The sequence below is a fragment of the Nibrella viscosa genome (genome assembly GCF_039541875.1).
GTDB lineage: Bacteria > Bacteroidota > Bacteroidia > Cytophagales > Spirosomataceae > Nibrella > Nibrella viscosa.
The window spans coordinates 1-57,671 of sequence record NZ_BAABHB010000006.1 but is presented as its reverse complement, the minus strand read 5'-3'; the positions used below and the strand labels follow the sequence as shown (position 1 = coordinate 57,671).

Annotated in this window: 38 protein-coding genes (1 of these 38 running past the window's edge); 21 read left to right on the top strand and 17 right to left on the bottom strand. The window is 54.2% G+C overall.

The window, feature by feature from the left end; all coding sequences use genetic code 11:
* Nucleotides 1-3,237 carry the 5' portion of a ThuA domain-containing protein gene (locus ABD931_RS15980; RefSeq protein WP_345268808.1) on the bottom strand. The gene continues 291 nt to the left of window position 1, outside the view, so 3,237 of the gene's 3,528 nt are visible here — the first part of the coding sequence; the start codon lies at nt 3,235-3,237; its stop codon lies beyond the left edge, outside the window.
* 576 nt (nt 3,238-3,813) lie between these two features.
* On the opposite strand from ABD931_RS15980, the gene ABD931_RS15975 reads away from it, so the two are divergent.
* The 4 genes from ABD931_RS15975 to ABD931_RS15960 all read left to right on the top strand — a co-directional run bounded on the left by ABD931_RS15975 (nt 3,814) and on the right by ABD931_RS15960 (nt 8,507).
* On the top strand, nt 3,814-5,565 hold the full coding sequence (locus ABD931_RS15975; RefSeq protein WP_345268807.1) for a DUF4091 domain-containing protein: 1,752 nt from the start codon (nt 3,814-3,816) through the stop codon (nt 5,563-5,565).
* A gap of 232 nt (nt 5,566-5,797) precedes the next feature.
* Nucleotides 5,798-6,238 (top strand): DUF5990 family protein, encoded by a 441-nt coding sequence (locus ABD931_RS15970; RefSeq protein WP_345268806.1) that lies wholly within the window; start codon nt 5,798-5,800, stop codon nt 6,236-6,238.
* Nucleotides 6,239-6,425: 187 nt separating this feature from the next.
* On the top strand, nt 6,426-7,511 hold the full coding sequence (locus tag ABD931_RS15965; RefSeq protein WP_345268805.1) for an amidohydrolase family protein: 1,086 nt from the start codon (nt 6,426-6,428) through the stop codon (nt 7,509-7,511).
* A gap of 42 nt (nt 7,512-7,553) precedes the next feature.
* Entirely contained in the window at nt 7,554-8,507 is a 954-nt protein-coding gene (locus ABD931_RS15960) for an ADP-ribosylglycohydrolase family protein (RefSeq protein ID WP_345268804.1), read from the top strand.
* Between the two features lie 156 nt (nt 8,508-8,663).
* Here ABD931_RS15960 and ABD931_RS15955 read toward each other — a convergent pair whose 3' ends face one another.
* Nucleotides 8,664-9,905: a mandelate racemase/muconate lactonizing enzyme family protein gene (locus tag ABD931_RS15955; RefSeq protein WP_345268803.1), complete on the bottom strand. Its 1,242-nt coding sequence runs from the start codon at nt 9,903-9,905 to the stop codon at nt 8,664-8,666.
* Nucleotides 9,906-10,027: 122 nt separating this feature from the next.
* Here ABD931_RS15955 and ABD931_RS15950 point away from each other — a divergent pair, with 122 nt between their 5' ends.
* Nucleotides 10,028-10,273 carry a hypothetical protein gene (locus tag ABD931_RS15950; protein WP_345268802.1) on the top strand — a complete coding sequence of 82 codons (246 nt, stop codon included), beginning with the start codon at nt 10,028-10,030 and terminating at the stop codon, nt 10,271-10,273.
* A gap of 183 nt (nt 10,274-10,456) precedes the next feature.
* Here the strand turns inward: ABD931_RS15950 and ABD931_RS15945 are convergent, their stop codons facing one another.
* Both ABD931_RS15945 and ABD931_RS15940 read right to left on the bottom strand, forming a co-directional pair.
* Nucleotides 10,457-11,614 (bottom strand): esterase, encoded by a 1,158-nt coding sequence (locus ABD931_RS15945; RefSeq protein WP_345268800.1) that lies wholly within the window; start codon nt 11,612-11,614, stop codon nt 10,457-10,459.
* 98 nt (nt 11,615-11,712) lie between these two features.
* Nucleotides 11,713-12,903: an alpha/beta hydrolase-fold protein gene (locus ABD931_RS15940; protein WP_345268799.1), complete on the bottom strand. Its 1,191-nt coding sequence runs from the start codon at nt 12,901-12,903 to the stop codon at nt 11,713-11,715.
* Nucleotides 12,904-13,044: 141 nt separating this feature from the next.
* Here ABD931_RS15940 and ABD931_RS15935 point away from each other — a divergent pair, with 141 nt between their 5' ends.
* Nucleotides 13,045-13,806, top strand: coding sequence for an NUDIX hydrolase (locus tag ABD931_RS15935; RefSeq protein ID WP_345268797.1), 762 nt, complete (start codon nt 13,045-13,047; stop codon nt 13,804-13,806).
* Nucleotides 13,807-13,810: 4 nt separating this feature from the next.
* On the opposite strand, the gene ABD931_RS15930 is transcribed toward ABD931_RS15935, so the two are convergent.
* The 6 genes from ABD931_RS15930 to ABD931_RS15905 all read right to left on the bottom strand — a co-directional run bounded on the left by ABD931_RS15930 (nt 13,811) and on the right by ABD931_RS15905 (nt 28,043).
* Nucleotides 13,811-15,520: a caspase family protein gene (locus tag ABD931_RS15930; RefSeq protein ID WP_345268796.1), complete on the bottom strand. Its 1,710-nt coding sequence runs from the start codon at nt 15,518-15,520 to the stop codon at nt 13,811-13,813.
* 22 nt (nt 15,521-15,542) lie between these two features.
* Nucleotides 15,543-19,031 carry an nSTAND1 domain-containing NTPase gene (locus ABD931_RS15925; RefSeq protein ID WP_345268794.1) on the bottom strand — a complete coding sequence of 1,163 codons (3,489 nt, stop codon included), beginning with the start codon at nt 19,029-19,031 and terminating at the stop codon, nt 15,543-15,545.
* 8 nt (nt 19,032-19,039) lie between these two features.
* Nucleotides 19,040-20,899: a CHAT domain-containing protein gene (locus ABD931_RS15920; protein ID WP_345268792.1), complete on the bottom strand. Its 1,860-nt coding sequence runs from the start codon at nt 20,897-20,899 to the stop codon at nt 19,040-19,042.
* Between the two features lie 50 nt (nt 20,900-20,949).
* Nucleotides 20,950-22,917, bottom strand: a complete 1,968-nt coding sequence (locus tag ABD931_RS15915; RefSeq protein ID WP_345268790.1) for an adenylate/guanylate cyclase domain-containing protein — start codon at nt 22,915-22,917, stop codon at nt 20,950-20,952.
* A 23-nt stretch (nt 22,918-22,940) separates the two neighbouring features.
* Nucleotides 22,941-24,893, bottom strand: coding sequence for a DUF5995 family protein (locus ABD931_RS15910; RefSeq protein ID WP_345268789.1), 1,953 nt, complete (start codon nt 24,891-24,893; stop codon nt 22,941-22,943).
* Nucleotides 24,894-24,983: 90 nt separating this feature from the next.
* A complete protein-coding gene (locus tag ABD931_RS15905; protein ID WP_345268787.1) occupies nt 24,984-28,043 on the bottom strand; it encodes a caspase family protein in 3,060 nt (1,019 codons plus the stop codon).
* A gap of 201 nt (nt 28,044-28,244) precedes the next feature.
* Between ABD931_RS15905 and ABD931_RS15900 the strand changes: the two genes are divergently transcribed.
* Nucleotides 28,245-30,227 (top strand): sensor histidine kinase, encoded by a 1,983-nt coding sequence (locus ABD931_RS15900; RefSeq protein ID WP_345268786.1) that lies wholly within the window; start codon nt 28,245-28,247, stop codon nt 30,225-30,227.
* Nucleotides 30,228-30,295: 68 nt separating this feature from the next.
* Here the strand turns inward: ABD931_RS15900 and ABD931_RS15895 are convergent, their stop codons facing one another.
* The 3 genes from ABD931_RS15895 to ABD931_RS15885 form a co-directional block, all read right to left on the bottom strand.
* On the bottom strand, nt 30,296-31,132 hold the full coding sequence (locus ABD931_RS15895) for an SDR family oxidoreductase (protein ID WP_345268784.1): 837 nt from the start codon (nt 31,130-31,132) through the stop codon (nt 30,296-30,298).
* Between the two features lie 72 nt (nt 31,133-31,204).
* Nucleotides 31,205-31,783: a TetR/AcrR family transcriptional regulator gene (locus tag ABD931_RS15890; protein WP_345268783.1), complete on the bottom strand. Its 579-nt coding sequence runs from the start codon at nt 31,781-31,783 to the stop codon at nt 31,205-31,207.
* Between the two features lie 197 nt (nt 31,784-31,980).
* Nucleotides 31,981-32,259: an Rdx family protein gene (locus ABD931_RS15885; protein ID WP_345268782.1), complete on the bottom strand. Its 279-nt coding sequence runs from the start codon at nt 32,257-32,259 to the stop codon at nt 31,981-31,983.
* A 111-nt stretch (nt 32,260-32,370) separates the two neighbouring features.
* Here ABD931_RS15885 and ABD931_RS15880 point away from each other — a divergent pair, with 111 nt between their 5' ends.
* The 5 genes from ABD931_RS15880 to ABD931_RS15860 all read left to right on the top strand — a co-directional run bounded on the left by ABD931_RS15880 (nt 32,371) and on the right by ABD931_RS15860 (nt 36,077).
* Nucleotides 32,371-32,808, top strand: a complete 438-nt coding sequence (locus ABD931_RS15880) for a CBS domain-containing protein (protein WP_345268781.1) — start codon at nt 32,371-32,373, stop codon at nt 32,806-32,808.
* Between the two features lie 136 nt (nt 32,809-32,944).
* Nucleotides 32,945-33,445 (top strand): NUDIX domain-containing protein, encoded by a 501-nt coding sequence (locus tag ABD931_RS15875; protein WP_345268780.1) that lies wholly within the window; start codon nt 32,945-32,947, stop codon nt 33,443-33,445.
* Between the two features lie 58 nt (nt 33,446-33,503).
* The gene (locus tag ABD931_RS15870; protein WP_345268778.1) at nt 33,504-34,403 is read left to right on the top strand and encodes a DUF3822 family protein; all 900 of its coding nucleotides are present in this window, start codon (nt 33,504-33,506) and stop codon (nt 34,401-34,403) included.
* 62 nt (nt 34,404-34,465) lie between these two features.
* On the top strand, nt 34,466-34,933 hold the full coding sequence (gene coaD, locus ABD931_RS15865) for a pantetheine-phosphate adenylyltransferase (protein WP_345268776.1): 468 nt from the start codon (nt 34,466-34,468) through the stop codon (nt 34,931-34,933).
* 331 nt (nt 34,934-35,264) lie between these two features.
* Nucleotides 35,265-36,077 (top strand): hypothetical protein, encoded by an 813-nt coding sequence (locus tag ABD931_RS15860; protein ID WP_345268775.1) that lies wholly within the window; start codon nt 35,265-35,267, stop codon nt 36,075-36,077.
* Between the two features lie 94 nt (nt 36,078-36,171).
* Here the strand turns inward: ABD931_RS15860 and ABD931_RS15855 are convergent, their stop codons facing one another.
* Both ABD931_RS15855 and ABD931_RS15850 read right to left on the bottom strand, forming a co-directional pair.
* Entirely contained in the window at nt 36,172-38,421 is a 2,250-nt protein-coding gene (locus ABD931_RS15855; protein ID WP_345268774.1) for a tetratricopeptide repeat protein, read from the bottom strand.
* 155 nt (nt 38,422-38,576) lie between these two features.
* Nucleotides 38,577-39,299, bottom strand: a complete 723-nt coding sequence (locus tag ABD931_RS15850) for an NUDIX hydrolase (protein ID WP_345268772.1) — start codon at nt 39,297-39,299, stop codon at nt 38,577-38,579.
* 98 nt (nt 39,300-39,397) lie between these two features.
* Between ABD931_RS15850 and ABD931_RS15845 the strand changes: the two genes are divergently transcribed.
* Both ABD931_RS15845 and pyrE read left to right on the top strand, forming a co-directional pair.
* Nucleotides 39,398-40,687, top strand: coding sequence for a hemolysin family protein (locus tag ABD931_RS15845; protein WP_345268771.1), 1,290 nt, complete (start codon nt 39,398-39,400; stop codon nt 40,685-40,687).
* A gap of 3 nt (nt 40,688-40,690) precedes the next feature.
* A complete protein-coding gene (pyrE, locus tag ABD931_RS15840; RefSeq protein WP_345268770.1) occupies nt 40,691-41,317 on the top strand; it encodes an orotate phosphoribosyltransferase in 627 nt (208 codons plus the stop codon).
* 47 nt (nt 41,318-41,364) lie between these two features.
* Here pyrE and dprA read toward each other — a convergent pair whose 3' ends face one another.
* Nucleotides 41,365-42,477 (bottom strand): DNA-processing protein DprA, encoded by a 1,113-nt coding sequence (gene dprA, locus ABD931_RS15835; RefSeq protein WP_345269079.1) that lies wholly within the window; start codon nt 42,475-42,477, stop codon nt 41,365-41,367.
* Nucleotides 42,478-42,883: 406 nt separating this feature from the next.
* Here dprA and ABD931_RS15830 point away from each other — a divergent pair, with 406 nt between their 5' ends.
* On the top strand, nt 42,884-46,303 hold the full coding sequence (locus ABD931_RS15830) for a metallophosphoesterase (protein ID WP_345268768.1): 3,420 nt from the start codon (nt 42,884-42,886) through the stop codon (nt 46,301-46,303).
* Nucleotides 46,304-46,398: 95 nt separating this feature from the next.
* Here the strand turns inward: ABD931_RS15830 and ABD931_RS15825 are convergent, their stop codons facing one another.
* A complete protein-coding gene (locus tag ABD931_RS15825; protein WP_345268767.1) occupies nt 46,399-46,737 on the bottom strand; it encodes a MerR family transcriptional regulator in 339 nt (112 codons plus the stop codon).
* Nucleotides 46,738-46,894: 157 nt separating this feature from the next.
* Between ABD931_RS15825 and alaS the strand changes: the two genes are divergently transcribed.
* The 6 genes from alaS to ABD931_RS15795 all read left to right on the top strand — a co-directional run bounded on the left by alaS (nt 46,895) and on the right by ABD931_RS15795 (nt 57,488).
* Nucleotides 46,895-49,549: an alanine--tRNA ligase gene (gene alaS / locus ABD931_RS15820; RefSeq protein WP_345268766.1), complete on the top strand. Its 2,655-nt coding sequence runs from the start codon at nt 46,895-46,897 to the stop codon at nt 49,547-49,549.
* A gap of 124 nt (nt 49,550-49,673) precedes the next feature.
* A complete protein-coding gene (locus ABD931_RS15815; protein WP_345268764.1) occupies nt 49,674-51,359 on the top strand; it encodes a tetratricopeptide repeat protein in 1,686 nt (561 codons plus the stop codon).
* A gap of 122 nt (nt 51,360-51,481) precedes the next feature.
* Complete coding sequence (locus tag ABD931_RS15810) at nt 51,482-52,996, top strand: ATP-binding cassette domain-containing protein (RefSeq protein WP_345268762.1); 1,515 nt, start codon at nt 51,482-51,484, stop codon at nt 52,994-52,996.
* Nucleotides 52,997-53,141: 145 nt separating this feature from the next.
* Complete coding sequence (locus ABD931_RS15805) at nt 53,142-54,281, top strand: helix-turn-helix domain-containing protein (RefSeq protein ID WP_345268761.1); 1,140 nt, start codon at nt 53,142-53,144, stop codon at nt 54,279-54,281.
* A 93-nt stretch (nt 54,282-54,374) separates the two neighbouring features.
* Nucleotides 54,375-55,073, top strand: coding sequence for an ABC transporter ATP-binding protein (locus ABD931_RS15800; RefSeq protein WP_345268759.1), 699 nt, complete (start codon nt 54,375-54,377; stop codon nt 55,071-55,073).
* A gap of 12 nt (nt 55,074-55,085) precedes the next feature.
* On the top strand, nt 55,086-57,488 hold the full coding sequence (locus tag ABD931_RS15795) for an ABC transporter permease (protein WP_345268758.1): 2,403 nt from the start codon (nt 55,086-55,088) through the stop codon (nt 57,486-57,488).
* The last annotated feature ends 183 nt before the right edge of the window (nt 57,489-57,671 follow it).

Genomic DNA, 57,671 nt, shown 5'->3' with positions numbered 1-57,671 from the left:
TTTGTGGCTTCCTGAACTCAGATTATTGCCAAACCTGGCGAATCCGGGATGGGCATCGGCATACACGGCAGGCACTTTGGCGTTTCGCAGGCTTATCGCGTCGGTGCTGGTCAGCGGCCCTATGCCCTTGCCGCCGTTATCGGTGTAAGAAGCCACTACGGTATACTGCCCACGGGGTTCGCCGGCTTTATGCTGGTTCAGCGGCAGTGTGCCCTGGAGCGGTAGGGTTTTCGCCTGCTGTTGCGCATCTGTCAGCGAGAAAATGTATTTTACCATTTCCTGCGCGTCGGCTGCGGGTATCTGCGGGTGGGCACTCATGACGTAGGTAGTGCCCCAACTGCCTCCTCCCCCGGCGATGATCTTCTTTGCCAGTTGGTCGAGGGCCCCCGCCTTACCCTTGTACCGCTGCGCCACGGCCACATACGACGGCCCGACCGACACTTTATCAATGGTATGGCAGGCCTTACAATCACTGCCGGCGATCAGGTTCTTACCCAGCGAATTGGTTTCGGTGAGGGCTATTTCCTGGTGACCCATTTGCGGCTGGTTGTTCAGCGTACCCGGCTCCGGATTGTAGCTGAAATACACCTTAACTTTCTTCGGGTCGATTTTGGCGTCTTCCTTATCAGTCACCCGCACCGAATACGTTACGGGCTTTCCTTCCCAGAAAAACGACTTATTGCCGGGCGTGGTAATCGTCACCGCCGGTTTCTCGTTGCCGACCTTCACCACCAGGGTATCAAGACCGACTAACCCATTTTGGTCGGTTACCTTCAGTATCGCCTTATATTCTCCCGGCTGGGTATAGGTATAGGTGGCGTTGGGCGTACTGGCACCCACCGTTTTGCCGTCGAACAGCCACTGGTAGGTAATCTGATCGTCGTCGTCCAGATCCCGCGATCCCCGGCTGCTAAACCGTACCTTCAGCGGAGCCTGACCAACGGCTTCACGGATAACAGGAGCGTTCCGGTTGTCGGAAGTCAGCCAGGCGCGGGCGTTGGCCTGGGCCGTCAGGGCCGAATCCACCACGGCCGCCCGGGCAATAGGCGGCCGGTTGCCGGTATTGTACTCGATCTTTACCAGCCGGGCATCCTCGTTGTCGGCCCCGTACACCGAGCCGTATTCGAGCATGTACATCACGCCGTCTTTGCCGAACGCCAGGTCGATGGGCCGGCGGAAATCGCCGTTGGCGGCCATAAAGGGTTCACTGCGGACGTAGTTTTCGTTTTCGTCGAAGCGCAGCGCCAGCACCCAGTTGCGCATCCAGTCGAACACGAACAGGGCACCGTCGTAGTAGTCCGGGAATTTGGTTTTCGAAGGTGAGTTTTTGTTGTAGGTGTAAAACTCCCCCGCCATAGCGCTGCGGCCACCCTGTCCCAGTTCGGGAAACTCCGGTGAAGCGGCATACGGGTACCAGATCATGGCCGGCTGGGCAGGCGGCAGATTTTTCAGACCCGTGTTATTGGGTGAATTATTGACGGGGGCCTTCGGATCGAAGCGCGAACCGGCCGTTTTGGTAGCAAAATTCCAGTGGGCGTAGGCGTAGTTGTTGCCGATGAAATACGGCCAGCCGAAGTTACCGGCTTTGCGCACCTGATTGAATTCATCGTACCCCCGTGGCCCCTGAATACTGTCTTTCCCGGCATCCGGCCCGATCTCGCCGATGTACAGCACCGACGTCTTTGGGTTTACGGCAATGCGGTACGGGTTGCGGTGCCCCATGGAGTAGATCTCCGGCCGTGTCTTTTCCATACCTTTCGGGAAGAGATTACCGGCGGGTATCGTGTAGCTACCATCCGGCTCGGGGTGAATACGCAGCACTTTCCCTTTCAGGTCGTTGGTGTTGGCCGACGACCGCTGGGCATCCAGGCTGTAGTGCTCCTTACCCGGCCGCTCATCCAGCGGAGCATAGCCGTCCGACGGGAAGGGGCTGGAGCTATCGCCGGTGGAGAGGTACAGGTTACCGTCTTTGTCCCAAGCCAGCGAACCGCCGTGGTGCGACCCGCTGTTTTCCTCCACCGGCACCTGAAGCAGTATCTTCTCGGAGGCCATGTCCAGCGTGTTATCCGCTTTCACCGTAAACCGCGACAGGTTGAAGATAATCGGCTCTTTATCCGTCGGTGGCGAATAGTACAGATAGATGTAACTGTTCCGGTTAAAATTCGGGTCAAGCGTAACACCGATCAGCCCGGTGCCGCCTTTAGTCACCACGTCGAACCGGTGAGCCACTGCATTGCGGCCGGTTTTGGTGTCGTAGACGTACAAATTGGCGGTGCGCAGCTCGGAGTAGAAGATGCGGCCGTCGTCCGACACGGCCAGTTCCATCGGCGTTTTCAGCCCATTCACCAGAATGGTTTTCACAAAGCGGTTTTCCTCCGGCGTTACCTTTGCATACGACTTGGTGTAATCCAGCGGTTTGCCGGTGCCTATCGCGTATTTCAGGCCACCCAGAATGTGCTTCACAAACACCGGGTCGCTGAACGACTCATCGGTATGGCCCCCGCCGGTATAAAACGCCCGCCCCCCGTCGAACTCATGGTACCAGGCAATGGGGTGATAGGCACCGTTGGTACCGCCATTGTAGGTATTTTCGTCCAGGTTGGCCAGCACCTTCAGGCCGGAGTAAAACGATCGGTAGTTGTACCATTCGTCGGTGCGCTCCCATTTGTCGGGCAGGTGAGCGGTAGACGGGTGGTTTTTGTCCGTCACGTCCACGGTCGCTTTCCGCACATTCGGCTGGCTCGGATGGCTGGAGAAATGCGCCCCCATGAGTTTGGCGTACCAGGGCCATTCGTATTCGGTATCGGCCGCCGAATGGATACCCATGTACCCGCCCCCGGCCTGGATGTAGCGCTCGAAAGCCGCCTGTTGCTTTGGGTTCAGCACGTTGCCGGTGGTGCTGTTAAATACTACGGCCTGATAATTGCGCAGGCTGTCGTCGGTGAAGTAAGCGGCATTTTTAGTGGTATCAACCCGGAAGCCGTTCTCGGCACCCAGTTTCTGAATGGCGGCAACGGCGAACGGAATGGACGTGTGTACCCAACCTTTGGTTTTTGAAAAGACCAGCACGCGGGGTTGCGGAGCCGGGGTAGTCTGGGTAACCGTGGTAGTCGTCTGGGTCGTTGTCGCCTGCGCAGCCGATTGCCGGGTAGTCTGGCAGGCATACAGCCCGGCACCGGCCGCAGCTATACCCAGCAGTCCTGCCCAAAAGCGGATAGATAGTGGTTTATACATCATGAAGGGTTAGGAAAGAATCGTCTATTTCCGTTAGACGATGCCATGTGCAAAAAAGCCATAACGGAAGTAGACATACTGTTTCCGGTTTGCTTTCTTTGTGGTAAAAGCCCATTTGGTAATTTTAACGTATTAGCCGAGCCGATTTAGGTTAGCCCTGATTGATGTTCACGAATGAAGCGAGCTGTTGGGTGCCCCAAGCCTGAATTGGTTATAGGAAGATAATCGTGCAAAAGTAGGCTTGCCCCTAAAGGGCAGTGGTGCGATTGTGAAAGGTGATATGGCTACAAACCGCTGACCCCTTCGGGGTAAAGCTGTGCTTCATAGTACCCCAGAGGGCTGCTGGCTTATGGCTACGAAAATATGCAGCCGGTCTTCGGGGTAAAGCTGTGCTTCATAGTACCCCAGAGGGGTCAGCGGTTTGTAGCCCCAGCCTATTCGTGCCCTGCTCGCTGCCCTGTAAGGGCAAGCCATCTTGGCTTGCTTAATTCATTAAAATCAACCCTGGGCAAGCCTATAATTGCTTACTTTTCGTATAAAAACCAATGAAGTGGCTCCGTTTCTCAACCTTGACCTGCCATGATAAAATATCTGTTACTCATTAGCGGGCTAATCGGCACACTGTCTGTATCGGCGCAACCGCTCGCCCACTCCTACACCGAACTGCCCAACCCCAAGCCTATCAATCAGGCAAGCTGGCAGGCTGTGAAGGCCGGCACCTACGCAAGCTTTGCTTCTCCCGATGTTCGCTACGAAAAGCATACGGCTCCCACTGCTGCCCTCAGCTCCCTATGGAGTGCCAAAGCCTGGCGGGGCGAAAAAGTACACACACAACTGCTGATCTGGACCACCGCTCCCCTGGCCCCCGTCAGTCTGGAGTGGGGCGATCTCCGGAGCAGCAACGGCAGCCGCATTCCGGCCAGCCAGGTCAAAGCCGGCTTTGTCCGCTATGTCATGACCGACGCCCTGAACCCCGACGGCACCGGCTGCGGCAACCGCAAAGCCGCCGATTTTGATTCGTCGCTCGTTGCTGATGCCATAGACTTTACGCCGTCGCTGGCGATTGCACAGCAGACTACCCAACCAATATGGCTCAGTGTTTCGGTACCGGCCAATACACCTGTTGGCGTTTATAAGGGAACCGTCACCATAAAAACAGGCAAAAACACCCGGTTAACACCGTTAGAATATACGATTGACGTGCTAAACCATACCCTACCGGCTCCGAAAGACTGGCGATTCCATCTGGACCTCTGGCAGAACCCATATGCGGTGGCGCGGGTGCATACCGTAAAGCCGTGGTCGCAGGCGCACATGAACGTGATGAAGCCATACATGCAGTTATTGGCCAATGCCGGGCAGAAAGTCATTACAACGACCATCATCAACGACCCGTGGCGGAGCCAGACCGAAGATGTCTACGGCTCGATGGTTCGCTGGATTAAAAAGAAAGATGGCACCTGGACATACGATTACACCCTCTTTGACCAGTGGGTCAGCTACATGATGGCGCTGGGTATCGACCAGCAGATCAACTGCTACAGCATGATTCCGTGGGATCTGAAGTTTGCCTACTACGACGAAGCCGCCCGCAAAGACACGTTTCTGATAGCCAAAACCGGCACCCCCGAATACGACAACCACTGGCGGCCCATGCTGACCGACTTTGCCCGGCACCTGAAGCAGAAAGGCTGGTTTGCGAAGACAACTATTGCTATGGACGAGCGCCCGCTGGAAGCCATGCAGAAAGCCATAGCACTCATAAAAAGCGTGGATAAAGGCTTCAAGGTCGTGCTGGCCGGCAACTACCATCCCGAAATCCAGCAGGACCTGGCCGACTACAGCGTTGCCTCCAACCAGGTCATTGACCCGACGACGTTGCAACAGCGGAAACAGCGCGGGCAAAAAACCACGTTTTACACAGCCTGTCCGGAGGGCTACCCCAACACGTTTACCTTTTCTCCACCCGCCGAATCCACCTGGCTGGCCTGGCACTCGGCCCACAAGGGCTACAACGGCTACCTGCGCTGGGCCTACAACTCCTGGGTAAAAGACCCGTTGCGCGACTCCCGCTTCCGCAGCTGGGCCGCCGGCGACACCTATTTTGTGTATCCCGGTCCCCGCACCTCCCTGCGTTTTGAGCGCCTGATTGAAGGCATTCAGGATTACGAAAAAACCCGTATCTTAAGAGAGCAGTTTCAGCAGAACAACCAGCCCGACAAGTTACGGCAGTTGGAGCAGGTGCTGGATGGATTTGAAATTACCAACCTGAAGACCACATCGGCGGGTGAGCAGTTACAGGCGGCAAAGAAAGTGTTGAAAAGTTTGTAGTACTAAGATTTTTGCATATAATAGCGGAATTTGAACCAATAAGCCGGCGCAAAACTACGTTGCGCCACATCCCTGCGAGCAACCGAACACGTAAAGAAATTTACCGCCTGTTTATATCGGCTTCTGGCTTTGCTGCATGGCTACGGTTGAAGAGGTATACAGGAGAAGTTAAGTCGTATTGGTCGCCACGCGACTAGCGGCCTTACCAGATGAGCCACGCAACAAAGCCGAAATGGAATCAGAAATAACACTCCATATAGTACTTATCAAGCCTACACCAAATGTGGTTTTTGGTTTGCAAAAGGGATCTGGCAGCAATTACGAAACAATTCAAAAGCAAATTTCTACATCTAACGATTTATCTTTTACGTTTACAGTTAAAGTAAAAGGTGAGAGATCAAAAGACACTTTTCCAAAGCTATCAGGCAGTTTTGTTCAAGGTCCAACTGATAATAAGTTTGTGTACATCGACATCGGCACTGCTGCTGGTCAACCTGATACACTTTGGTCAAGACGACTTAAAATCCCATTGACAGGAATTACTTGGCAAGACATTGATTCATTATTGGGCAATTCTATGTTGGAGGCTATAGTTGCAGGAACTGACAAAGATGGTGGGCCAAACTGCGCAACGGTGAAACCATTTGAAGGTTGGCATCTTAAACACACGTAGTCAAAAAAACGGGTAAAGGGCATATAACATAGGTTTGGCGGTATGGCTGGGCGACCGAATGCAGCATCAACAACAGTAATATTGTCGGGCAGCAGTTCCACCGTGACCCAACACAGATGGTCAATAGTAATTATCATCAAATTTTATATCTTTAGTCGCCTTTGGTTCGGGGCTTAACGTTTTTCAAATGCCTCCACACTGCCAAGCCGTCAACCGTTATGTGAATTTAATTGGTTTAATGATGACCATTTTTGCATCGTATTTAATCATCCCTCAAATTGACCGTTTGCAAATGAGAAACTATTTATCCCTGCCGTTATTCCCAAAATTCTTTTGGCTTCTGTGTCTTTTCAATATTGCATATGGACAACAGAAAAGAAATTACCCAATCATTGATGTCCATATGCATGCCTTTCCCGCAAATTGGCTAGGAAAACATTCCATATCTTTTTGCGAAGGTCATGTAACCGAATACCTGCCGGCAAACAAGCCAATGGGATTCAATGAATTGCTAAACTGTGATGAAGTTATTTCCGGTGCCACCGATTCCATAATTATGCACAAGAGTTTTCAAATGATGAAGAAGTATAATATTATAAAGGCGGTGACGAGTGGATCGAAAATGAATGAATGGAAAAAGGCAAATCCGGATGGCATCATTTCATCACTGATGTTTTTACTGTCTGATAAAATAAGCCCTGATAGTGTACGCACCATTATAAAGCGAGACAGTATAAAGGTAATTGGCGAGTTAGGCCCGCAATACGAGGGCCTCCCTGCCGATGCACCGGCCTATGAACCCTACTGGGCATTGGCAGAAGAATTGGAAATTCCCGTTGGCATACACTTAGCCACTGGCCCTCCGGGTGGATTTCTAATGGGTTTCAAGGCTATACGTGGTGCTGCAGGCAACCCGCTTAATCTGGAAAATGTATTGGTAAAGCATCCCAAACTTAAAGTGTATGTAATGCACGCTGGCTGGCCCTGGATAGATAATATGCTAAATCTGCTGTATTTACACCCACAAGTATATGTTGACATTAGTTACATCAACTATATGCTACCAAAAGAGGAATTTAGTTTATATCTAAAACGGTTGGTCGGTGCAGGTTTTGGAAAACGAATAATGTGGGGATCGGATCAAATGATTTGGCCTGAATCTATTAAAGCTGCTGTTGAATCAGTTAAATCGGCAAAATACCTAACTGAAGTTCAAAAGAAAGATATTTTTTACAATAATGCTGTTCGATTTTTCAACTTAAACATGAATTAGTAAATTAATTTGGTAGTCCTAAAGTTGTTTTGATACCCCTCAATGAAAGAAAGAAATCTTTACAAGGATATATTATTTGGAATTGCTGTCGGTGACGCTTTAGGAGTTCCTGTTGAATTCAAAAGCAGAGCTTTAATCGCTCAAAAGCCTGTAACTGATATGATAGGTTTTGGAACCTATAATCTTCCGGCAGGAACTTTTTCAGACGATAGTTCTTTATCGTTCTGTCTTGCAGAAGCATTAACACACGAATTTAGTTTGGCGGAAATAGGAAACAATTTTGTGAAGTGGTTAAATCATAACTTTTGGACACCAACAGGACATGTGTTTGACGTTGGTATTGCTACAAGTCAAGCAATTAGACGCTTACAAAATGGCTATAGTCCAGAATTAGCGGGAGGAATGGAAATCTCCGATAATGGCAACGGTTCGCTAATGCGAATTTTGCCATTACTTGTTTATACTAAAGACAAAGACCTTGCTGACAGATATCAAATCACAAAACAAGTTTCCTCAATTACCCACGGACACATTCGTTCCGTAATTGCTTGTTTTTATTATCTTGAATTTGCACGACAAATCATAAATGGTAAAGACAAATTTGAAATTTACAAGAACCTGCAAACTGAAATAACTGACTTCCTGAAGTCGCTTTTAGTAAATCCAGACGAAATAAAATTGTTTGACCGTTTGTTGAATAGAAACATTTATGAATTGAAAGCTTATGACATTCGTAGCAGTGGTTATGTGTTGCATACGTTGGAAGCAAGTATCTGGTGCTTGTTGACAACAGACAACTATAAAGCAGCGACTTTAAAAGCAGTGAACCTAGGTGAAGATACAGATACCACGGGAGCAGTTACCGGCGGACTTGCAGGACTACTTTACGGATTTGGCGCAATTCCAAAAAGCTGGATTCAAAAAATCGCCAGGAAAGACGACATAGAAGACCTGGCAAACCGACTACGCGACTTTGACTGCCGCCAACAAGGGTAGCGCTGCTAGGCGGCTTATTCCTTTATCATGGTTCAAGAACCAGGTAGTAAAACTTCTCGCCGAAAATAAGCTACAAGGATTCTATGCAACGAAACCGATTTCTTCAACCCGCGCTTTGGGTGACTTCAACCCTGGCAACGTATTTTCAGGTGTTTCTTAATCCCACCAGGTTTCGCCGGCTACCATGTATTTCTCTTTCACCAGTTTTTCGTCAAGGGTAATGCCGAAACCAGGTTTGCCGTTAAACTGCAGATAACCATCCTTCAACAAATCGACACCGTAGCCTAACACCGCATTGTCACCGTTGCAGCTCCTTCCATCAGCATTCAGCGGATTATTCATAAAGGCTTCATGCCCGGCAAACTCGCGGACAGTTGCCGCCCAGTGGGCAGAGGCTACCGTAGCCACAGGGCCTGCCACATTATGGGTAGCGACCGGCATGTAATACGTTTCTGCAAGGTCCGCTATTTTTTTAGCCTCCAGCAATCCGCCGGCCATAGAGATATCGATCTCTATTTTATTCACGGCCGCGTTCACAATAAAGGGCCTGAAATCATCACGGGTATAGAGGTTTTCACCGGTAAGGATAGGCACGGGTGAACGCTCGGTCAGTTTTATCCATTGTTCGTTGTAACCGATAGGGAGCGGATCTTCAAACCACCAGGGCCTAATGGGAGCCACGGCATGGGCTACCCGTAAGGCGCTGTCAAAATCCAACTCCCAATGTGCATGCACCGCGATGTCGAAGTCGGGCCCTACGGCATCCCGCACGTTCTGAAAACCACGGGCATTGCGATCCACTTCAGCGTTTGACATCATCCGGTTATCCAATTGCTCCCATCGCTGGTCACGGATAAAATCAACCTTAGCTGCCGTAAACTTTTGTTTTTTCATTCGCTCGGCAAACTCGGCGCAGGAATCTTTGCTCAGCAGATCGCGTGGGCGGCCGGTACAATAGGCCCGAACCTGTTTGCGATGTGGGCCTCCGCCTAAAATGTTATGTACGGGTTGATCGGCCAGCTTGCCAAGGATATCCCAGAGCGCAAACTCCACGCCTGTAATAGCGTGTAACGGAATGCCGTGATTGCCGCCATAATAGGATGTACGGGTACTCATCTTAAACACCAGGCGCTCCAGGTCGTAAGGATCCTGCCCTACCAAAATGGGTTTAATTACGTTTAGGACTATATCCTTTGCCCCTATACTGTTCTCATCATGGTGGCACTCTCCTATGCCTACTATGCCCGCATCTGTTTCTACCTTCACCAGCAGGCTTGGTCTGAATCCTATTTTGGTGCGAACACATTTAATATCAGTGATCTTTACTTTTCGGGCATTGGGTGATGCCAGAAGATCCAGATAAGGAATAAACGCGGATGCTGCCCCAGCAGTCGCCATGTTTCGTATAAAGCTTCGTCTTCTCATTGAATAAAAATAAAATTCGATAACGCGTTAAAGGCAGGAAAAAAATCTGATAGTCAAAGTATGGAATATTAATTAGTTCCTCAAACATTGATATTGTGCCCCTGCTTAACCTCTACGTTAATTACCAGCCGGGCCGGTTGGGTCTGCGGGTAGAGGGCGATGGGTTTGTCTCGCCCTTTGGCCGAGCCGAAGATTATTTTGGCGGTCTTACCTATGCCCTTCCCCCAAAGACCAAGCTAAAAGCCGGTTACCGAATCCTGGAAGGTGGTGGCGATACCAATAACTTTTATAACTTCAGTATATTCCATACCCTCGCGGTAGGTGTACAGATCGGCTTATAAACGGTAAAGAGGCCGGTAGCTCAGCGCACAAGCCTACCTGCGTTTTAAATTTCTCCCGCTCGTTACGCAACCTAACTGCCTGATTCTCCGTATTGGGGGCAAGGTTAAGTTATAAATTACGGTGGGTACGAATCCCGGCACTCCGAGAGTGCCGGGATTTTTGTTTAGTCCGGTACAGACGGACTACCGAAACAGCATAGGCGCAAACTCGTTGAGGTACTGCCGCCAGTTGATCCAGGTGTGGCCGCCTTCGGTTTCCTTGTACTGGTATTTGATGTTGTGCTTGTTGAGCAGCCCCAGCGTTTTCTGGTTGGCCTCCATCAGAAAATCATCTTTTCCGATCTGGAACAACAGCAACTTCTTGTTCTTGTTGAAGTTCGGGTCCTGTAGGGCTTTGGCGTATTTGGTTTCGGCACCGTCGATGGTGGGACCGAAGAAGCCGGAGCTGTATACGCCTACGTAGTTGAACTGGTCGGGGTTGGAGAACGTCAGGTCCAGCGTTTGCAGGCCACCCATCGACAGGCCGGCCAGCGCCCGGTTTTCGCGGCCCGGCAGCACCCGGTAGTTTTTCTCCACGTGCGGAATTACGTCCTTCAGCAGTTCCTCGGTAAACGCCGTTGTCATTTTGTTCATCCGCTGGGCCGGGTCCTGGCCCATTACTGAAGCGGGCATACTGCCGTTGGGCATCACCACGATCATGGGCCTGGCTTTACCGGCCGCGATCAGGTTATCCAGGATAAAATTAGCGCGGCCGATGGTCGGCCAGCCGGAATCATCATCGCCCCCGCCATGCAGCAGGTAAAACACGGGATATCTGGTGTTGCCTTTCTCGTAGCCCGGTGGCGTGTATACGTGCATCCGGCGCAGCATCCCCAGCGTGTTGGACGGGTACCAGACCTGCCGCAGTTCGCCGTGGGGCACCGACTGGTTATCTTCAAACGCGGTTTCGCTGCCCGGCACCACCATCACGTTTTCCAGGCTGCTGACACCCTGCTTGATGATGGCATTCTTCGGGTCGATGGTGCGTACACCATCCACCATCAGCGTATAGGTGTAATAATCCGGCCGCAGCGGGCCAACCGTTGCCGACCAGACGCCCTGCTCATTTTTGGTCAGGGCAACAGGTGGTTTGCCCGCCAGAAAATCACCGGACAGCATGACTTCACTGGCTTTGGGCGCGTATACCCGGATAGCCACGCGATTATCCGGCAGCACATGCGGAGAGCGGAGTGTGTCGTTGGGCGTCGGTGGGCGCTGCTGCATCTGCGCCGATGCGTCGGGAGCGATTAGTGCTGTCAGGCCCAGCATGAGGGCGAAGAGCGTATTTTTGTTTGGCTTCATGGGAAAAGGGGTTTTAATGGTTTTTAGTTTGAGGTCTGTAGTTTGTACGGGGCCACCAGGCGGTTGCCCCGTACAAACTACAGACCTCAAACTAAAAACTACTTCCGCCAGAGATTCGGCAGAAACTGGTAGTACAGCAGATGCCGCCAGGTGCCCCAGTCGTGGGCACCGTCGCCACCTACGTAATACTGATGGTTAATGTTGTGTTTCTTCAGGGCTTCGTGCAGCACAACCGCCCGTTTGCCGATGGGAGCCGACACTTCGCCCGTGCCTTGCCCCAGAAAGAGGAAATCTACTTTTTTGTTGGCATTGGGGTCGTTCAGAAAGGCCGCGCTGGTTTTTTCCGGCTCCAGGTCGCCGGCGCTCAGAATACCAAATGAGCTGAACAGATCCAGGCATTTGTTGATACCCACAAATTGCGTATGCCGCCCGCCCATCGATAAACCGGCCAAAGCGCGGCCCTTGCGGTCGGCGCGGGTGCTGTAGTGTTTGTCAACGAAGGGAACAATCTGTTTGCGTAGCTCCTGCTCAAACAGGTTGAACGTAAACTCGGTATGGTTCGGGTCGCTGCGGTGAACTACCTGGTTGTTGGGCATGGCAATAATCATGGGCACAGCCTTGCCTTCGGCCAGCAGGTTGTCGGCGATAAAATTAGCCCGGCCATCGATACTCCAGCCGGAGGCCAGTTCGCCACTGCCACCGACCAGATACAATACGGGATACTTCTTTTTCGGATCGTAGTTAGGGGGTGTATATACGTAAATCTCCCGTTCTCCATTCAATACATCGGAGTGGTAGATGTGGCGGGTTACGGCTCCGTGCGGTACATTGCGGGCGTCGTAGTAGGCCGGTCCGCTGCCATGTACCACCAGGTTGCTAAACCCCGGCTGATCGGCAAAACCAGTAAGGGTGTTGTTGGGATCCGGTACGGTTACGCCGTCGATGATAAACTTGTAAACATATATATCCGGCTTCACCGGTCCGATGGTCAGCGACCAGACACCATCGGCACCTTTCTGAAAGGGAACCGGCTCTTTCGCCCCAAGGGCCAGCAGCATGGGGCCACCCGTCAGCGCAACGGCGTGGGCATCGGGCGCTTTCAGCCGGAACGTGACCCGCTGGTCGTCCAGCACTTCGGGCGAAATTACACCGGCTCCAAACGGCACCAGATTTCGATCATTTTTCTGCGGATTCCAGTCCAGATTGACGTGGGCCTGTTGAGCCAGGGAGGTCTGGGCCGCAGCCACCAAAAGCAGAGCAGGGAGAACGGCTAGGCTAAACGTGTTCATGAAAGGTTAGGGACAATGATGCTTTGGCAACGGCTATTCATGGATTCTGTAACTTAGCGGATAGAATAGTGCTACCTTTACGTCAAAAATACATAGAGTACACGTACCGTACAAACGCTGGGAACTCTTTTTCCTTTCCATATGAAGAATTTCGATCAAACTGTTATCCAGTATTTCAGACAGGAGGCAGAGCTATCCATTCATTACTTATCCATCGATTGTGTAGTTTTTGGCTTTCACGAGGGCCGGATGCGGGTGTTGCTGCTGCGCTGGAAAGGTACCAACGAGTGGAGCCTGCCCGGCGGCTTTATCCGAAAAACCGAATCGGCAGACGCGGCCGCTGTGCGAATTCTGCGGGAACGAACCGGCCTACAGCAGCTCTTTCTGCAACAGTTTCATATTTTTGGTGATGCCATACGCTATGATGAGGAAGACACCTGGCGGAGAATAGGCTTCCCGGTCGACCGCAGCAAATGGTCGGAGCGTACCATTTCGCTGGGATATTACGCCCTCGTTGAGTATGCTGAAGTGACCCCCCGGCCCGATCTGCTGTCGGACGCCTGCGACTGGTGGAGCCTGGACGAACTGCCCAATCTGTTGTTCGATCATAACCATATAATCGACGTAGCCCTGGCCGGCCTGCGCCGGCAACTGCCTTACCAGCCCATCAGCCACCTGCTACCCGAAACGTTTACCATGCCTGAACTCCAGCGGCTATATGAGACTATTCTGGGACGCACGCTGGATGCCCGTAACTTTTACAAAAAAGTACAGGCATCGGGTATTCTGCAGCGAACCGACGAACGGCGCACCGGCACACCGTACAAATCGCCCTACCTCTACCGATTCGATCCGGTCGCGTATCCGGCGGTGATTCGGGGAGGGCATTTATCGTTTCTGTAAGGTGTTACCTGACCAGGTACAAATCCAGTTGACCGCTGTCGGCCAGCCACAGGATCTGGTACCGCATACCGCGCTGAAGCTGGTAGTCGACCGAATGGTTATCGGAGGTCCGGACCGACACCCTGGCGGCCGGAAAATTCCCTAAATCGAGAATCTTGGTTTTGTTGGGCGGAATGGAGATTATCCGCTGACTGGCCGGCAGATCCTTCAGCGAAACATTGACCGTCACATCGCCTTTATACGTGTTGACCAACGTAACGGCGCGGTTCGCATAGTTTTCAATACCCGCCCGGGTAGTATCGCCATCAGACTGATCCATATGGATTACCTGCATGGAATCAAGCGCCGAATCGAACCGGATTCGGGCGGTTGGATCGCTGGTCAGCGCATACGTGGTTCGTTGCACGACCACCCCGGAGTCGGCTGGTTGTCGTCGCCGGAAAACAAAATCGCCGGTCCCTTTAAGCACCCCATCGATATTGCCGTACACGGGCCGCTGCCGGGTAGTCGATTTGTTATAAACCCGGTGCTTAAAGCTGTCGAACAAGGCTTCGGCCGACACAAAATCATCGCTGTTGCCGGCCAGTGCATCCCGAAAAAGGGTACTGAACGTGCTTTTGTCCGGCACGGTCTCCAGATAACTACTGCTTATTGCCCGACGGCTGCGTTGATTATACCGCTCCTGCCATGTTTTCAAATCGAAATCGGTGATGTCCCGGGAACGGATAACGGCCGACCCGAAACAGGCATCGGCGACCAGTAACACGTGCTGCACCCGCATCTGGCTGATAATTTTGGTCAAGGCCGCCACGGACAGGTAACTATCCAGGTCGCCCACTTTTGAATCCTTCAGCACCCAATACCCGTTTTGCTGATCGATGATGGCGTGACCGGCAAAATAAACCAGCAGATTATCGTCGTTGACCAGGGTATAGGCCATTTGCGTCAGAATCTCCCTTAACTCCCGTTTTGTGGGGTTTACCAGTCTGGTAATGGAGCTGAACACGTATTTTAACGCCAGAACGCTGTCGAGCCGGGCAATGTCACTGGCCGGATTTCGGAGTTTAAGTCTCGGATCGTCGTACTCATCCACGCCAATCAGCAGGGCATGATAGCGGGCGGTTTTCAGGGAGGGAATGCTTCGCTTCAGCGAAGCAGCTCCAGCCTGGGTTTTTGACCTTTTTTTCAGATCAACCTGGTACGTAAACTGCACATCGTACCGGTAGGCATTGGTGAAGTATATGTAAATGGTACTCAGAGTCGAATTGTCAAGCACTACCGGGTTGCCAAACTCATTCGAATACTCCACCAGCTCATTTATGGGCAGGAAAAGTGTATTATCCGTTAATGTACTTGTGCTGATGGTGTCAATTTCATAGCCATTCGTTTGCTGGTTCCGTTCGCTTACCTGTTTTATCTGACAATTGTCGTAACAGAGCTTGGGTATAATGCCAATTGACTCCGTAGTTGTTTTCAAGTTTACTTTTATGATCAGGGTGTCTCCAATCTCAATTTGGTATTCCTTCATACCGAGTTCAATAAACATCCGGTTAAACTCCCGTCCGCTCACCGAATTTCTGCTCATGGCCCGGATCGTAGCCGGTGATTCCTTTATTATAGGTATAACAATACCGGAAACCGGCGATTGCTGGGCGTAACTGAACTGACAGGCCAGAATGCACATTCCTATCCACACGTAAATGGTCGTTTTCATACGTTTTTGTCTTGTTACTGCATTATTCCGTTCCGAAAATAAGTTTATTCCAATAGGGTTTCAGGGCCTGCCGCAGTGAAGTAGTCAGTGAATAGGTTTGTGCGGCCGCTTCCTGCCTGTTCCGGCGCTGCTCGTCCGTAAATGTCTGGCGATACCAGGAGCCGACCAGGGCAGGAGCCGGTGCCACCAGCACATAGTTCCCATTTTGCAGGAGCAGTTTATCGCCCGAAGCCCACACCCGGCTATACGGCTCCTCCACCCTGGCAATGGCCTGTCCGCTGCGGTCCCGAATGGTGATAATACCCCGGTTGGTCATCGTCTGAATCCGTTCTCCATCGGCCACAAACATGGCCGTTTTTACCACATCCTGATCGGTAACCGTCAACACCCTGCGGGTTTTGGGTGTCCAGATATACATCGTTGGCAGGTAGGTGGTGAGGAGTACGGTTTGCCCGCCAGGCGAAATCTCTGCCGAACGGATGGCTTCGGGACTAACCAGACTATCGATAAGCGCCCCTTTCCTGTCGAACACATAGCCGGTGTTTTCGCCCGTTGCAACAATATAATCCCCCTCCGGCGAAAACCGCGCCGTCCGTATCCCGGCCGAAGCCGTCAGCAACGCCCGTCGTTTGCCGGTTAACGACCCATACCAAACGTCTTCCGTCCCTTCCAATTCCGCCAGGACGGATTGCCCATCCCGATTGAGTTCGATCGACCGCAGCGGAGGCAGCGGCAGGGGTCTGACCAACCGCTTTTCCCGCAGGCTCCACTGGCTGGTTTTACCGTCTGTATCCGAAACAGCGTACAAATGCAGCCCATCCGGGGCGAACGTTGCCCACCGTATGGGATAAAGACCGGGCAGGCTATCCCATTGTTGTTGGGTCAAATCCCAGACCTGAAGGTTGCCGGTACTGGTTACGAGCAGTGCCTGCTTACCATCCGGTGATAGCTCCACGCGTTCTGGCCGTTGCCGGGGCTCCAGTTTTGTAAACCGGACGTCGGTCCGTCCCCACCTATATGCCTTACCGTCTTCCGTCTGCGTCAGGATATGTTGCCCGTCGGGGGCAAAAAGGGCCACCTTAACGGGCGCGGCATGCGAGAGGTAGTCGAGCCGTAACCCCTCCCGGTTTAGCAGGTGTACTTTGTTGTTCTGGTAGACGAGCAGCAGCGTTTGCCCATCCGGTGACAGGCTTATCTGCCGAAACGGTGCCAGGAGTTTCAGCCGGGTAATGCCGGCTCCGCTGGTATCCCATAGGTGCAGGGAGTCTTCCGTGGCGGTCCAGATGGTATTCCCGTCGGGGGCAAAACCGCTGCCCAGGGCTGGGCCGGTCTGCGGTAACCATCGCTGGGTACCGGTACCAGCATCCAGGAGGTAAACTTTGCTGTCTTTGGTGGTCAGCAGCACCTGCCGGGCCGTGGGCGATATGGCCTCCGATGCAAAGGATACACTGGCCTTAACCCGACGTACAGCCTGCCCGGTAGTGGTATTCCATACCGTAGTGTTGCCATCGGCGGTCAGGCTCAGCATCGTTTTTCCATCCGGCGCAAAACCGGCCGTGCGGGCGGAGATACTACCCTGATCGGACCAGCGCCTGCCTTGCCGTACCCACCGATGCACCTGCTCGTCATCGGTTACGCCGATAATGGTTTGCCCGTCTGCCGAGATGGCCGCCCCCCGTATAATAAGTCCCGGTGCGATGGCCGTTTTTTGCCGGGACGGCCGGTGCCAGACCCACAGCGCCCCCGGCTCGGTTACCGCCACCAGGTGATCGGCACGGGGGGCAACACTAACCGACAGGACCGGTTCGGAAAACTGTAGACTATCGGCGAGTTGTTGCCCCTGCCAGTCCCAGAGGTAAACCCGGTTGTTGCCGGCCACCGCAATAACCAAAGAGCCATCCGGCGACAACTCCGCTGTTTTAACGGGTACGCCGGTCAATACGGCTGTAAACTGCCGCTGGTTGTAAAACGTGTTGGACAAAGCCCCGGCCGTGGCCAGGGTAGGCTGCTGCTCATATGCCCAGGCACTCATGGCCAGCGCGCTCCGCGGGTCCATATCCTTTAGCTGGAGAACCACACTTTTCACGTTCGATTTTTCCCATTCGCGCACCGCCAGCACCGCAGCCACAACTGCCAGGATACACAGCCCGGACACTATAGCAATGGTGGTTCGCAACCGTCGGATTTCCCGGCGCTGCCGGCGCTGAAGTTCATCCTGACTGTCGATCACAAACTGCCAGATGGCCTCACTATCGGGCACGCTCCGGGCCAGCTCGGCCTGAATCGGATCCTGGAAAAGCTGCACTTCCGCCACCCGGCGGGCCGACAGCAGCAGATCGGCGGCCCGGTCTTTTTCGAGGTATTCGGCGTAGGCTTCTTTGAGCCGCCGGAGAATATCGTTGATCTGGCGTTGTTCGGCGGAGCGCCCCTTGTCGATCAGCCTGGCCAGACTATCATGGGCCAGTTCATACAGGCCGTCTTCGCCGGACAAAATGCGGGAGCGTTCCAGGTGAGCCAGCAGCAGGGCCAACAGCGAAGGCTCCAGGCCGGTTGCGGAAGCGAGTGAGGAGATACGGTGCTCCCGGCGCGTACCTTCGTAGGTAACAAAGGCTTCCAGCACGCGCTTTACCGTAGCCGTATCCACCAGCGGCAGTTCGGTGCCTATGAGCTGGACCTGCTCGTTTAGAAACTGCTCCAGCACATCGTCGATTGCCCCGACCTGCGCAACCAGCCCTGGATTAAACACCACCGTTTCGCCCGGCTGTGCCGCCTGAGCGGTCCGCCAGAGCCGGTCCAGATAAACCTGCAGATAGGGCAACTGAAACGTTTGGGCAGCCCCCTGGTTGTTGCGGATGATCTGCCGTACGGTTTCGGTTTCGTCCTGTAGCCGGATGCGCCCGGACTGGCGGCAGGTGCCGGTAATCACCGCCTGAAGCCCCCGTTCGCTCATCGGCTCTACCCGCAGCCGGAAATCGAACAGGCCGGGAATAACGTCTTCGTACGGGTACAGATAAGCGATATAATCTTCCCGCATCACCAGCAACAGCTTACAGCCCGACGAAGCCTGGTAAATCCGGCGGAGTACCGCAAAAAACTGCTGTTGCTCGTCGGTATCCCCACTCACAAACAGTTCCTCCAACTGGTCAAAAATCAGGTAGACCGGTCGCATGGAGTACAGGCCCAGCCGGTCTACCAGCTCAACCACGTCGCTGGTATCGTGTTCGTCCAGGATACCCGTGAGGGTCGTATGCAAACTCGTCAGCACATGGCTGCGCCGGCGCACCAGCACCGGGTAGTAATCGGTGGCCGATACCGCTTTGGCTAAGCCGCATTGCACCAGGCTGGTTTTGCCGGTGCCGGACTGTCCGTACACCAGTACCAGCCGCGACCGGAACAGCAGCTCCACCAGCCGCTGCTGTTCGGCATCGCGTCCGAAAAAGCGATCCGTATCCTGAGCCGTATAGGCATCCAGGAACTTGAACGGACTTTCGGCGGTCGGTTGCGTGATCATAAGCAGAATCAGTCCAGTAAGCTAAGATCGATATCGTCGTTGTGGGCGGGATACGACACCTCCGCAACCGGCTCCAGGGTAAAGAGGCTTTGTACCACCCGGAACTGCTCCCGCAGCATGGTATAGTCCTGCTGATGCGTGGTATCCGTGTCGGTCAGACTAATCCGGAGCAACGGGTCTTCCGGACGAGCTAAATGACCGAACCGAAGCCAGCCCTCCGTACAGGAATGAAAGCTATACAGATCAAACACCGCATTATCGCTGCGCAGAAAGACATTCCGGTCGATGAAAAACGGCGACAGGTTCAGAAAACCCACTGCTACCGGCTCTTCCCACTGACCGGTTGGTCCCAGTTGCCGACTGGTTTTAACCAGCAGCACCGACTGGCTGTCCCAGATGTCGGCCAGTTTTACTTCCTGAAAACACACATCCTCGATCCGGTAGCTCTGGCTCGTACGCAGTACCGCCCGCTCGTGCGCGTATTCAGGCCGGCGATTGTAAAAATGGAGCGCCCGGATATTGCGCACCGATTCGAGCCGGTAGTGCGCCCAGAAACCGAGATGCTTCAAAATTTCGACCAGGTGATCTTCGCCAATCTGGCAGAGTGAATCAACATTGCCCAGCGCCGGGGCGCTGATCAGCCGCTGCCGCAGGTCATGAAAAAAACCGACGCTTTCGTAAAATTCGGGTTGTTCGCTAAACAGGCGGGCCAGGTCGTGCATTTCCTGGATGAACAAATCGACCTGGTTACTGATCAGAAACTGCCCCATCGACCGCAGCATGGTCAGCAGCGGCTGCGGCTCCAGCATAAGCCGACCGTCGGTGAGCAGTTGCTGTAAATGCCGTTCCAGTTCCTCACCGGGGGCAATCGGCTGGCCGGCCTCCTCCGCCTGTTGCAGACACTCCCGGGTTTGCGCCAGCAGGGTACCCACCAGCAAATCGACCGCGCCATCGTACAACGACACATAGTTCATCAGTCGGTCCCGGCTGGGGGTAACCGGCAGCATTTTTCCTGCCGGCGAAAGCGGTGGGCACAGCAGCCGGCGCAGGGGTTCGGCAATGGGGTATGGCAGCCGGCGGAGCAGTTCTTCGTTGAGCCAGCTTTTCAGGGCTTCGGGCGGCAATTGTTGTTTGGCCTTGAAAGCCTCCGTCAAGGTCGGATCATACCCCCTCAGCGACTGAAACAAGGTAGTGCGCAGGGCCGCATTGGGCTTATACTCGGTCATAGACACGGCATCGCCGGTCGGCAATTCCCATTGGGCCAGGGCCGGATCAGGGCAGAAGAAATACCACTGGTTGCGGCTCACCTCTTCCATAGAATCGACGAGCATGGCCCGCTCCACCTGCTGAACATGCGTGTTGGTGGTTACCTGAATTTCCAGTTGAGCTATCTCTACCGCCTGCTGTAGCGGGTGCTGATTATTGAGCGCCCGGTAAAACGCCAGGGCAAACCGGGTAGCCGTCTGGTCCTCAATGGGCGTAGAGGTCGCAATTACGGCGGCATTGACGTTCAGCCCCCGCAGCAACTGAACGTGTTGCAGCGTAGAGCAGCCATTCAGAAAAACCAGCCGCAGGTTGGGACAACGCGCCAGCAGTTGGGCGATACCCATGCCGCGGGCCGTAGTATCTTCAAACTGGAGAATATTGGTACCCGCATGACCGCTGAAATGGAACAGGCAGAGGGAGTCCTGGTAGGTCAGAATCTTACTGGTGACCGACTCGGCGGTGGCAAACGAATCGCGTATTTTCTGGTAATGATTGCGGCTGCTGCGCAGGTCCAGCAAACGGTCAATCTGCCCATCCTCTTCCGCCAGAGAAGGTAGCGGGCGGTTGCGGTCGTTAGCGTAACAAAATAGCAGCGTGTTCATGGTGTTGGTTCGGACAAACAGGAGAAAAAAAATACATCCAACAGACTCGGTCAGGGGGATAATTCCAGCGGCCTTTTATCGGTGATGAAAGCCTCGGCAAAATACATATCCAGGTCCCCTTTATGCTTCACCGGGACTTTGCCCCGGTAACTGCACCGGACCCGATCGTTGACCAGGCTGTAGGTCGTAGCCGATATATTAACCTTACCCGCTTCGCCATGCTGTTCCATCCGGGCCGCCGTATTGACGGTATCGCCCCAGATGTCGTAGGCAAACTTACGGGCACCCACCACCCCGGCTACCACCGGCCCGGTATGAATACCAATGCGGAACGAGAAATAGGCCTGGCCCTGTACCTGCCGTTCGAGCTGGTTCTGTTCCAGAAAGTTTTTAATCTCCAGCGCAGCCCGCACTACTTCGCCGGCATTGTCGGGGTAAGCAACCGGCACGCCCCCGGCGCACAGGTACGCATCGCCGATGGTTTTGATTTTCTCGATGCGGTAACGGCCCAGTATGGCGTCGATGGACCGGAAATAGTGATCCAGTTCGCTGACCAGTTGCTCGGGCGTAAATTGCTCCCCCGCTTCGGTAAAGTTCTGAATGTCCATAAACATGACCGTAACCTGTTCGTACCGCCGGGGCTGGGTCGTGCCGCTTTTTTTCAGCTCCTCAACAATCTCGCCGGGCAGGATATTCAGCAACAGTTCCTCCGAGCGCTGCTTCTCCTCCTGCAGTTCCAGGGTACGCTGCGCTACCTGCTGCTCCAGCATGGCATTCTGACCGGAAACAAGCCGCTCCTGTGCCTGCAACAGCTCTATTTTCTCCTGGATAGCCTGCCGGCGCTGCTGCCGCAGCAAATTGATACTGGAAGCCAGGGCGGTGGCAAACAGGGCGATCTCGAAGGTAGTGCCAAAGATCATGCTGTTGTAGGTGAAAAAGGAATACGGTAAATACCCAAAGGCATAGAGCAGAAAGACGATCAGCAGCGCATAAAAACCGAGGTTTCCCAGAATGTAATACCTGGCCGGCCGGAATCCCCGACGATGCACATACACCCCCGCTGCTATATTGAAAACCCCTTCGGCCAGCGCAACCAGCGGAATTACATCAATATCGAGCGGAGTGCCGGTGTTCAGGTCAACCACCAGCCAGAGAATACCCACGCCAAACAGGATCAGCAGGGCAAGAGCAGCCCGGTACAGTCTGGGTGCTTTTTTATGCAACCGAAGAAACGATAGTGTAAACAGGACGTGCGCCATGCCGACAACGCCCCCCAGGGCCGCTCCGTACGCTTCAATGGCCGGATGGCGGGCGTACAGGAATTCATTCAGGTGGCCCCGGAACAAGGCCGTCTGTACCCCGAGGAGTAACACCCAGATGCCGTACATGAGGATATCGTGGGCGTGAACGCGGACGGAAAACAGCAGCATACCCAAGCCGATAGCCAGCACGATACCGTAGAAAATACCGTAGAATAAATCAGACCGGTGGGTCTCTGTGAGCAGCCGGGTAGCCGTCAGGCAGTAGATGGGCAGTTCGCTGGTATAAATTCCCTGCTGATACACATATATCCGGTGGGTTTCTCCCCGGCGGATGTTCAGCGGACAAAATGGATTACTCTTCCGGACCGGATTGGTTCTTTCCGGGTGAAGGGCACCGAGCCGATGCCGGGCCACGATAGCCCCCTGCCAGGTTTCGTATACATCAATGAGTTTGGTGCCGTTGTAAATAAACTGCAGAAGCAGCTCCGCATCTGTCTCGTTGGTAATATCAACGGTCATCCAGTAGCCAGACTTACCGGTTTTGGGCTGGATCGGGTTTTGGGAAAGCGGCTGAAACGCATACTGGTCCGGATGGGCCAGCAGGGCATCAATGGTAACCGACCCGTCGGCCTTCAGCACCCGGCTCGCATGAAAGACATCGGCCCGCTGGTCGACATCCGTCATCCGGATTGGTTGCGCCGAAGCCAGATAGCTGGTTAGTAACCCAAATAGCAGAATCCCTAGTATCGAGCGCATAGACAGTTTACGAATTTAGCCGGTCAGGATACCGCCGGCAGCAGGGCCGAGCGCAGCATGACGTCGATTTTCTGGGCTACGGTGCCTGTTTCGGACCGGGCAATCAGCGACAGCGTCCAGTTCAGCGGCCAGGACGGGGTAACCAGTTTCCGCCCCAGCGCGGCCGATTCCTGTTCGAGCTCCGCAATGAGCTGCCGGCGTTCCTCGGGCGAGGAGGCCCCGGCGAGTCGTACGCTGCTTTGCCAGGCCCGTTCGCGGCCCTGGCGCATGAGCGCCCGTTCGGTAGCCAGCACCTGGTCATCCAGATACCGCAGCACGGTGCCAAACGGCCGGAAGACTCTGGCCATGCTGTCGTTCATCTGGGTGTACATATCGTCGAACAACTCGTTCATCTTCAGGAAGTCTCCGTAGAATGCCTGAATCTTTTCGCCGGGAAACAGGTCTGATACCACCTGGGGCAGATCGAAGCTGATATGGGCGTTGCAGGCCGCGAAGATATGCTGGTTGGCGATAAGCGGCCGGCGAGCGGCCTCAAACGATACCTGCCAGGGAGCAGCCGCCGGATCACCGTCGAAATAGTGGTTGATGGCGTTGAAATACAGGATACTGAATCGAACGTCTACCTCTTCCATCATAGCCGGATTATCGAAAATACCCAGGCGTATCCCTTCGGCTACGCGTTGGGTCACCAGCAGATAAACGGCCGTAAACAGCCCCATCGGGTTATTCTGGGCTTTGAAGTGACGGGTCAGTTTGTCAAAATAGAACAAGGCTTCCTGGATGTCCAGCACGGGCGGTATCCGAAAATCGGGCTCGATCTGTTGCCATGAATCGGTCAGAGCAGAGGGCAGGCGGAAGGGCTCCACTTTGCTGGTGTGCTGGTTAAGCACCATCTCAATCACGCGGCTGCTGAGCGAGCGACCCATAGCCGCCAGCAATACATTGCGCTCCGAAATACCCCGAAAACGCTTGTCGAGCCACTGTACGGCGTCCAGCTTGAACGACTCCCCATCCGGGTCGTTGGGGGCCACCTGTAGCATATCGGCAAACCGATCGCCGATAAAAAACCGCACAAAGGTATGGGCAACGGTCCGGCGACGGCCAAATGACAGGCGGCTGTCCATCATATCGATGCAGGCCCTGGTGAGTTCGGCTCCCTCACCGGATGGCCCGGCCTGCTGTTCCAGAATGGCGTTCATCAGGTATCGGCAGTCCTCCTCATCTTCGGAGTTCAGTTCATCATCTACGCCCATCAGGTAACCCACCACCCGCCACATATGAAAATAGGCTTCGCTTTCTTCCGGGGTAAGTTCAATATCGAGTTGCTTCAGACCATCCACAATCACGACCGTAAACGACAGCAGTGTACCGGTTAAATCCTCCTGGTTAATGGGCACCCCGTAGGTTTGCGTATCCCACCCCCGCTCCTGCGCAAAATAGCGGATGATCGCGTGCATTAGCCGAACTTTCTGGATGGTCAGCACCGCCTTGCCGTCGTGTTCGAAACTGTTGCGCTGCATGATGTTGACCACAAACTGGGTGGTCTCCATTACCCGGCGCGTAAACGCATCCGGCATGCCGTCCCGGGCACGCATACGGCCGGTCTGGTATAGCACCTTAGCCCCTCGCCAGCCGGTGTAACAAGTGGGCAGCGATTTACAGAGCAGCACCAGCAGGATCTTGGGCCCGTACTGCCGGAAGACATCGGCGGCCACCATCAGCTTAAACGGGTCTGCCCAGTCGGGCAGCGTGCGGGTGGCCAGGAAGTAGTCTTCCACCACACGCTTCACATCGTCGGGCAAGGCATCGAAGGCCGGATTCGGAAAATCGCGGTTCCGGACCAGCATCTGAAAAATCTGGTCGATCTCTCCTTTCTGGTTACGCGCCAGGAGGGTTGAGATGACCTCATCGGCCGGCGGATCTCCTTCCAGGCGCTTACGCCATAAATAGTCGTCAGTCCAGGTAGTACTACGCATCAGGGAATAGAGACATACATAAACGAAAGTACTAAAAACCAGCCTTTTCACAACACGGCTATCAATTCCTCATGCCTTTCGGGCACCCTATTACCGGGACGGTACCGGTACCGACACCCTGACCGGCACGTCGCGCATCTCGTTCATTCGCTTGACAAACCGCGACGAGACGCTCAGAAACCCTTTTTCGTTCGGGTGAAACTCATCGAACCAGTAATCTTCCCGGCGGCCGGTGCGCCGGACCACTCCGCGCAGATCCAGGTAGGATACCTGCGGAAACTCACTGGCAACAGCCTCTAGCCGCTGATTAAAGGCGTCGACAATGTATCGGACCAAGGCTTCCTGATCTTCCTGATTCCTAATGCCGCAGCCCATCATACATGTACCCAGCCGGCCGGCATTAGCGGAGTCTGACGCCGGGTTGAGCGGGACGAAGTAGTCATAGCCATGCACCAGTACCTTTACGTCCGGGTAGCCCATGGTGACCAGCCGGAAAATGCGTCGCTGTTCGTTTTGTAAGGTAGCCAGCACCGGCAGCAGAGTTTCGTTCAGGTAGCACTGCGGAAACGGCAGCCGGTCGTCGGGCTGCTCGCGCAGAAAACTCCGGAACGGTTCGCCAAACAGGTCGGTACCGCCCCCGCTCAGCAGGAAGAAGGCCGGGCGCACCTGAGCAAGCATCTGGAGGAATTTAGGGTTGGGTTTTGCCAGCAGATTAACCAGCCGGCTACCGGCATCGGCCAGGCTGTACACATTATAAACACCGGCCAGGTAGTCGACCACATCCCGCAGCAGAAACGGGTACTGAAACCAGGAGTCTCCTTCCGCCAGAATGCGCATGCGGGTCGGGTACCGAATCAGGTTCTGTTCGTACCGCCGAATCCGCATTCGGTTGGCAATCTGGTTGGTAACGGCCTGTTTTACATCTGAAAGGAAGCCGCGCTCGGCCAACTCGCCTTCGATGAGCCGGATCGCCGGCTTCAGCGCAAACGCCGGCTGCAGGTCTTCGCCCGTTACCACATCGTAGTAGAGTTGCAGGGTAAAATCGGCCAGGATGTCGCCGGCCAGGGTGGTATCTCCCTCGGCTGCGGTGGGGTTGAGTCGCTGGCTTAGTTCGGCCTCCGTTACGGTATTGTACAGCGGGTTTGGCATGCGGAGGTTCACCCGCTGGGTCCACCAGTCGGGCAGCGGCTCGGCTTCTTCTTCCGTAAAAATGGCCCCCCGCGTAATCAGGTCCTGCTGCCGGTCCTGCACCGTGGGCGGTGACGGCAGCGACTCCAGCGTGAGAAACGCCAGCGTGGTCTCCGACAAAGGGTCTTTGGTCAGGATGAATTGAAACTGCTCGTTCACCTCCGGCCAGTTATACTGCCGCACCACTTCTTCCAGTTGCAGTTTTACGGTGGTCTGCCGGCCGGTCAGGCTCCGGCGGTCGGGCAAGCCCAGGTGCAGTATCTGGCCCGGCTCCAGGCGGGTGTTGGTGGTCAGCAGACCGGTAAACGACATAAAGTCGCGGGACAGGTACAGGGCGGTGCAGTACAGAGGCTGGTTGGTGGGGTTGGTCAACCGCACCGCCAGCGTAACGCTCCACCGGCCGTTGGCTTCGGTCAGGGGCAGGGTAACCACATCGGCATTGCCGCCGACCCGGATCGGTGTCTGCCCCACCGGCTCCACCTCCAGTTGCAGCAACGGCTCGCCGGGTTCGGCCTCTACATTGCGCAAATCCCGCAGGTAATGCCAGCGGGCCATATGCCGTATGTACTGAGCGAGCTGCCCGGCCGCTTCATCATCTACAGGTACCGGGCGGATCAGTGGCCGGTGCGGGTCCAGGCTGCGGGTGAGGTAGTACAGGCCGTTCCGGGCGTGGAGGGTATAATCGGCCACCGACTCATCTTCTTCCGGTACGAAACAGGACGCAGCCTGTTCGGTCAGGGCCGCCAGCAGGGCGGCCAGTTCGGCCGGGGCACCGTTCTCGTTGTTGAAATGGAGCCGGACGGGCTGGGTCAGCAGACCTTCCACCTCGGCCTGGTAAATGCGATCGGGCCGAAGCGTCTGCGCCAGGGAAGCCGGCAGGTTCAGCACGGCATAATCGGGTCCCACACTGGCCACGCTTACGTTGTGCACTTGTCCGGTATCGGTGTCGAAGAGCCGGATTGCACCGGTAGTCTGCCCGACGCCGTGAATAGCGCCCACGTCCAGCAGCCAGCCCTGACGCGGATTGTAGGTCACCTCGACGGGCTGACTCCCGGCCTTACCGGTCCGGTTCAGAAACAGCGTCTGCAGGTGCTGCTCCGGCGCATCGCCCACGGCATAAATCCGGGGGCGCTGTTCGTAGCCAAACCGCATATACTGCCGCACCCGGTTGTGCAGCGTCCGGTAAGACAGCGTGCCGCCGGCCGAGCGCAGCACCGACAACAGGTTTTTGGTAAAAATGCCTTCTCCGTTGGTTTCAATGGCCGACTCGTCGGACTCGCAGGCAGCCAGCTGAATCTGAGTTTTCTGCGGCAGCACCTGTTCGATCCCCCTGGTCTTCAGGTCGGTTTCGGTAAGGGTATCGCTAAAGATAAAACCCTCCCAGGGCCGGCGCGGGGCCGACTCGCTCAGCCGACGCTCGCGCAGATCCTGCTCGCCCACCGACGACTCTACAAAGGCGAAATTGCGGGTGTTATCGCCCGAATGGCAGCAGTCGAAAATAGTGACGATATGCGCCCCGGTATCGGCAACCCGATTGAGCAGGAAACGCAGCTCCTTGTCGGCCAGCAGGTACTCCCACGAGCAGGTCGCCTGCCCATCGTAGCACACCAGGCACTCCAGGTAACCGTCGGTCTCCGTCACCCACAGCGAGCGGTCAACGGCTTCCTGAGCGCCGTGACCCGAAAAGTAAACCAGCACCGTATCGCTTTCGCCGGCCTGCGTCAGGTGGTTCTGAAAGGCCTGCACTACCGCTTCTTTGGTAGCCTGTTCATCGGTCAGCAGGCAAATGTCGGTGTCGAAATCGGGCAAGTGACGCAGGTAATCAGCCACGGCATGGGTATCGGCTACTGGTCCCCGCAGGGGTCTGACGCGCCGGTACTGGTTAATGCCGATCAGCAGGGCAAACAGGCGGGTGGGCTGGCCGGCGGTCTCGTCGACGGCCGCTGTCTGGGTAGTTGGCATGGGTGGTAAAAAAGGGTTAGCGGAAGGGTAATTTACAAGTAAATGGCAACTAAGCCTAATTTACCGGTCTGTTTCTTCGGCCTCTGGCAGACCAGTCCTGTACGCTGGTCGGAACTTTAGCTACTGGTGCAGCGCAAACCGAGTAAAAATCGTATAAAAGCCTTACCTTCAGCCAACCACAAATCCGGCCCTGCTCCGATCATGAATCCTTTTTTGTTAAGTTCGTATGCCATCATGGCCCTGCTGCACATTACGCTGGCCAGTATGGCTATTATCGGCCTGACGCGCAACCCCGGTCAGAGTGCCTACAAACCCTGGCTGCTGCGGACCATCTGGGCCAGTGTGCTCTGGCAGGCGATGGCTTTTATTGAAACCGGCTTGCAACCGCACCTGGCCTCTGTGGTCTTCCGGGTTACCAGCCTCGTATTCTGCGCCGGTCTTTACCTGGCGCATACCGCCAAATCGCAGTTGCCTTACCTGTTTCCGGTGCCGTTGTTCGGGCGGGAGCGGACATGGGTGCTGGGCGTTCTGCTGGCGACGGGGCTGGTATTTATTGGCGTGCAGGTACAACATAATTTTGCAGCTCACCCCCAGGGCTGGACGCCGTTCCTATTTTCACACACCCTGATAGCCCTGTTCGCTATACTGCCCAGCCTCTGGAGCCTGACGGTTTACCTGCGCAAAGCCTATTATTTCCGGCATCGTGATCCGGCGCTGGTAGATCCCTGCGTTAAACTCGCCCTTGCCGACTTTGGCTTTATCGGATCGGCTCTGCTCCTGCTGTACCCTGGCGTGTCACACCCCTGGGGCCTGCCGCTCTATTTTCTGGTCACCTGGGTGCTGTTCCAGTTTTTTGTCCTGCTCTTCATTATTTACTCCACGTTTCCCATACGCTTTCAAGATAAGCTCATTGGCTTTGTCTTCGCCAGTGGTATATCAATTCTAATGTATGTGTCGCTGCTGGTAGTGCCCTTCACCCATACCGTAGCCGACCGGCTGGCGCATCAACAGGCCCTGATTACGCTGGCCCTGCTGATTATCGGCTCGGCGGCTTTTCTGCTCTGGGTGTTTCCCATCATTCTGAAGGTAAGCCTGGTTCAGCCCGTTCAACACCTGCTGGATGGTATTCGGCGGGCCGACCAGGGCGATCTGAACGTGCAGATACCGGTGGGACTGCTGGATGAGTTCGGGACGCTGGCCCAGAACTTCAATCGCATGACCCAGTCGCTGAAACAGTCTAAAGATGAGCTGGTCCGCTACGCCGATACCCTGGAAACCAGGGTAGCCGACCGCACGCGGCAGATTCAGGAGCAGAAAGCAGAGATTGAAGCGCAGCGGGATAATCTGGAACAGGCCTTTCAGGATCTGAAAGCCACTCAGAATCAGCTCGTGCAGAAAGAAAAAATGGCCAGCCTGGGTGAACTGACGGCCGGTATTGCGCACGAAATTCAGAACCCGCTCAATTTTGTAAACAACTTCTCGGAAGTATCCGTAGATCTGGTGGCAGAGCTTAAAGAAGAAGCGGTTGCCGGCCATACCGAGGATGTGCTGGCCATTGCCGATGACCTCGGCCGCAATCTGGAAAAAATCAACCACCACGGCAAACGCGCCGACAGCATTGTGAAGGGGATGCTCGAACATTCCCGCGCATCGACCGGCGAGAAGCAGCCCACCAACCTTAACGCCCTGGCCGAGGAGTACCTGCGGCTGGCTTATCAGGGACAGCTGGCCAAAGACGATAGCTTCGACTGCCAGCTCATTACCAGCTTTGAACCAGGCCTGTCCAACATAAACGTAGTTCCCCAGGACATGGGGCGGGTGCTGCTTAACCTATACAATAACGCCCTCTATGCGGTACGGGCAAGAAGCCGGGGGCTACGTGTTGGGAGCGCGGAACCCCTTGCCGCCGACCCGTATCGGCCTCAGATCGAGGTTAGCACCTACACAAATAACGGCCGGGTAGAACTTCGGGTAAAAGATAACGGCACGGGCATACCGGCCGGGATCCTGAGCAAGATTTACCAGCCTTTTTTTACTACCAAACCCACCGGTGAAGGCACCGGACTGGGGCTATCGCTGACCTACGATATTGTGACCAAAGGTCACGGCGGTGAAATACACGTACAGACGGAAGAAGGCCGGTATACCGAGTTTGTGGTCAGTCTGCCCAACGACCGGCCGTAATCCCCGTACAGGTCGGGTTTTCCTGATGGTCTATACGCCAAACTGCCGCAGGTGGTGATCGCTGCTGTTCAGGCGGTCTGAGGCTTATACCCCTTTTCGACAACGCTTTTCACAATTCCGTGAAACCAGGAAAGCGGCACAAACCGGCGAAGCGCCAGCAGCCAGGGAGACTGGTTACCAACGGGGTATCGCAGCCGGAACGAACGGTCGTTGGCGGCCTGAAAAATTTTCTGGGCGACCACCTCAGGACCGGGGGCGTCGACACCCGCTTGCCGGGAATTAGCCAGTGTTACGCGGACATACGCATCGTAGTCGGTGAGCCCTTCTTTTTGCAGTAAATCCTGGGAACGATCGTAAAAATCCGTTTTAATGGCACCCGGCTCAATGTTTTTCACCCGGATGTTGAACGGACGCAGTTCAAAGGAAAGCGCTTCGGTGAAGCCCTCAACTGCCCATTTGGTACCGTGATAAATGCTGTAGATCGGGAAGGTAATCAGGCCACCCATCGACGTTACGTTAATGATGGTACCGTCCCGCTTCTCACGGAAATACGGCAGAATTTCCCGAATAACGTTCATAACGCCAAACACATTGGTGTCGAACTGCCGCTGAACCTGTTCGGGCGTGGCGGCTTCAAATACGCCTACGGCTCCGTAGCCGGCATTGTTCACCACCACATCGATACCGCCGAAAGCCGCCTGGGTGTCGGTAATTGCCTGCCGGATACTGTCGTGATCCAGTACATCCAGACGGAAGAGCCGGACGTTGGGTAGTTGGGGCAATTCGGTTTCGTTGGCCGGGGTCCGCATGGTAGCGGCAACGTTCCAGCCTTTTTCGGCAAAATAACGGGCTGTAGCCTTACCAATTCCGGACGAAGCTCCGGTAATTAACACGATCTTCTTCATTTTGCAGTTGTTTTAAGTGAAAATTTATTCATAAAACAGGTAAACAAAAAGTCCATAGCAACGCCCTCCGGTTTAGCGTTTGATACCGTCCCAGATAACACTGAAGGTTGTTTCCCAGTCCTCAGCGCTAACCAACTGCCCGGTATAGGTAAGTTGCTTCGCCAGTTCGTTCAGCATACCGCAAACGAGGGTCACCAGCAGTTCCGGATCGGCTTCTTTGATAATGGTTTCCCGCTGCCCCTGCACCACCAATGCATAAATGGGATGCATCAGCCCCGCTTCTTCCTGTTGGCGCTGAGCGGATTCATTGGTATAAGGCGACCGGAAGTACTGCTCGAAGAAAACCGTGTATTCCGGATGTGCTACGTTCTCATCCAGGTAATTACGGGCCATCTTCCGGATTTTAACCCGCAGCGGGTCAGCCTCTTCGATGCCGGCGTACAGATCACCCATACTTTTGCGAAGGAGGTAGGCGTACAGCCGGTCTACCAGCGCCGACTTATCGGTGAAGTAAATATAAACCGTGCCGGTAGCAACGGTAGCCTCCCTGGCCAGATCGGTCATTTTTAAGCCGGCCAGCCCCACACGGTTTATAAGCCGGAGGGCGGCATCCAGTATCAGTTGTTCTTTCGCTTCGTCCTTTGTTCGCATGTTCTTTTCCTGAGTGGCGAAACAAATTTAACTGAATATTTATTCGCCAACAAATTATACTGAAAATTTTTTCAGCTTTAGGAGGCACACCGGTTTCGGGATGCCGGTGTTGGGACTATTCCAGAGGAAAGACAGAAGACGATAGGCTGCAAGGCAGGTTATTAATGAGGGACAGAAGGCCGGATTTGCAATCCGGGTTACCGGCGGTCAGAATGGCCCAGGCTTTTGCCGGGGTTCACCATATCGCGGACCAGTTGCTTTAGTTCCTTGATTTCCGGGAAGCGGCCGGCTTCGTTGCGGTCGAAGATACGCTGCTCACCCACGTTTACCCAGAACCGGCCGCTGATGTCGGACGGATGCAGTAAAACACCCTGAATATCATCAGTGAAGGTAGTAAGCAGTTCCTGCGCCATCCAGGCCGAGCGCAGCAGCCAGCCGCATTTGGGGCAATAGCCAATGGTGATTATTGGTTTCATGGAGATTAGTAACGCGCATCGACGCAAAGAAGTTTAAAGTATAAATGAAACAAGATTGCTTTTCACTTTTCAACGGCCTATTTTTAGGAAAACTTTAACCCCCTTAAAACCATGAAGATAAGGCAAGTCCTCAAAAACAAACCTATCGATACCATCTACTCCGTCACCTCCGACACCACCGTGTATGAAGCGCTCCAGCTTATGGCCGAAAAAAACATTGGGGCCGTACTCGTTATCGACGATGGCCAGCTGTCAGGTATTTTCTCCGAGCGCGATTACGCCCGCAAAGGTATTCTGGTGGGCCGGGCCTCCAAGGAAACATACATTAACGAAGTAATGACCGAAAAACTGATCACCGTAGACCCTGACCAACATCTGGACGAAGCTATGCTGCTGATGTCCAGCAAGCACATCCGCCACCTGCCGGTTATTGAAGCCGATCAGCTAACGGGCATTATCTCCATCAACGATGTGGTATCGGCTATTATCCGCGACCAGAAAAACCATATCGACTCCCTGGAAAGCTATATTTCGGGCAGCCCCTTTTAAGGCCTCACTATTTCCGCCGACGATCGGCTTCCTGTCCGGCTCAACGTCTGGCGGTTCGGGTATTTATGCCCGAACCGCCCCGGCTATTGGCTCCGTATAGTATAGCGGCTTATTCGTATATTTGCGGGTATACTTTATGAATCAGACGTTGGATAAAGCACGAGAAGAGGTAACAAAACTATATGGCTACCGGCTGCGGCTGCGGGTTTGCGGCATTTACATTGAAGGCGACCGCCTGCTCATGGTACGCCACCGGGGTATTGGCCCCACCGATACGTTCTGGTGCCCACCCGGTGGAGGATCTCAGTTTAATGAAACAGCCCACGAGGCACTCATTCGGGAGTTTAAGGAAGAGACCGGCCTGGATATACGCGTTGGCGACCTGCTGTTTGTGAATGAGTTTATGCACCCTCCCTTACACGCGCTGGAGCTGTTTTTTTCGGTACAGGCCACTGGTGGTCAGCTCCGGCAGGGTTTTGATCCGGAAATGAGCCTTGATGGCCAGATTATCGAAGAAGTGCGGCTGATGACCATTGCCGAAATCAAGAGCTATCCACCGGAAGAAGTGCATACCCTGTTTCAGCAGTGCCGTTCAATCAATGATGTCGTTGAATTGACCGGTTATTTAAATCAATAGTAGGTTTAAAACAAACGGGGTTTTAATTTAGTGGCTTAGTGTTTTTAACGTAAAGATTGTGCAGACCGAAGTTGCTACCTCTCCTACTGTTGCCGTGCGCCAGGAAACTCTTGAGGCCTTGCAGGCCGAAAAGTCGGTATTATGCCTGGAGGTTAGCAAAGATCGTTTCCGGTTTGCCATTCTGAACCAGCATCGGCATTGTTGCTGGCTGGAAGAGTATGCGTTTCCTTCGCTGCTGACCGAGCGGCCGGCGACCGAGGCCCTGCCCACCATTGTGCGTTCTAATCCGGTGCTTCAGATCAGCCAGTGGCAGGAAATCCGGGTGGCCGTCAACTCTCCCGCCTTTACGCTGATTCCAAAACCGCTCTTTCGTAAAGAATACGCCAGCAGCTACCTCTCGCTGATGCGCGGTAATGCCCTGCCCGCCCATGAATTTGCCCAGACGTTTGCCCACAACGAGGGCTATTACTGTGTTTTCAATGTGGAACACAATCTGGCTACTTACTTTTCGGCCAGTTACCCGCTGCAACAGTTAACGTTTGTTCACCAGACCAGTGCCCTTATCCAGGCCGCGTCGGCCGTAGACCAGCAGTTGTCCAGCACCCAGAATCTGCTGCTGTATTTCGAGAATGAGTTCGTCACCATTACGCTGCACGCCAACCGCCGGCTGATGTACTGCAACCGCTTTGGCTATAAAAATGCCAATGACCTGGCATATTATATTCTGTATGTTATTGACGAGCTGCACCTGGAACCGTACTCCGTCAATACGCTGCTTTACGGCGAAATTACCCCGTACGCCGACATATTTACCCAACTGAGCCGGTTCCTGCCGCACCTGACATTTGGCCGGACACCACCCGGCCTGACCCTCACGGCCGCCTTCGATGACCTGCCCGAACACCGCTACATCAGCCTGTACGGCCTGGCCTTACTCCCTTCTCCGGCAAACGGCTGAGCGTCTGCGTTTGCACATTCCAATTTTCAGTTATTACTTCGGGCGCTCATCATCCGCCCGCTATGAAAAGAATCGCTTTATTTCCCGGCTCTTTCGATCCCTTCACCAAAGGTCACGAGGATATTGTGCTGCGTGGCCTACAATTATTCGACGAAATTGTGATTGGCATCGGCAGAAATGCCAACAAACAACGCTATTTTCCGCTCGACCAGATGGTAGGCTGGATTGAAGACACCTTTCGGGCCTACCCGGCTATCCGCGTAGTCACATACGAAGATCTGACGGCCAATGTAGCCCGCAACCTGGGAGCCCGCTTTTTGCTGCGTGGGCTGCGGAACACTACCGATTTTGAGTACGAAAACAGCATCGCACAGGTTAACCGACATATTTATTTTGAAGTTGAAACGGTTTTTCTGATTACGTCTCCACACCTGGCCCCCATTAGTTCGAGCATTATCCGCGATTTGCACCGCTACGGGCAGCCGGTAGATGAGTTTTTGCCGTATACCTTGCTACAAGGGCAGCAATAACCGGTTGAAGCATAAACACTGGTAATAGAGGACATTAAATTTTAAATCAAATGTCCGTCATAATTACCCAATTATGTTACCAAAAATTATTTCTTTTCATATGATTATCTCGGTATGCCCAAAAACGTATATTGGTGCTATTAATATGTGAACAATGCGTAAGGCAGGTACATGAAAAAACAAATTTATAAACATCCCTTTTAATAACAGTCAGGTTAAAGTCTTGCCTTCCAGTTAGGTAAAGCTTACCTTACCGCTACAATTCTTCTCACCAATAAACAACCACATTTTCAGTATTGTAACATTTTTACATAACAAAATCTCAACTCCCATGTGTAAACCAAATTTACTTGTAAGTCTGCTGCTGCTGGGTAGCGTTGTCCTGTTCGAGGGCTGCCAGTCTACCACCGACTCCCTCACGCCCGAAAACAGTCGCACCGATGCCAACAGCCGCGTAATCGCCAACGTTGAATCGATCGACGTAAAGCTGGAAGGTCGTCCTTGTTACGACGGCAACTGTGGAGGTTTTGAACAGTCAGTAGCACAGACACAGGCAACATTTCCGTCGTACAGCATTCTATACATTGACCCGGACGGAGGCCCCAGCGAGTGGTATTACTCAGTTACCACTGAGTCAACAGACCCGTATCCCACCGCCACCAGCAAAAATGGTAAAGCCACCAAACCATCAACAAAGACGATTACGGCGGGCTTAGGCAACGTAATTGTTCAGCTATCGACAACTGCGGAAGTACAGGCCAATAGTGAATGTCCTACGTTTTCGAATGTCTTAAGGGCGTATATAATTGTAGAGGAACAAGGACAGCTTTATAAAAGGAGGATCTATAATACCAGTACCGAATATGAAGGTCCCTACTTTACCGCGATGTTTAGCAATGGTGCTGTCTCTGGTTCCGACGGTAAAGGAACCCAGTGTAATGCGACCGGTCATTTTATTAAGTTTGAGAACTTACCGGCTAATATCGTGGGCTTTACCTACGTCCTGGACAAGCGCTATTACGTTGATTATTCTACGAATACTATTTGGATTAAAACCGGACGGGTTGGCGACAGCGGGAAGAATGTTAAGTGCTATGAGGATACAGCCGATGGTGGTCCAAGTTGTGATTTCTGGCCAAATTAACGCGTAGGAAAGTCTGTTATACAAGAAGAAGCAACGCCGAACCGGCGTTGCTTCTTCTTGTAAAGCCATAGCGTTCGCTACCTGTCCAGGAAAACTAAGCCCCCAACGGCAACCGAACGGTCATTTCGGTATACTCCCCCGGTTCCGATTCCACCAGTAGTTCACCGCCATGGACTTTCGTCACTATATCGTAGCTGAGCGACAGGCCTAAGCCCGTGCCTTCACCAGTCGGCTTGGTGGTAAAGAACGGCTGGTAAATTTTGTTGATGATCTCTTTTGGAATACCGGTTCCGTTATCCTTTACCCTGATTTCCAGCTTGCCGTTCTCCGTATGGGTACAAACGTCTATCCGGGGGTGGTAACCGGCAATTTTCAGTTTCTGCTTATCCAGAACGGCATAAAACGCATTGTTATACAGGTTGAGCAATACCCGGCCAATATCCTGCGGAATGACCTCCACTTTTTTCAGGTTCGGCTCCAGATGCACCCGAAGATCGGCGTTGAACTGGTCATTCTGCGCTTTCAAACCATGATATGAAAGGTGCAGATATTCGTTAGCCAGCGCATTAATATCGGTCAGTTCTTTCTGCCCGGTGCTGGTCCGGCTATGCTGCAGCATCCCTTTGACAATGGCACCCGCCCGGCCGCCGTGGTGGTTGATCCGCTGCAGGTTCTGACTTAGATCGTGCAGAATTTCATCGGCATATGCTTTCTCCGACTCGGGCAGGGCCAGAATTGGTCCTTCTTTCAGTTCATCGATCAGCTGCACCGAAAGCTCCGAGAAGTTATTGACAAAATTCAGGGGGTTCTGTATTTCGTGGGCGATGCCGGCCGTCAGCTCACCCAGCGAGGCCATTTTCTCAGCCTGAATCAGTTGCGCCTGCGTAGCTTTCAGCCTGATCAGGGTGTCTTCCAGTTCATCCCGCTGGGTCTCAACTTCTTCTTTCTGCTCGCTCAGTTCCTCATTTAGCACCAGTAAACGCCGGGCCTGATCATCAATCTCCTGCTTCTGGCGCTTCAGCAGGGCATTGGCCCGTTGTTTGATGCGGTTGTTGCGCCACAGCAAAATGGCCAGGCCAACTACCAGCACCAAGCCGGTAATAATAGCGTACAAAAGTTGCCGCTGCCGGCGGGCCTCTTCGGCCTGCAGGTTTTTGTCTTTAACCAGGAGTGCTATACGCGATTCCTTCTTGGCCAAATCGTAATTATACTGCTGCAAAATAACTTTCTTGGCGGTATTTTCATTCAGCAGACTGTCTTTATACCCCATATAAATCTGCTGGTACTGGTACGCCCTGGCAAAATCGCTGGACCGGGCGTATGATTCAGCCAGCACCTGACTGGCATCCCGGCTGTATTCTTTCAGACCGGTTTGCTGAGCTACGTTAAACGCCCGGAGACCATACCAGCGGGCACTATCAGGATGGTTGGTATGCAGGTACGCTCTGGCCAGAATATCCGAACAAAAAGCAACCCCCTCCTGATCGTCCATCTCCTTAGACACGGCTAAGGCCCGGAAGGCGAGCGGAAAGACCAGCTCGTATTTGCCCTGTTTCTCGTAAAGGTTGGCCAGGTTGCTTTCAACAAAACTTATAAAGAAGCTGTTATTTAGTTCCCGGGCCACCGCTAAGGCTTTCGTGTACATGTCTATGGCTTTCGCATCTTCGCCCAGTAAGCGATAGGCTTCGGCGGCATTATTGAATCCCTTGAACAGCCCGCTTTTTGAGCCCGACCGTTCTTTGCTTTTCAAGGCTCTCAGGTGGTAAAACAATGCCTGGTTATAATCGCCTAATGAATGATAGACCAGCCCAACATCCGATAAAATATTTGCTATCAGTTTTTCGTCTTTGCTTTTTTCGGCGTGTTTCAAGGCTTCCAGTAAATACTCCATACCCTGTACATAGTTGCCCTGGAAATAATGTACATCCCCAATGAGCTCATAAACCGATGCCCGCAGGTTTAGATCGTTGAGTGCATTGGCAGCCCTGGCCGCCTGCTGCCCAATAGAGAGGGCCTGCTTAAAATTACTTTCTTCCCGGTAGGTATCGGCCAGAATAAACAGGGCCTTGGCCTCTCCTTCCCGATACCGAAGCTTACGCGCCAGGGTCAGCGCATCTTCCGCCACGGCACGTCGCTGCTTCGGTTGAGCCCGGTAAAGATTGCCCAGGTCGAAAAGCAATTTCACCCGGCTGGTATCAGCCTGGGGATGATTTTTGAGCAATGCCTGCAGGCTATCAATGGCTTGCTGTTTATTCTGCCCCAGACACGACATGCCGGCATTCAACAATAAACAAACTGTAGCCACGACCAATAAAATAGCCTTTTTTGGAGAATATAACCGCATACCTGAGTTATTTAGGTGACGTAGTCACCATTAGCTACCAACAAACATACAAGTAATTGCCTTACCTCCGGGCACACCGTTTCTGCGCTGCGAACCGGCAAAATACTCATAAATCTGGCTCGTCATCACCAGGATCGGGTTATTTTCTTTAGTACCTATTCTTCCTCCTTTGGCTCCTGCTCGTAAACCGATTCGATCACATAGCGGATTGAGCTGAATGAGTTAGTAAGTGCGAGCTGCGCCTGCCGTCGATCCATCCAGGCCAGTTGCTCGATATCTTCATCTTCCTGCGGGGCCATTCGGCTCTCGTCGACGCAGATCATGCGGTACCATTTGGTGCGCTTCAGAATCCGGCTGCCGTTGAAGGTATACGTATGCCAGGTGGTGCATATTTTATCGTCGAGGTCTACACGCAGCCCAGTTTCTTCTTCCACTTCCCGCATGGCCCCCTCCCGGGAAGACTCGCCCTCGTCGAGCTTGCCTTTGGGTAGATCCCAGACGCCCCGGCGAAACATCAGCAGCATCTGATCGCCCTTAAAAACGACTCCTCCGGCCGCTTTCACCACTTTAAATAGGCTTTTCATCCGCTCTTCGGCCACTTTTTTGTCGACACAAAAAAGGGTTACCGACGACAGATGGCTTATATCGGCCGTTTGCAGGAGGCTTACCAGCTTTTCTACCGTCGAGGGCGTAGCGTTCAGCACCAGCAGGTGCCCCTGCAAGGCGTCAGGTTTTAGAATTTCCAGCCGGGCATCCAGAATATGGTCATAGTCGGAAAAACGTTCCAGGTGGTCACCGCCGTGACGGGCATCGCGGTGGCGCGAGGCTACTTTCGGACCGGTTAAGCGTATAGGCCGGTCGTCAATGAAGACAATCATGCAGTAAAGAACAGTTCGTGTAACAAAAATAGCAAAACCCTGTTCTTTTGACACGATAAAAGATTTGATAATTTTGCGTCACCCAACCTGACTCCTTTGTGGAAATTGCCATAATTCTGTTACTCACTATACTAAACGGAATCTTTTCGATGTCGGAAATTGCGCTGGTGTCTTCGCGCAAATCCCGGCTTGAAACCGCAGCCAAAAACGGCGACCAGAAAGCCCAGACGGCTCTCAATCTCGCCAACGCACCTAACCGCTTCCTGTCTACCGTCCAGATTGGGATTACCCTTATTGGTATTTTGCTCGGTATTTTCAGCGGGGATAAAATTACCAGCGACGTGCAGGCCTTTGTGGCTCAATTTGAAATACTGGCCCCTTACGCCAAATCCATTGCCGTTGTTCTGGTCCTGATTCTCCTGACTTACACCTCGCTGGTATTAGGTGAACTGGTTCCCAAGCGCATCGGTCTTTCCAACCCGGAGGGTATTGCCAAGACCATGGCCGCCCCCATGATTCTGCTGTCGCGAATCACCTCCCCGTTTATCAGCCTGCTCAGCTTATCCAGCGACCTGCTGATCCGAGTTCTGCGTATACGGCCAAACGAAAACGCGGTTACGGAAGAAGAGATTAAAAGCCTGATTCAGGAAGGCACTACCGGTGGGGTGATCGACGAAATTGAGCAGGAGATTGTACAGAATGTGTTTCACCTGGGCGACCGGCGCATTACGTCGCTGATGACCAACCGCCAGGAAATCGTATACCTGGACCTGGAAGCCGATCCCGCCGAAAACAAACAGAAAATTCTGGAGTACAAGCACTCGGTTTATCCGCTGTGTAACGATGGCGTTGATGAGGTTGTTGGCCTGATCTACAGCAAAGACCTGCTGGGTAAAGACCTGGACGACGAACTGCTTCAGCTCAGCGATTTAAAACGCGATGTACTCTACATTCCGGAAAACAACCGCGCCTACCAGGTGCTCGAGCGCTTCCGCGAACGGCGGCAGTACGTCGGCATTATCGTGGACGAATACGGTGGGGTGATGGGTATGGTTACCCTGAACGACATCCTGGATGCGCTGGTTGGTGACATTTCGGAGGGAGATGACCTGGATTATGAGATCGTGGAACGGGAAGATGGCAGTTTCCTGATTGATGCCCAGCTTCCCTTCGATGATTTCCTGAATCATTTCGATATTACCATCTCGGCTCAAAACCGACGCGACCTGACGGGGTTTGATACCCTGGGCGGCTTTGCCCTGCATATCCTGAAAGATATTCCGAAAGTTGGGGAAAGTTTTATCTGGCAGGCTTACCAGTTTGAAATTATTGACATGGACAAAAGCCGGATCGACAAGATGCTGGTGACGAAGGTGATTGAGGAGTAAATTATGATGAAACAAGAAGTTGCCCGTCGGTTGCTCGACGTAAAAGCCGTACAGCTACGCCCTGAGGCCCCCTTTACCTGGAGTTCAGGCTGGAAATCGCCGATCTACTGCGATAACCGGGTGACGCTTTCCTTTCCGGAGGTGCGCACGTTCATTAAAAATGCGCTGGCCGACACCATCCGGCAGCAGTACCCGGCAGCCGACGTGATAGCGGGGGTAGCTACGGCCGGTATTGCACAGGGTGCCCTGGTGGCTGAAGTGCTGAACCTCCCCTACTGCTACGTGCGCCCGGAGCCCAAAAAGCACGGTATGGGCAACCAGATTGAAGGACGCATCGAAGCCGGGCAAAAAGTAGTGGTAATTGAAGACCTGATCTCGACCGGCGGCAGTTCGCTGAAAGTGGTGGAGGTACTTCGGCAGGCCGGTGCCGAGGTGCTGGGCATGGCCGCCATTTTCTCTTACGGCTTCCCCATTGCGGCCGAAAACTTCGCCCATGCCGGCGTTCCCCTCCTTTGCCTTAGCGATTACGAGACCCTCATTCAGGAAGCGCAGCAGTTAAACTACATCGCTTCAGATAGCCTGGCTTCATTGGCGGCCTGGCGGCAGAATCCGGCGGAGTGGGGTTTGTAGCCCGGAATTGTATTCCGGTTTTTTGTAGGCCGAAATGTAATTCCGGTTTACACATACACCACCTGGTACTTCTTCCCCGGCAGCGTGCGCACAAAGCCGCGAAACTCCAGGTTGAGCAGGAGAGAGGCCAAACGGCCCATAGGTATCTGGCTGCGCCAGCTCAGATCGTCGATGTGCATGTCGGTTTGCTGCCGCAGCAGGGCCATGAGCTGGCTTTCTTCTTCGGTAATGTCCAGCGGCAGGACAGGCGTTTCGGTGCGGGGGGTGTTGCCTTTGGCCGGCTGGTCCCAGTTTAGCGCTTCGATCAGGTCGGTGGGGCGGGTGTAGATCTGCGCCCGGTTCTCCCGGATGAGTTTGTTGCAGCCCTGCGAAAAGGTCTGATTCAGGTGGCCGGGCACGGCAAACACCTCACGGTGATAGTTATTGGCGTAAGTCGCGGTAATAATTGCCCCACCTTTGGTGGCCGCTTCCACCACCACAACGGCATCACTCAGCCCGGCAATGATGCGGTTACGGGCCGGAAACAGGTGGGCATCCGGCTTCACGCCCGGCCGGTTCTCCGTTACCAAACCGCCGTTTACAAGCATCTCCTGCGCCGTTTTCTGATGCACGGTCGGGTAAATAATATCGAGGCCGCTGGCCATAACGCCGATGGTTGGCAGTTGCTGCGCCAGGCTGGCCCGGTGGGCGGCAATGTCGATGCCGTAAGCGAGTCCGCTGATGATGACTACCCCGTACGGCTGCAGGGCCTGAATGAGTTCTTCGGTTGTCCGGCGCCCATACTCCGTAGCCTGCCGGGTGCCAACCAGCCCGATGGTGCGGGCGGCATTCAGGTCAACATTCCCTTTTACATACAGCAGCGAGGGGGCATCGTACAGTCCCTTCAACCGGGTAGGGTACGCTTTATCGGTATAGAACAGGGCGCGGGCGTTCAGTTTCTCCAGCCGGTTCAACACCGTCTCTGCTTCGGTGAGTATTGCCGGTTGCCGGATGGCGCGGGCCGTTACCTCGCCAATACCGGGCACTTTTAGCAAAGCAGGTAGTGAGGCCTGAAAAACACCGGTAGCCGAGCCGCAGTAGCTGACCAGTTGCCGGACCAGAATATCACCGACGCCGGGTACCAGCGTTAGGGCAATTTGATGCAAAGTGTCGCTAGAAATGTTCACGGTGCTAAATTCCCCCAATTTTGCCATACCTGACCGTTAAATTTTTCTTAAAGTTTTGGGGTAGATTGTTATCAATTGGGTGGCAAGGGTCTAAGATTCAACCTGCCCAACCAAACCCTGTCCGAAGACAAACTCGCCCTGACCCAACCGGAAAAGCCGCGCTGGTAGCCTTTATGAAAGCGCTGACGGATGTACCGGGCGCGCCGACCCGTGAGGCCGTCGTACGACGGTGATGCGTTCTGCCTGACGGTTACCCCTATTTACTCTCCTGCCGCAACGCCGGTTTAGCCGTAGCCGGACCGTTTTTTTTCACCCCGGCTGATAACCTCTCCCCGATTCGCTGATAATCAAATGCAGGCCTCGCGGCTGCATCCCTGAAAACCGCTAAATGCCTTTGACTATGAAAAAGCTTTTATGGATTATCAGCACCATCACCTGCCTGTGGGCAGGACCACACAGCCAGGCAAGCGCGCAGACGACAACGATCATTGCGTCGGGCGACATCTGGAAGTATCTGGCCATCGGAGCGGCTCCCGCTTCGGCCAACTGGAAAGGGGGCGGTCCTTTTGATGATTCGGCCTGGCCTTCCGGTCCGTCACAACTCGGCTACGGCAACGATGGCGAAGTTACCCTGATCCCTTTTGGGCCTGATCCCAGCAACAAGTACATTACCACCTACTTCCGCAAGACCATCACCCTCTCCGATGCCTCCGGCACATTCCAGATCGATTACATGCGCGACGACGGTATCGTGCTGTACATCAACGGCCAGGAGGTAACGCGGGAGTACATGCCGGCGGGTCCGGTTTCCTACAGTACCCTCTCCACCGGAATCCCGGAATCGGAGGAGCCGCTGTGGAAAACCATTACCGTGCCGGCCAATGTCCTGAAGGTTGGTACCAACGTGATTGCCGCCGAAATTCATCAGGTCTCTCCTACGAGTTCCGACATTCGTTTTAACCTGAAACTCTACAAAACCTCTTCGCTGGTACGCGGTCCTTATCTGCAGATGGGGACACCAACGGCCATGACCCTGCGCTGGCGCACAGGCCAGGCCAATCTGGGGCGGGTACAATACTGGACCACCGCGCCCAACAGTCTTACCGCGAAAGTTGATGAGACAAACTCGACCACGGAACATGAGGTCCGGCTAACGGGGCTTACACCAAACCAGACTTATTACTATGCGATCGGCAGCACCGACGGCAGCGTATGGCAATCGGATCCGGATAACGTCTTTGTAACGGCTCCGCTGGCCGGCGCTTCCAAAAAGACACGCATCTGGGCCCTGGGTGATTTCGGCAACGGCAGCGACCGGCAAAAAAAAGTCAATCAGGCCTTCCAGACCTATATGGGGAATACCTATATCGACATGTGGCTGTGGCTGGGCGATAATGCCTACGGATGGGGGCTGGATGAGCAATACCAGGACAATGTGTTCGGGGTTTACGGCTCGCAGCGCATTATGAAGCAGACCCCGATTTATGCTACCCCCGGTAACCACGATTACCGCAATAATGGCGAGGACCCCAGCGACCCCAACACCCGCAAACACCACAAAATAGCCTATTACGACATTGTCAACAATTTTAAAGCCGGCGAAGGTGGTGGCGTGGCTTCGGGTAAAGAAGAGTATTATTCGTTCAACTACGGCAACATCCATGTAATCAGTCTGGACTCCTACGGCTATGAGGAGTGTATCCGGAATGCCGACAATACCTATACCTGTCCCTACTCGATTCTGGACCCCAACGCTCCCCAGATGAAGTGGCTGGAACGGGATCTGGCGGCTGCCCAGACCGATCCGAAAATCACCTGGATTATCGTCATTACCCATTATCCCCCCTACTCGATGGGCACCAAAGATTCAGACGTGGACCCCGAACTCATCAATATCCGCCAGCGGCTGGTTCCGGTGCTGGAAAAGTATTCCAAAGTCGATTTGCTGCTGACCGGCCACAGCCACGTCTACGAGCGCTCTTACCTGATGAAAAAAGGACACTATGGCCTCGAAGCCACCTTCGACCACAAAGCGCCGGACGCCAACAACGGCTCGTCCAGCGGCCGGTTCGATGGCACACCCAACTCCTGCTATTACCACAAAAGTACGGCCGATCCCAACAGCTACCTGGTGTATGTCGTCAACGGATCAGGGGGTGCCTGGGCATCCAATGGGGTCTATCCTAAATGGCCGCACAACGCTATGCAGGCTTCGCATGACATTGGCGGCTCCATGCTGCTGGAAATCGACGGAAACCGGCTCGATGCGAAGTTCATCACGGAAAATGGCGAAGTGAAAGACCAGTTCACCATCTTTAAAGACACGGAAGCTTTCGGTATTCCGAAAACCGACGGTACCACCCGTACTGCTTCCTGCGAATGCACTGATGTAAGTGGGTATACGCACTACACTGATAAAGACGCGAATCTGCTGCTGTCGGTTAAGAAAGATGGACAGTCTATAGGCCGCGTCGGTGATGGGTACTTTGATCTGAGGCTACAGGGTGCCGCCGGGGCTACTAAAATCCCGGCCGGCAACGGTGCAAACTACGTAACGGCACCAGCGGGATGGTCGGTCATGAACCGCTTCTGGTCGCTGAAACCCACCCAGGAACCGGTGAACCCCGTGCTGGTGCGCCATTACTACCAGAGTGCCGACCTCCAGGCGATCAACAGCCGCCTGTCGGCCGCCCTGTCTCACCAGCAGCTAAAGGTGTTCAAGATTAACAGCGACGGCAGCACCTCATACAACCCGAACCCCGCGCTGGGTCATACCGGTATTCCGAAAGCAACAGCCTATAATACCAACGGTGCCTGGATTTATAACAACGGCAACGGCGCGTCTACGTCCATCTGGACCTACAGCGCCCTGATAAATGGACACCACTACGCCGAGTACCAGGTAGCGAAACTGAGCAGCGGTGGCGGTATAGGAGGGCCAAGCCCATTCGGCACCACAACTCAGCCCGCCTGTGCCACCATGATTGCCTCAGGCGACTTCTGGAAATACCTGGCCATCGGCGCGGCCCCCGCTTCTGAAGCCTGGAAAGGCGGCAGTGCCTACGATGATCTCTGCTGGTCGGAAGGCCCATCACAACTCGGCTACGGTGACGATGGCGAAAAGACGGTAGTTCCTTACGGTCCCGACCCCAACAACAAGTTTATTACTACCTACTTCCGCAAAACCCTTAACCTGGCAGACGTCACCGGCACATTCACGCTGGATTATCAACGCGACGACGGTATCGTGCTGTACATCAACGGCATTGAGGTAAAACGGGAGTACATGCCGGCAGGACCAGTCTCCTACACCACCCTCTCCACCGGAATGCCCGAATCCGAAGAGCCGCTGTGGAAGACCTTTACCGTGCCGGCCAATGTCCTGAAAGCCGGTACCAACGTGATTGCCGCCGAAATTCACCAGGTATCACCCACCAGTTCAGATATTCGGTTCGACCTGCGGCTACAGACGTGCACCAGTACAACAACTATGACCAGCACCGCCGTGAGTAGTACCAGCACGACAATGCCGGGTGGAAATCGCGATCTGATTACCGGCACAACCGGTCAGTCGGTTCAGGAGGCAATAAACGTGCTCGTGTATCCGAACCCGGTTCAGAACGGCAAAATATATTTTACGCCGGCACTTACCTACCAGTCGTACATAATGACGAATCTGCAGGGCCGGATTTGTAAAGAGGGAACACAGCCGGGCACACTGTACGGTATGGATGTGTCAGATCTGCCGGTAGGTGTGTACATCCTGGTCAGCCAGGATGCCGATGGAAAAACCAGTCAGTTTAAAATCGTCAAACAGTAAGGGAGTTATGAGTTATGAGTGAAGAGATATGAGTTGTTGCGCCGGTCTTAATTCCTCACCACCGGGCGGCCCCGGCTTAATTATTAACTCTTCACTCATAACTCTTCACGCTCAATACCGTCCCGCAGGTTCTGTAGAAACCCTTTTATCTCCTGTAATTTAGCAATCATCTTTGCATTTTCGCTCTGCGCTAACGAGCGGCTTTTCAGGTATTCACGGGCCCCGCGCAAGGTATACCCTTTCTCCTTTACCAGCGTAAGAATTTCCTTCAGGTGGTCAATATCCACTTTGGTATATATCCGATCGCCCGCCCTGTTTTTACGAGGCTTCAGTGTCGGAAACTCTTTCTCATAGAACCGCAGCTGCGAAATTTCGACGCCTAACAGTTCGGCGACCTCCCGGATACCGTAGTATCGTTTGTTCAACTCCTCCATACGACAAACTTCTGTTCTGTCAGGGTAAAACACAAGAATTGCCGTAAATTTGCAGCTCAGTCGATAGTTGTTAGTCAGTAGTCGATAGTGGATGGTCGATAGTGGCTTTCTGCGCAACACTAACGACTTTCGACTGACGACTATCGACTAATAGCTTATGACTTCTTCTGAGATCCGACAACACTATTTAGACTTTTTCCGCAGCAAGCAGCACCTTATTGTGGCCTCGGCCCCGCTGGTGGCGAAGAATGACCCGACGCTGATGTTCAATAACTCGGGCATGGCGCAGTTCAAGGACTTTTTTCTGGGCAACGGAACGCCACCCGCTAACCGCGTGGCCGATACGCAGAAATGCCTGCGCGTGTCGGGTAAGCACAACGACCTCGAAGATGTCGGCTTCGACACCTACCACCATACCATGTTCGAGATGCTGGGCAACTGGTCGTTTGGTGATTACTTCAAGAAGGAAGCCATCGAATGGGCGTGGGAACTGCTCACCGACGTCTATAAACTGCCGAAAGACCGGCTGTACGTATCGGTGTTTCAGGGCGACGAAAAAGACAATGTACCCTTCGATCAGGAGGCCTGGGACCTCTGGAAACCTATTGTGGGCGAAGACCGGATTATTCTCGGAAACAAGAAAGATAACTTCTGGGAAATGGGCGATACCGGCCCCTGCGGCCCCTGCTCCGAAATTCACGTCGACCTGCGCCCGCAGGAAGAGGTAGATCAGAAGCCGGGTAAGGAACTGGTCAACGCCGACCACCCGCAGGTGGTGGAGATCTGGAACCTTGTTTTCATGCAGTTCAACCGCAAGGCCGACAGCTCACTGGAACCGCTGCCCGCCCGGCACGTAGATACGGGTATGGGTTTTGAGCGGCTGTGCATGGCCATTCAGGGCAAGAAGTCAAACTACGACACCGACGTGTTTACCGGTACGATCCGGGTAATTGAAGAGCTTTCGGGTCAGACCTACCAGGGCACGATGGCGAAGTCGGACGTAGCCATGCGCGTGATTGCCGACCACATCCGGGCTGTCTCCTTCGCCATTGCCGACGGACTGGTGCCGTCTAACGTCCGGGCCGGTTACGTAATCCGCCGGATTCTGCGCCGGGCCATCCGCTACGGCTATTCGTACCTGGGCTTTACGGAGCCGTTTATGACCAAACTGGTACCCACGCTGGCGCTTCAGTTTGCGGCTGTTTTCCCGGAACTGAATGCCCAGCGCGATTTTGTGGCAACCGTCATTCGTGAAGAGGAAATTTCGTTCCTGCGTACCTTAGGTCAGGGTCTGCGCCGTCTCGATCAGATCATTGGGCAGCTAACCGATACCGGCAAAGACACCATCGACGGAGAAACCGTTTTTGAACTGAACGATACGTTCGGCTTCCCCGCCGACCTGACGGCCCTCATCGCCCGCGAACAGCGGCTCAAAATTGACGAAGAAGGCTTCCAGAACGCCCTGGCACAGCAGAAAGCCCGTTCGCGCAAAGACGCAGCCTCCTCGGCCGGTGACTGGGTGGAACTGGCAGATACGGATCGCGTAGATTTTGTCGGGTATGACTACGTAGAGGGCGACGCCAACATTGTAAAGTACCGCAAAGTACAGAACAAGCAGGGCACGCAGTACCATATCGTGCTGGACCGCACGCCGTTCTACGCCGAATCGGGCGGGCAGATCGGCGACACTGGTCACCTGATTCTGGACCTGGACAAAGCCGATTCAGTACTCGTCAAGATTATTGACACCCGGAAAGAAAACGACCTGATCATTCATATCTCCGACGCCAAAGATATTGACGAAGCGCTGAACGCGGCCATTGCCGTGAAAGCGGTTGTCAGCGCCGACCGTCGGGATCTGATCATGAACAACCACACGGCTACCCACCTGCTCCACGCGGCCCTGCGTGAGGTACTGGGGCCGCACGTGGCCCAGAAAGGCTCGTACGTGGGTCCGGATGCCCTACGCTTCGACTTCTCGCACTTTGCCAAAATGACCGACGAAGAACTCGATCAGGTAGAGCATATCGTAAACCAGAAAATCCGCGAGAATATCCCGCTGGACGAAAAGCGCAACGTGCCCATCGATCAGGCGAAACAGATGGGGGCCACCGCCCTGTTCGGCGAAAAGTACGGCGATTTTGTGCGGGTGATTACCTTCGACCCCGGCTACTCCGTTGAACTCTGCGGGGGTACGCACGTATCCGCTACGGGGCAGATCGGTTTGTTTAAATTCATATCGGAAGGCTCGGTTTCGACGGGTGTCCGCCGGGTAGAAGCCATCACGGCCGACAAAGCCCTCGCTCTGATGCGGGAGCAGCAGGCGACGCTGGATGAACTGAAGGAGCTGTTAAAAGCGCCAAAAGATGTGGTTAAAGCCGTACAGAGCCTGCTGGAGGAGCGGAATCAGTTGCAAAAGAAAATTGAAGCGCTGGAGAACGAGAAACTACAGCAGGTGAAAGAACAGTTGCTGCAACACGCCGAAGCCATAAACGGCTATACCGTACTGGTGCAACGGGTCGATGTGCCCTCGGCCGATGCGCTGAAGCAACTCGCCTACGACCTGAAAGCCAAGGTAGAGAACCTGGCGCTGGTACTGGGTGCCGACATCAACGGCAAACCCCAACTGGCGGTGATGCTGGCCGACGAGATCATCAAAGAAAAGAACCTCCACGCCGGCAATATGGTCAAGGAACTAGCCAAAGAAATCCGGGGTGGTGGCGGTGGCCAACCCTTCTTTGCCACGGCCGGTGGCTCCGATACCAGTGGCCTCGACCGGGCGCTGGCCAAAGGCCGGGAATTGTTAAGCTAACGAAACAGGAAAGGCCGGGTCATGCATCCGGCTTTTTTGTTTAACCGAACACGAACAGTTCTGCAAACTTTTTGGAGGAGAGCGCCGTAACCCGTACCTTACCTGAGAATCAATCAGCACTGCCATGACCCGACTGTATTTCCACTCGCTCCTGCTGGCCCTGCTCACGGGATTCCTGTTCAAACTAGGTGGGCGTTCTGTTGAACCAGCCGTATTCGAAAAGGCAGTCCCCTACCCCGATACCGCCATTCCGATCTGTGGTGCTACCCAAACGGGCGGTATTCCGCAAAACATACTCAATCAGCCGGTGACCCTTCGCACCAATATCGGTGCCTATCCCTTTCCAACATCGACCAGATCGCCGAAGGCGCAGGCCTTTTTTGAACAGGGAATGGCGCATCTGCACGGCTACCAACTGGTCGAAGCCGTTCGCTCCTTCCACGAAGCACTCCGGCATGACTCCACCATGGCGATGGCCTATGTGGGACTAAGCCGGGCGTACGTTCAGATGGAGTTTCAGCCGTACGCTGCCGCCCGCAACGCTGCGGAACAGGCCAAAGCACTGGTAACGTATGCCTCGGAGCGCGAAAAGGAACATATCGACCTGCGTTTTGCGCAGCTAAAAGCCCTTGAATCGGTGGGCGATCTAAAGGCCCTGGACGAATACCGGCAGCGCCTGAAAACTGCCCTGAAACACTTTCCCGCTGATGCCGAACTGTGGCTGTTGTCCGGTAACGCCTACGAAGAGTCGGCGCTCGGCCGGGGGCAGGGCAGTTCGCCGGCCAGTATCGCCATTTACGAAAAAGTTCTTCAGATAGCGCCCGACCACCCGGCGGCTCACCACTACCTGATTCATGCCTACGAAGGGATGACTGATTACGAAAAAGCCCTCTATCATGGCGAGGCTTACGCCCGGCTCTCCCCCCGCCTGCCCCACGCCCTGCATATGTACGCGCATGACCTGATGAAAACCGGCAAGGTGGACGAAGCCATTGCACAGATGAAAGCTGCCGACGCCATTGAACGGGAGTTGTACGAGTCGGCACCCTATAAGGCCGAATACGACTGGCACCACGGGCACAATATTGCGCTGCTGGCGCTCAGCTACCAGTACCAGGGCCGCCTTAAAGAAGCCGAAGCCCTGGCCAGGGAAAGCTACGCTATGGGCTACCCTACAGATACCAACTTCCTGTACTATCGGAAAAAGAGCCTGCCTGAACTCTTGTTTGTGCAGGGCCGCTATCAGGAGATATTGCCCATTGCTCAGTCGCTAATTATCGCCAAAACGCCCGCCGAGCGGCTTCTTGGTCATTATTTCCTGGGACTTCTCCAGTTGCAGCAGCAAAACCTGTCTGCCGCCCAAAAGAGCCATAAAGCCGCCGAAGCGCAGTTGGCCCTGATTAAGCCGGTTTATCCGACTACACGTTTGGCTGGTTTTGTAAAGCCTTACCCGAAATTTCTGGCTGCCCTGATCCGCCTGCACCATACAACCACCGACGCAGCCGGGCTGGCCGAGATCCGGGCGTTTCAGAAAGCGGCCCGCGACCAGTACGGGCCCGACGGCTGGATTGAAGCCCTCTTCCAGTTGGAGATGATTGCCGATGCAGCATTAAAAGGACCGAACACCGGTTTTGCCAAAGAAGCCGTGCAGGTGCTGGCCGACCATGATCCGGCCTATCCGGGTACTCATTACCTGCAAGCCAAACTGGCCCAGCTCAACGGCGATCGTAAAACCGCCGACCAGCAACGCGAACTGGCCGTAAAAGGGTGGTCAAAAGCCGATAAGGAATTTACCCAACGCATTTTCTAAGCTTTCCGCATACTGTCTGCCCCACTCCCTGCCGCCCCACTGTAAAGTGGGGCGGTTTTTTATTCCCCAACTTCGGCGGCTATTCATTTTCTTTGTACCGCTATTGGTTAAATAAATCAGTAATGCCCACCGAAACGCTCCTTCAGCTCGACAATGCAACGGTTCGCCGACCAGACGGTGTAGTCCTTAAAAACATAAACTGGGCACTGAACGCCGGCGAACACTGGGCTATAACCGGCCCCACCGGTTCCGGTAAATCGTCCCTGCTGGATACGCTGTCCGGCCGGCTACCCGTCCTGTCCGGTCACTTCCATCACCCGGCAGGACCTTTGCGCGATACGGTCGAACGAGTGGCCAATGATTACCGGTTCGACCGGCGGGTGGCCTCGGCCGCCCAGTTTTACCAGCAGCGCTTCAACGCCGATACCGCCGAAGAATCGCCTACCGTCTGGGAAGTACTCCAGAATCAGGTGCGGCCGGTTGGCACACACGATCTCAATTCGGTACCGCTGCCGCCCCCGGCTTATCCGGAAAACTGGCTGGCCGAAGTAGCCGGTCAGGTAAACATTTCCCATTTATTAGAGCGGAAACTGACCTCGCTGTCGAACGGTGAAACCCGCCGGACGCTGCTGGCCCGGTCGCTGCTGCGTCGCCCACGAATATTGCTACTCGACAATCCGTTTGTCGGGCTGGATGTAGACAGTCGGCAGCGGCTGCATCAGGTACTCAACACTGTTGCCGCTGAGGGTATTTCGCTGGTACTGGCCACATCGGTACAGGAGATACCAGCCTGCATTACCCAGGTGCTTACGCTGCAAGATGGTACCATCGCCGGGTCGGCGCCTAAAGCAGCTCAAGTGCAACTACCCAATCAATCGCCCGACCACGACGCGCTCACCAATCCGGAGCTGCTTCGGCAATGGCATACCACCACACCAGCCGCGTTCACCCATGCCGTGCAGATGCAGGGGGTATCGGTGCAGTACAACGAGCAGACGGTGCTGGATAACATAAACTGGACAGTACGCCGGGGCGACAAATGGGCCGTTCTGGGTCCGAACGGCTCCGGCAAGTCGACCCTGCTCAGTCTGATTACCGCCGATAATCCGCAGGGTTACCGCAACCACTACAGCCTCTTTGACCGCAAACGCGGCACCGGCGAAAGCATCTGGGACATTAAGCAGAAGATCGGCTTTGTCTCCCCCGAAGTTCACCTCTATTTCCCCCGCGACCTGACGGTATGGAAAGCCGTAGCCTCCGGTTTGTTCGATACCGCCGGGCTGTTCCGGAAGCTAACCCATGAACAAACCGAACAGACCCACTTCGTACTGAATCTGCTGAAGCTGGAAGACCTGCGTGACAAACGCTTTGCGCAGTTATCTACGGGTCAACAGCGGTGGGTGCTGCTGGCGCGGGCGCTGGTCAAGAACCCGCCCCTGCTTATTCTGGATGAACCCTGCCAGGGCCTCGATCCGGAGCATACCATCCAGTTCCGGAACCTGATTGATAAGCTTTGTCAATCGTCCGACCGTACGCTATTATACGTCTCCCACTACGCTGAGGATATTCCGCGCTGCGTAACCCGAGTCCTGAGGCTGACTGCCGGTAAGGGTGTGGTCGACTGGTTACATGGTTGATTGGTTCGCCGGGAACTAGTCAGCCAATAAACCAATCATTTAATGAACCAATCAACCTGTCCAACAGGATACTATTGGACGCTTTTGGGACTCCAATACCCATTTTTATAGCGTAATTCGCACGTTCACTTTTGTGTAAAAACCTGTGGCGGCATTCTTCGAACAACTTTCACTCATTATTGCCAATGCGGGTATTGTTCTGGGTGTATTTGTGACCCTGCTGCTGACCAGCAAGTCGGTGCGGGAGAGCCGGGCCAATCTGTTTCTATCCATCCTGCTGCTGGCGATGTCGTTCAGCATCTTGCATATCCAGTACGCCGGTCGGGTGATCGATCATTTCGCGTTTAATGTCTTTTCGCTGGGTGACCCTACATTTCTGCTGATTGGTCCTCTGTTATGGCTGTATATGCAGGAGCTGACCGGTCACAGAACCCGGTGGTCGTTCCGGCTGGTGCTGCATTTTGTTCCGTTCCTGGCAGTTATTTTCCTGTCGACTACGCTGAACCGATTCTTCTCCGGCAGTGAGGCATTGGCCTTTCTGGGCGGGCATCGTGGCTGGCTGGCCATTTCGTTCTGGGTATTCATCGTTATCCAGTTTTCGGGGTATCTGTACGTGATGAACAAGCGTTGGCGGGCGTACCAGCTACTCGTTGAACAGGAGGTATCCAATACGGAGCATGTGAGCCTGGCGTGGGTGCAGTTTTTTATGGGTGTATTTCTGGGCATCCTGCTCTTTTTCCTGCTCGTGCTGCTTAACCAGATTCACCACGGTAATTCGGTATGGGTATGGCGTACCATGGCGGTGATTTTCTCCTTGTCGGTCTTTGCACTCGGCTACAAGGGCATTTTGCAGAAAGAGATCTTTCATGTTGACCGAACCCAACCCGAGGTTGTACCCCCAGCCGCCCCCTCTCCTGCACCAGAACCGGAAAGCCCTAAATCTGATCCGCAGCTTGTTGACCGGTTACTCCGGTTTATGGAAGACGAAAAACCCTATCTCGATCCTGAGCTGACACTCAGCAGCCTGGCCAAACGGCTTAACCTTAGTCGAAGTGTGCTGTCGCAGCTCATCAACGAGGGTGTGGGTGATAATTTTTACAATTTTGTCAACCGATACCGGGTCGAGCAGGTGAAGGCGTTTATGAACGACCCCACTATGAAACACTACAATCTGCTAGGGCTGGCGCTGGAAGCCGGCTTTAAATCCAAATCGACGTTTAACCTCATCTTCAAACGATTTACGGGTTTGACACCAAGCGAATACCAGCAAACCCTATCCATATAATCCGTCCATCCGGATATTAGACGTCCACCTGGATTCTGCCGGACGACCCGCCGACCTTTGTTTGCCAATATTGCCCAAAAAACGACGAACAAGGTGCAACCCAAACACGTTATCGAACTGGTCAACGTCAGCAAAGCGTTTACGCTGGCCGCTGGTGCCTTTCAGGCGCTGAAACAAGTGAGCCTCTGCATTGAGGCCGGGCAATTGGTGGCCGTAACCGGCAAATCCGGCAGTGGCAAATCGACCCTGCTCAATCTGATTACCGGTATTGATAAACCCTCCGAGGGCAGTATTACGGTCAATGGTATACGCATCGATAAACTACCGGAGGGTGCCCTGGCCTCCTGGCGGGGGCGTACCATCGGTGTGGTGTTCCAGTTCTTTCAGTTGCTGCCCACGCTCACCATCCTGGAGAATGTGATGCTGCCGATGGACTTCTGCAACACATACCCGAAACGGGAGCGCAAAGAACGGGCACTCCGGTTACTGAATCAGGTCGGTATCGGCGATCAGGCCGATAAGTTTCCGTCGGCGCTGTCGGGGGGTCAGCAGCAGCGGGCCGCCATCGCCCGCGCCCTGGCCAACGACCCGCCGGTTATCGTGGCCGACGAGCCCACCGGCAATCTTGATTCGCAAACAGCTACTGCGATCTTCCAGTTGTTTGCGTCGCTGGCGCAGACCGGCAAAACCGTTATTGTGGTTACCCACGAGAAAGAGTTCTCCGCCTGGTTCGAGCATACCATTGCCCTGGCCGATGGGGAGATTGTCGACGAACCGGCCGTACCTGCTTAACCCACCGATGCCATGACGATCAGATACCGAAAAGTCTTGCGGGACGTTACGTCCGATTATACCAAAAATTTCATGCTGGTGCTGGCGATTGCCATCGGCGTGTTCGGCATCGGCTGCATCCTGGGTGGTTATGCCGTCGTCAACCGGGAGATGACCGCCAACTACCTGGGTACCCGGCCGGCATCGGCCACCATTGAACTGGAACAGGCCATTTCGCGGGAGTTGGCCGACAGTGTGAAAATGCTACCCGGCATCCGGGATGCCGACCGACGTGCTACGCTGGTGGCTCGCATGAAGGTTGCAGACAAGTGGTACCCGCTGTTGCTGTTTGTCATGGATAATTTCAGTAACCTCCGCATCAGTAAATTCCATCGCGTATCGGGAGCAGCCGAGCCAATGGTTGGCACGATGCTGGTCGAACGCACGGCGCTGGACATGATGAATGCCACCGAAGGTGCCAATATCGCTGTTAAGACGCGGCATAGCACACCTATGCCGGTGCGCATCAGCGGAACCGTCCACGATCCGGCGCTGGCACCAGCCTGGCAGGAACAGGCCGGGTATGCTTACATTACTCTGGAAACACTTCGCCGGCTGGGGGAAACCCAGGGCTTCAACCAACTCAAAATACAGGTAAGTGCCAACGGGCGTTCTGCCCCGCACATAACCCGGCAGGCCGGAGCGGTGTCTGCCTGGCTGGAAAAACGAGGGTATACCATTCATGAGATCCAGGTCCCCCCACCGAATAAGCACCCGCACCAGGGGCAGATGAACGCCGTGATGACGATCTTCATCGTCTTTAGCTTCCTGATTCTGATTCTGGGTTCATTGCTGGTGGCTACCTCTATGGCTACCCTGATGGTGAAGCAGGTCCGCCAGATTGGGGTAATGAAAGCCATCGGGGCTAACTCCCGGCAGATTGCCGGCTTATATCTGTTCATGATGCTCTTGTTGTGTGTAGCCGCGCTATTCACTGGTATCCCGCTCAGTCGATGGGCAGCCTCGCTCCTTTACAACCGGATCGCCATGCTGCTCAACCTTGAACTGACGGATAGTTCCCTTCCGTTCTGGGTATTAGTAGTGCAGGCAGGGGCCGGTATTCTGATCCCCATGCTGGCGGTGGCGGTGCCGGTGATCCGGGGAAGTCGCCGGTCGGTGCGGCAGGCACTGGACAACTACGGCGTATCGCAGACCAGGCCGATCCGTTCAGGCTGGATTGTGGCGCTGAGCCGGATTCAATGGCTGGGAGATACCCTCCGGCTGTCGCTCCGGAATGTTTTCCGCCAGCCCGCCCGGCTTTCGCTGACGCTGGGGCTGCTGGCAACCGGCGGTGCCCTGTTTATGACGGCCCTGAATGTATCCGAAGCCTGGAACGACAACCTGCGCCGGATCTACACGCAGCGGCTGTATGATCTGGAAATCCGGTTAAACGAACCTGTGCAGGCGAGTGTCGTTCTGCCAAAACTAAAGGCTATTGCCGGGGTAAAGGTTGTGGAGGCTGGTAGTTCTGTCTCCGCTTCCATCCGAAAGGACGGTCCTTATGACATTACCCACACCTATCCCGACAAAGGACACGGCAGCTTTACCATTCAGGCCCTGCCGATTGACACCAAATCAATAAAGCCAAATCTTACTGAAGGCCGCTGGCTGAGTAAGCCGGAAGCGGCAGAGGTAGTATTGAACCAACTGGCCCGCAGCAAAGACCTTAAACTCGGCGCTACCATAACCCTATCGGTAGACGGAAGAGCAATGACCTGGACCATCGTGGGCTTTACGGAAGATGTGGGCACACCGGCCACCGCATACGTTTCCTCACAGGCGTACGCCAGGTATGCGAATACAGCCGGACAATCGAATCTGCTGCGCGTCGGGTTCAATGACCGCTCACGAGCCTATGTCGCCGGTAAAACCCGTGCCGTAGAAGCGATACTGGAGCAGCAAAACATTTCTGTGCGGGCGAGTGTACCCGTCTGGCTGCTGCGCAATGCCATTGCCGGTCACATGCGAATTTTAATCAACTCCCTGCTGGCCATGGCCATGCTGATGGCGCTGGTGGGTACGCTCGGTCTGCTCTCTACCATGAGCATGAGCATGCTGGAACGCACCCGCGAAATTGGCGTCATGCGGGCCATCGGGGCCACGCCGGCCACCATCCGCAACCTGATCGTGTGGGAAGGTTTGGTGATCGGCGTCCTGAGTATCGTGCTGGCGGTGGCTTTTTCGCTGGCCCTGTCGGTATGGCTGGGCCGTTTTATCGGCAATATGTCGTTCCGAACCCCGCTGGGCCTTACCGTTTCTCCGTTGGCTATGGCTATCTGGATCGGTATTATTGGGATCGGCACGTACCTGGCCACGGTATTTCCCGCCCGACGAGCCAATAGGCTTACCACCCGGGAAGCGCTGGCGTATGAGTGATCTTGTTGATTGGTTGATGGGTATAGCCGGCTACTTCAACTCATAACTCATAACTCTAATACTTTGAGCAGTTAATATCTATGCTTAGGCAGCTCTACGCTGCCAGAACTGCCAATCCACCCTATCCAGCCGATTTACATCAACTAAGCCCTCCTGGCTGAGTTGATGATATATCCGCGTCCA

What these genes read in the sequence shown, in the direction of transcription:
- pyrE (WP_345268770.1), top strand. Translation starts at nt 40,691, where the DNA reads ATGATGAAACAAGAAGTTGCCCGTCGGTTGCTCGACGTAAAAGCCGTA.
- ABD931_RS15960 (WP_345268804.1), top strand. Translation starts at nt 7,554, where the DNA reads ATGAAAGAAAGAAATCTTTACAAGGATATATTATTTGGAATTGCTGTC.
- coaD (WP_345268776.1), top strand. Translation starts at nt 34,466, where the DNA reads ATGAAAAGAATCGCTTTATTTCCCGGCTCTTTCGATCCCTTCACCAAA.
- ABD931_RS15880 (WP_345268781.1), top strand. Translation starts at nt 32,371, where the DNA reads ATGAAGATAAGGCAAGTCCTCAAAAACAAACCTATCGATACCATCTAC.
- ABD931_RS15975 (WP_345268807.1), top strand. Translation starts at nt 3,814, where the DNA reads ATGATAAAATATCTGTTACTCATTAGCGGGCTAATCGGCACACTGTCT.
- ABD931_RS15910 (WP_345268789.1), bottom strand. Translation starts at nt 24,893, where the DNA reads ATGCGTAGTACTACCTGGACTGACGACTATTTATGGCGTAAGCGCCTG.
- ABD931_RS15810 (WP_345268762.1), top strand. Translation starts at nt 51,482, where the DNA reads ATGCCCACCGAAACGCTCCTTCAGCTCGACAATGCAACGGTTCGCCGA.
- ABD931_RS15825 (WP_345268767.1), bottom strand. Translation starts at nt 46,737, where the DNA reads ATGGAGGAGTTGAACAAACGATACTACGGTATCCGGGAGGTCGCCGAA.
- ABD931_RS15930 (WP_345268796.1), bottom strand. Translation starts at nt 15,520, where the DNA reads ATGAAAACGACCATTTACGTGTGGATAGGAATGTGCATTCTGGCCTGT.
- ABD931_RS15855 (WP_345268774.1), bottom strand. Translation starts at nt 38,421, where the DNA reads ATGCGGTTATATTCTCCAAAAAAGGCTATTTTATTGGTCGTGGCTACA.
- alaS (WP_345268766.1), top strand. Translation starts at nt 46,895, where the DNA reads ATGACTTCTTCTGAGATCCGACAACACTATTTAGACTTTTTCCGCAGC.
- ABD931_RS15940 (WP_345268799.1), bottom strand. Translation starts at nt 12,903, where the DNA reads ATGAACACGTTTAGCCTAGCCGTTCTCCCTGCTCTGCTTTTGGTGGCT.
- ABD931_RS15965 (WP_345268805.1), top strand. Translation starts at nt 6,426, where the DNA reads ATGCCTCCACACTGCCAAGCCGTCAACCGTTATGTGAATTTAATTGGT.
- ABD931_RS15945 (WP_345268800.1), bottom strand. Translation starts at nt 11,614, where the DNA reads ATGAAGCCAAACAAAAATACGCTCTTCGCCCTCATGCTGGGCCTGACA.
- ABD931_RS15860 (WP_345268775.1), top strand. Translation starts at nt 35,265, where the DNA reads ATGTGTAAACCAAATTTACTTGTAAGTCTGCTGCTGCTGGGTAGCGTT.
- ABD931_RS15915 (WP_345268790.1), bottom strand. Translation starts at nt 22,917, where the DNA reads ATGCGCTCGATACTAGGGATTCTGCTATTTGGGTTACTAACCAGCTAT.
- ABD931_RS15815 (WP_345268764.1), top strand. Translation starts at nt 49,674, where the DNA reads ATGACCCGACTGTATTTCCACTCGCTCCTGCTGGCCCTGCTCACGGGA.
- ABD931_RS15795 (WP_345268758.1), top strand. Translation starts at nt 55,086, where the DNA reads ATGACGATCAGATACCGAAAAGTCTTGCGGGACGTTACGTCCGATTAT.
- ABD931_RS15875 (WP_345268780.1), top strand. Translation starts at nt 32,945, where the DNA reads ATGAATCAGACGTTGGATAAAGCACGAGAAGAGGTAACAAAACTATAT.
- ABD931_RS15850 (WP_345268772.1), bottom strand. Translation starts at nt 39,299, where the DNA reads ATGATTGTCTTCATTGACGACCGGCCTATACGCTTAACCGGTCCGAAA.
- ABD931_RS15900 (WP_345268786.1), top strand. Translation starts at nt 28,245, where the DNA reads ATGAATCCTTTTTTGTTAAGTTCGTATGCCATCATGGCCCTGCTGCAC.
- ABD931_RS15890 (WP_345268783.1), bottom strand. Translation starts at nt 31,783, where the DNA reads ATGCGAACAAAGGACGAAGCGAAAGAACAACTGATACTGGATGCCGCC.
- ABD931_RS15970 (WP_345268806.1), top strand. Translation starts at nt 5,798, where the DNA reads ATGGAATCAGAAATAACACTCCATATAGTACTTATCAAGCCTACACCA.
- ABD931_RS15925 (WP_345268794.1), bottom strand. Translation starts at nt 19,031, where the DNA reads ATGATCACGCAACCGACCGCCGAAAGTCCGTTCAAGTTCCTGGATGCC.
- ABD931_RS15935 (WP_345268797.1), top strand. Translation starts at nt 13,045, where the DNA reads ATGAAGAATTTCGATCAAACTGTTATCCAGTATTTCAGACAGGAGGCA.
- ABD931_RS15955 (WP_345268803.1), bottom strand. Translation starts at nt 9,905, where the DNA reads ATGGCGACTGCTGGGGCAGCATCCGCGTTTATTCCTTATCTGGATCTT.
- ABD931_RS15830 (WP_345268768.1), top strand. Translation starts at nt 42,884, where the DNA reads ATGAAAAAGCTTTTATGGATTATCAGCACCATCACCTGCCTGTGGGCA.
- ABD931_RS15905 (WP_345268787.1), bottom strand. Translation starts at nt 28,043, where the DNA reads ATGCCAACTACCCAGACAGCGGCCGTCGACGAGACCGCCGGCCAGCCC.
- ABD931_RS15895 (WP_345268784.1), bottom strand. Translation starts at nt 31,132, where the DNA reads ATGAAGAAGATCGTGTTAATTACCGGAGCTTCGTCCGGAATTGGTAAG.
- ABD931_RS15885 (WP_345268782.1), bottom strand. Translation starts at nt 32,259, where the DNA reads ATGAAACCAATAATCACCATTGGCTATTGCCCCAAATGCGGCTGGCTG.
- ABD931_RS15920 (WP_345268792.1), bottom strand. Translation starts at nt 20,899, where the DNA reads ATGAACACGCTGCTATTTTGTTACGCTAACGACCGCAACCGCCCGCTA.